The following is a 56092-nucleotide window of genomic DNA, read 5'->3' on the forward strand; positions in this document are numbered from 1 at the left end:
GTCAGGTACCCGACCGTGCGCCAGAGGAGCACGAAGCCGATCGCGACCTTCGCGAGCGTGGGGTCGCCGAGCCAGTCGGTGTCCGGCAGCCCGAACAGTGCCCCGAGCGTGGCGTTGAGCAACCCGTAGTTGGTGTCGAAGACCAGGCTGTAGATGAGCGCGATGACGATCGGCGACAGCACCATCGGGATGAAGAACGTGACGCGGAACAGGTCACGCGCTCGGAGTCCCTTGGCGTTCAGCGCCTGCGCGACGAGGAGCGAGACAGGCACGATGACGAACACGGCGATGAGCGTGTAGATCAGCGAGTTCACCAGGGCCGTGCCGAAGCTCGTGTCCCGGAACAGGTTTGCGTAGTTCCTCAGACCGATCCAGTTCGGCGTCCCGAGGCCGACCCACTCGGTGAGCGACAGGTACAGGGCGGCGAGCACCGGCACGATCATGAACAGGCCGTAGAGCACGTAGAACGGCGCGATGAACAGGTACGGGGCACTGCCGCCGTTCGTGTTGAGGCGGCGCCGCCTGCCCGGTGGATCGGCTGCAGCGGGCGGAGCGGACACCGGGATGCCGGTGGCGGTGGATGTGGACAACGTCGTCCTCCTCAGGCGCGGGTCTGGCCGCGGAAGTCGGCCGCAGCGGCGTCGAGCGCCTGCTTCGGGGAGATCTGGCCCTTGTAGGCCTTGATGAGGTAGCCGCTCAGGACGGTCTGCAGGATGGCTGCGTTCGCGCTCTGGTGCTGCGAGGGCACCTCGTCGATGACCGACTCGTAGACGCCGAACAGCTGCTGCCCGCCGAAGTACGGGTCGCTCAGCGCTGCGAGCCGCGGGTCGTCGTACACCGAGCGGAGCGTCGGCAGGTACCCGAGGTCCTCGTACCGCTTCACCTGCTGGTCGGGGTCGAGGTACGCGGCGAGCACGAGGTCGATGCCGGCCTGCGTCAGGGGCTTGTCGCGGAGCACCGCGAAGCCCGTCCCGCCGCCGACGCTCGTCGTGCTCCCGCCGCCGGCGAACCGCGGCAGGTTGCGGACCCGCCACTTGCCCTCCTGCTCGGGCACGTTCGGCTTGATGCCGTAGCTCGCGTACCAGGAGGGCATGTCGACCGCCAGGATCGTGCCGCCCTTGAGCCCGGACTGCAGGCTCGGGCCGTACATGTCGGCGACCGTGGCGATCGCGCCGGACTGCACGCCGTCGACCAGGAACTGCAGGGTGCGCTCGGCCTCGGGCGTCTGGATCGCGATGTCGCCGGACTCGTCGTACAGGTCGCCGCCGCGCTGCAGCAGCAGGATCTGGTAGCTCTGCAGCGTGCCGCCGGGGTCGGTGACCGCGACCGCGTGGAGCGCGACACCCTTGCTCTTGTTGAGCTTCGCGCCGACCGCCATCGTCTCCTCCCACGTGGCCAGGTCGTCGGGGATCCCGAGCGCCCGGAACTGGTCGGCACGGTGGTAGTAGACGCAGAGCGGGGTGTCCGAGTCGAGCGCGTACAGGCGCCCGTCCTTCGAGAACGGCGTCAACCGGGCGCTGATCAGGTCGTCCCGCTTCGACGCGACGGACGACGACAGGTCGCTCAGCAGCTCCTTCGCGATGTCGCCGCGGAGCATCCGGCAGAACGCGCCGATCTCGAGACCGGCGACGTCCGGCGTCCCCGTCCCCGCGACCGCCTGCGCGATGAGCTTCGTCGGGATGTCCGCCGCCGCGATGGTGGTGATGTCGAGGGCGTAGTCGAACCGCGACCCCCGGTCAGCGACCGGGAGCGCCTCGGTGAAGAACTTCTCGTAGCCGGGGTCGTGCGTCCAGAAGGACAGGTCGGCCCTGCCCGAGCGGACCGCCGCGGTCGACTGCGGCGAGCAGGCGGCGAGCAGCCCGCTCAGTGCGAACGCACCGCCGGCGGCGGCGCCCCAGCGGAGCAGGTCGCGCCGGCTGGGCGCTCGGTGACCGTCACGGACGGGAGGCACGGCTCCCGTCGTTCCGGGAGGTCGCGTTGGTACTGGGGTCACGTGCTGACTCCTGACGTCGTCGTCGGGGTGATCGATGGGTGTCGGCGAGCGCTCGTGAGCGCTCACTCGCCGGACCGACGCGAGTTGCGCCTCCCGGCCGGGTTCAGTCGATGGGGCGGAGGTGGTGGCGCTCGGCGGAGGGCGGCGCGCTGGTGGCGCGCGTGATCAGCTGCCCCGGGAGCATCCGGTGCCGCTCGGCGGGCGGGTGGCCGTCGAGGGTGCGGAAGAGGCGGTGCATCGCGAGACGGGTCGACTCGTCGAAGTCCTGGCGGATCGTGGTCAGGGGTGTCGGCAGGAAGGCGGCGATCGGCATGTCGTCGAACCCGACGATGCTGACGTCCTGCGGCACGGACAGCCCGGCCTGCTGGATGGCGGACATGGCGCCGATCGCCATCTGGTCGTTCGCGACGAAGACCGCGGTGACGTGGGGACGGGCGAGCAGCGACCGCATCGCGTCGTGGCCGCTCTGCGGCGACCAGTCCCCCTCGACGGGTGCATGCTCGGCGACACCCGCGTCCTGCAGGGCGGCGCGCCAGCCCTGCTCGCGGCGGACGCTCGACGTCCAGTTCGCCGGGCCCGCGATGTGCCAGACGGTCTCGTGACCGAGGGCGAGCAGGTGGTCGGTTGCTGCGAAGGCGGCACCGCTCTCGTCGAGACCGACGGCCAGGGTGTTCTCGCGGTCGGCGACGTCGGGCGGGCCGAGTGTCAGGACCGTGACGCCGGCCGGCATGCGCAGTTGGTCCATCTGGTTCTCGACCGGCTCGGACAGGACGATCGCCTCGACGCCCTGCTCGACGAGGGAGTCGACCGCGGGCTGGAGCTCCTCGGCCGAGGCCGTCACCGTGCGGACGATCGACAGGGCGTAGCCGTTGGAGCGGCAGGCCTGCTCGACGCCGGTGAGCATCGCGGTCGGGCCGTACAGGTCCGTGCCGATCGTGATGATGCCGACGCGGCGGGAGCGCTGGGACTTGAGGGTTCGTGCGGCGGCGTTCGGGCGGAAGCCGAGCTCGGCGATGGCGGACTCGACCTTGGAGCGGACGGCCTCGGTGACGTGGGGTTCGCCGTTGACCACGCGCGAGACGGTCTTCTGCGACACACCGGCGAGGGCGGCGACGTCGGTCATCGACGCTGGGCGGAGGCGGCGCACGGGGGCGATGTCGCTCATGGGCCAGCTCCTTCGCTGCGTCGGGTGGTCACCCGCTGAGCGGGTGTGGGAGCAAGACAACCACGCGGCTGACTACGTAGTCAAGAGGGTTTCGACAGTGCGGACGTGAGGCGCCGCTGCCGCGGTACGCTCAGCCGAGGAACGACGAGCGACGGCCCGAGGACAGGGAGACGAGATGACCGCGGACCACCGAAGGGTCGGACCACGCTCGAGGTCGGCCTCGGCATCGTCGCCGGAGCGGATCCCTGACCGATGCGGACGGTGAGGGAACACGTCCGTGCGGTGATCGCCGTCGTCACTGCGGCGACAGCGATCGTCGTCATCACCGGTTGCAGTGGAGGAGGCCCCGTGGACTCGGAGAGCAACGGGCCCGTGAGCACTGCCGAGGCCCGGCAGTCCGTGCAGGACATCGTCGACCGGACTGCCTCCTCGCTCGAGGGCGATTGGGAGGTCTCCAGCGGGCCCTCGGTCGAGCAGTGCAGCAAGAGCGACGGCAGCGACGGCGCTGCCTACAGGTACATCACGGCTCTCGCGGAGCCGACCGGTGAACCCGAAGCGGACATCGCCGTCGTCGAGAAGCTGTGGGAGGAAGCCGGGATCACCACGCAGCCGTACGAGAGCGGGGGCGACGACCCGATCCTCGGTCTCCGCGGCGCAGGTGGCCCGACCACGTCCATCAGCTTCCTGGCGGACACCCGTCGGTACACGGTCTCAGCAACGTCCGAATGTGCTGACGGGGACGCCGTCGAGATGCAGGGCAACGGGGAGTGACGAGCGGCGGAGATCCTCGACGGGATCAGTGCGCCCCGAGCAGCTCGACCCCGTAGCTGACGACGACCGCCCGCAACTCCTCCAGGTACGTCTGCGCCTGCTCCGTCAGGGGCACCGAGGAGTGCGCGATCCACCCGATCTCGATGCGCTCGTCGACGTCGAGCGGGATGGCGACGATCTCCGGGTCGAGGTCGTCACTGATGAGCCCGGTCGAGATCGTGTACCCGCCGAGCCCGATCATGAGGTTGAAGATCGTCGCCCGGTCCGACACCCGGATCTCCCGCTTGCTCGACATCGTCGACAGGATCTCCTCGGCCAGGTAGAAGGAGTTGTTCGCACCCTGATCGAACGTCAGGCGCGGCAGTTCGGCCAGGTCGTCGAGCGTCGCCCGCTCCTGCGACGCCAACGGGTTCCGCCGGGCGACGAAGACGTGCGGCTGCGCGACGAAGAGCGGTGTGAACACGACCCCGGCGTCCCGCATCAGCTTGCCGAGGACCTGCCGGTTGAAGTCGTTGCGGTAGAGGATGCCGAGCTCGCTCCGCAGCGTCCGGACGTCCTCGATGATGTCCCACGTGCGGGTCTCGCGCAGCGAGAACTCGTACTGGTCGGCGTCGGCGCCCTCGACCATCCGCACGAAGGCCTCGACCGCGAACGAGTAGTGCTGGGCCGACACCCCGAGCAGCCGGCGCGACGCCTGGCGCCCGACGTACCGCTGCTCGAGCAACGACACCTGCTCGACGACCTGGCGGGCGTACCCGAGGAACTCGACGCCGTCGACGGTGAGCACGACCCCACGTGCGGACCGGGTGAAGAGCGGCCGGCCGATGCGAGCCTCCAGGTCCTTCATCGCAGCCGACATGGTCGGCTGCGAGACGTAGAGCAGGTCTGCGGCCGCGCTGATCGATCCTTCGGAGGCGACCTCGATGAAGTACCGCAGCTGCTGCAGGGTGATGTCGTTCGCAACGCGAGCCATAGGAACAGGCTATGCGACTGGATAGCGTCTCGGTATTACCTGATGACCCGCGCCTCCCGTCATGATCGGAGGACCTTCCCACAGTGCCCGCGGGCGCTCGACGACCGGACTCCGGACCATGGCGAACGACATCACCTTCAGCATCAGCAGGACACGCTTCGACGAGGACTACTCCCCCGCCGAGAGCTCCCGCCTGACGACGAACTTCGCGAACCTGGCCCGCGGGGAGCACCGCCAGCAGAACCTCCGCAACGCGCTCGCGCTGATCAACGGGCGCTGCAACGACCTGGCCGGTCACCCGGACGCGGATCGCTACCGCGTCGAGCTCGACATCGTGTCGGTGACGATGCAGTTCGAGGACGGCGGTCTGGTCGAGCGCTTCCCCTTGATCGAGGTGCTCGACGTCACGATCGTCGACCAGCACTCCGGCGAGCGCCACCAGGGCATCGTCGGCAACAACTTCTCGTCGTACCTCCGCGACCACGACTTCGCCGTCCGCCTGCCGTCGGCTCCCTCGCTCCCCGCCGACTTCGGGCTGCTGCACGGACAGCTCTTCCAGCACTTCCTGCGGTCGGACGCGTTCCGGTCGGAGTTCGACGCGGAGCCCGTCGTCTGCATCAGCGTCTCGACGAGCCAGACCTACCGACAGACGGGCTTCGTGCACCCGGTCCTCGGTGCGGAGTACGAGCACGAGCACTCGTCGCTCACCGACGACTACTTCGGTCGCATGGGCATGCAGGTCCGGTACTGCATGCCGCCGGGGTCCAAGGCGCCGCTCGCCTTCTACTCGCGCGGCGACGTCCGCACCGACTACTCGAACCTCCAGTTGATCGGCACCATCGCCACCATGGAGACGTTCCAGAAGATCTACCGGCCGGAGATCTACAACGCGAACGAGGTCGCGCCGAGCACGTTCCGCCCGACCCTCGACCACGACGACTGGACGTCGACCGGCATCGCCTACGACCGCGAGGAACGCAGCCGCCTCGGCGTCACGCAGGGCCGGTGGACCGAGGAGCACCTCGTCACACCGCACCGCGACTTCCTCGACCGCTGGCTCGCCGAGCAGACCGCACACGCCGGCCAGGCTCTTCCCGCCGCCCCCGCTGCCCTCACCCACTGACCGACTGGACCCCCACGCGCATGAGCACGCTCCTCCCCACCGCGATCGTCGGCAGCCTGCCGAAGCCCTCCTGGCTCGCCGAGCCCGAGCGACTCTGGTCCCCCTGGCTGCTCGAGGGTGACGCCCTCGTCGAGGGCAAGCAGGACGCGCTCCGCTCCGCTGTCCACGAGCAGGAGCGCAGCGGCATCGACATCGTCAGCGACGGCGAGCAGACCCGGCAGCACTTCGTCACCACCTTCATCGAGCACCTGGACGGCATCGACCAGGAGCGCAAGGAGACCGTGCGCATCCGCGACCGCTACGACGCCGCCGTGCCCACGGTCGTCGGCGCGGTGAGCCGCCCGGAGCCGGTGTTCGTCGAGGACGCGAGGTTCCTCCGCGCCCAGACCGACCGGCCGATCAAGTGGGCACTCCCCGGCCCGATGACCATGATCGACACCCTCTCCGACCAGCACTACAAGAGCCGCGAGAAGCTGGCGTGGGAGTTCGCGACGATCCTCAACCAGGAGGCACTCGAGCTCCAGGAGGCCGGCGTGGACGTCATCCAGTTCGACGAGCCAGCCTTCACCGTCTTCCACGACGAGGTGCAGGACTGGGGCGTCGCCGCACTCGAGCGCGCCGCCGAGGGCCTGCGCGCCGAGACCGCCGTGCACATCTGCTACGGCTACGGCATCGAGGCGAACAACCGGTGGAAGGAGACCCTCGGCGCCGAGTGGCGGCAGTACGAGCAGTCCTTCCCGCTCCTGCAGCAGTCCTCGATCGACATCGTCTCCCTCGAGTGCATCCACTCCCACGTCCCGCTCGAACTCGTCGAACTCATCCGCGGCAAGAAGGTCATGCTCGGCGCGATCGACGTCGCCACCGAGCAGGTCGAGACGCCGGAAGAGGTCGCCGCGGTCCTCCGCCGCGCCCTCGACCACGTCGACGCCGACAAGCTCATCCCGAGCACGAACTGCGGCATGGCGCCGCTGGCGCGCGGGGCGGCTCTGCAGAAGCTCGGTGCGCTCTCCGCGGGTGCGGACATCGTGCGCGCCGAGCTCGCGAACGTCGCGGTACCGGCAGCGCGGTAGTCCCCTGCTCCGCAGGACGGCTCGCCCCAACAACGGGGCGAGCCGACCGCCGTGTCCCCGCCTGCGCTGGTCTCGATCCGGCCTGGAGGCAGGGGTCGCTCCTGGCGGGTCGGTCACATGTGTGGGCACCTGCGCGTCGGCGCGGGGCTGGCCGCCAGTCAGCTCGAGTTGGTCACCTCCTGACCGCCGCGGCTCATCTCATCGACGTCGCTCGCCACGCCCTGCGAGCTCCCGTTCGATGACGGCTGAGGCGATGCGGTCCGGAGTGAAGAGCCGCTGCGCCAAGGCATGTACGACCGCCGTCACGCCACCCGCAGACACGATGGCAGCACCTGCAGCACGTACCTGTCCGTTGATCCAGATCGTCGCATCCCGTCGTTGCCAAGCAACCGTCCGCGCCGGGCCGTCCAGGTCTCCCAGAGCCCAGTCCGCATATCGGCACAGGTCCTCGAACGTCGACCAGACGCCCCCTGCAGCTGCATAGGGCGACCCGGTCATCGTCCACGGCTCGACGGGCCGACCAAGCCTCCGCGGCACGACTCTGGCTGTCTCCAGTGGAGCTGTCGTGGCCGTGGTGATGCCCGCTGGCTCGAGGACCTGCTTCCGTACCGTTCGGAACCAGTTGCCGTCGACGTCGTCGAGTAACTCACCGAGCAGGGCGTAGCCGAGGTTCGAGTACGCAAACTGTCCGCGGTCTCCGCTGCGAACGACGCTGTCCGGATCCAGAGGGGCTCCGATCGTCGGAAGGTACGGATCGCGGAACGGCACCAGTCCCATACCGACGTGCAGGCGAGGGAGTCCCGAGGTGTGCTCAATCAGGTCTTGGACGGTGAAGTCAGCCTCCGGGAACCAGGGCGCGAACTGACGGACCTCGCGATCAAGCGGAAGCACCATCGTCGCAGCGGTCCCCACGAGTCCCTTGGTGATACTTCCCCACTCGACCAGAGCAGCCCTTGCGTACGGCCCGCTGGCGGGACGCACAGAACGCCAGCCCCGCTCGTCGCCGATGCTCGCCCGCCAGTGTCGCCGTACTCTCAACAGATCTCTCATCAACTGTCTCCTCTCGACAGCCGGCCAATGCGCGGCGTAGCAGGGCCGCCCGGCGGTGCAAGCGCACCACGTGATGGTTCACGAAGAGAAGGTCGTACGCCGCCATGACGAGCGCGAACGACGTGAGCCCCATCAGCACTGCAATCGCCAGATGGAACGTCAGCATCACCGCAACAGCCAACGGTCTTCCTTGGCGGAAGAGCACGAGCACTGGGAAGAAGACCGATGCGAGCACGGTCGCGTACGCGCCGATGACGAGAACCCAATCCGATTGCAGGACGAACGGCGTCACGCCGGGCAGGAAGAACTCCGGAACGCTCAGGATGTAGTACAGCGCGGTTCCGTCCTGCCACAGCTGACCCTGGACCTTGTACAGGCCCGCCATGAGGTACACGACCACGACCTGCGTCACGAGCAGGAGGAGTCCGGTGTTGTTGCACACGCTCGCGATCACCCCGACGGGCTCGGAACGGATTCGACGAACGGTGAAGGCGGAGTAGCACCGCGTGAGGAGGAGGAAGCAAGTCGCCGTTGAGGCGAGCGCGTCGCCGCCGTCCATGAGCCCCGGATTCGCCATGTACAGCGACCAGAGCAGCTTGCAACCTCGGCGTCGGTCCGATCACTCGATGGGCGGCCCTGGTCGAGTGGTCAGCGTTGCCGGACGGGATCGCTCCAACACGGGAACGGCTTTGTGCGCGCCGAGCTCGCGAACGTCGCCGTGCCGGTAAGGCGGTAGCCCCCGCTCCGCAGGTAGCCTCGCCTCTGCAACGGGGCGAGCCGTCCGTCAGATGCCCAGCTCGGTCCGGCTTGGAGGCGCGGGTCGATCGGGCGATCAGGTCGCTGTCGTCATTCCTGGCCTTCGAGGCTCATCTTGTCGAAGTCACCCGGGACGCAAAGCGAGCTGCCGTCGATCGTGTACCCGCGGGGATCCGCGCGGAAGTCGGACGACTCCACCGGGCCACCCCTGCCTCGAACGCCGAGGATGGGGTCCTCACCGCCGGTCTGGTACCGCTCCGTTGTGACCCCGAGCTCCTTCCAGTGCCGCTCCACCGCCTCGACGTCGGCCTTCGGGTCAGCGCTCGCTGGGCGAACCTTGGCGTAGACGTACTGCACGCCCCCTTGTCCCAGGCCGACACCACACTTCCCGAGCCCGGGGCCCTCACCGATCTCCCAGCCGTCCCCCACCACGTCGGTCGATCCCTCGACGAACGTCACGATGGACTGCTTTGCTTCTTTCGTGTTCATGCCAGACCTTTCGGTGCAACCAGTGAGAATGGTGACGGCGAGCAGCACTGCCCCGACCGACCTGACGACGGAGACGGTCTGCCGCCTACTTGACCTCACTCGAGAGTTCCTTCCGCATCAGTTCGCTTCTGCGACATCGGGGGAATCACTTCGTCAACCGTTCAGGTTGGCCCGTGGTTGCGTATGCAACGTTTTGTAGCGACTGCGTGTCCTTGTCCAGATAGCCGCCGCCGTACCATGTGTGTACGCCGTGGTCGCGAACTGGATTGAGGCCTGGCGCCCCGTCGGCGCCGAAGCTGGTCGCACCGAACTCCGGCGCAGTCGGATCCTGATGGTGATCGGAGCTGAGGCCCCGACCGACCGCCGCCCACTCGTCGCCACCCCAGTGCTCGATGATCGGCTTCGCCACTTCCGCTTGTCCGGCGTACACCCTATCGGCGTGGATGTCGTCCGCTCCGTGGATGCTGTCCGGAATCCCGGCCGACGCGATGGCGGTGAACGAATCCACGTGCACGCCCTCCGTTGTGAGTGCGTAGGACGCTGTCGTCGTGCCGTATGAGTGCCCGAGGACGTTGACCGTCGGCATTCCTCCGGCCCTCGTCGCATCAAGCCCCTTGATCGAGGCAGCCAGCTTCTCGCCGCCGGCCTTCGCGTAGTTGCTGCCGAAGACGGTGAAGCTCGCCGGAGGGACCGGCGGTGCTTCGTATCCCATCCAGGCGACGATGGCGTTCGTGGAACCACGGCCGGATGGGGTCGCCTTCGCCTGCTCGCCGTAGACGTTCTGAGCGGCGCTCGTCCAGTCGGTCATACTGCCCGTGCTCGATCCCATCCCCGGTACCGCCCACGTGACGTTGGTCGCCTCGTCGAGATCTCCGATGGACACCGCCGCCAGGGGCGGGTGGTCTGTGCTGAGCATCGTGAGCGTTCTGGTTCCGTTGCGACCGTTGGGGTTGAGAGAAGACTTGATTGATTCGAGTGCGGAGAGGTCTGCCGCGTCCTCCCGCGCCTCCGCACTGTAGACGCGATCTGGGCGACCGATGTCGTCGAGGAACTGCTTGGCGGATGCGATGCGGCGGTCGAGAACGGCGACGTTCGCGGCGCCGCGTGCCCAGTACGGAGCCCCTTCGAGGTTTCCCAGAGCAGTCAGCACCGAAGTCGGGAGGAGCGCGAGCTCCGCTGCGTCTTCCCGGGTGAGCCCGAGGTCCGACCACATCGCCGCGACCTCGGTCGGGCTCATCCCATCGGCGAAGAGGCGCTGGACACCGCGGACGAGCTCGTCGTCGATCACCTTGTCGATCCTGGCGTTCGCCAGCGATCCGCCGCTACCGGCTTGTTCGAACGCATCAGCGATGCGGTCGATCCATGCGGCATCGGCCCGGTTCTCCACGAGGAACCGATCGAATCCAGTCACGAATGTGCACCCGTCGATCTGCACCCAGGAGCACGAGACGGTGAATGCCTCCCAAGCGCTGGCAAGTGTTGCTGCCTTTCCCTCGGCGGCCGCGTCCTTGGCCCGGCTGACGGTGCTGAATTCTCGCAGTCGCGCTGGGTCGGCCGAGCTACGACCGTTTCCTGTGCCGCCCCCGGAGCGCGTGCGTTCCCGGGGTGCGAAGGCCGCGTGGATCGTCGGTGGTCGGATGGCGACCTCCGACGGTTTCGGCGCACGGATGGCGGCTGGGGGAAGGGTGGTGGTGGTATCGAGCAAGGACATCGCTGCGACGCGCTGGCGCTCACGTTCGGCGTCGTTCCAAGCTTCGAGGGCGTCCAAGCGTTCCTGTTCGGCCTGCGCAGCGGACTCGGCTTCGCGTATCTGCCCGACAAGGTCGTTCAGCACGGACGCCAGCTTGCCCCGGTCAGCTGACTCGGCCGAAGCAGACTCGGTGAACCGGTCGGCGTAGACACCGGCAAAATCAGCCGCTGCCTCCTCGACCGCAGACCGGCGGGTCCCTGACTGAGCGCGGAGCTCGTCTTCCGCCGACGTGGCCGCCCGGATGACGGCGCTCGCTGCAGCCACATCGAACTCGATCTTCCCCATGATGTCCCCCTCAGGCCCATCCCAGTCGGAACCCCGACCTCACCGGGGAGCAGCACGCTAGCGCGGGTATTCCACACATTGCGCAGCAACCGTGCGGGGTCCTCGCCGCCTTTCTGGTACCGCTCGGGCGGAACAGAGATCCTCGGCAGGCGGTCCTCAAGGTTGCGGCGCAACCGCGGACGTGCACGCTGCGCCGATGTGTGCTCGTCGAGTCGGACGCGGGTGACGAGAACAGCAGCGAGGAGGTAGCTCACCGCGTCAGCGGCACGATCCACGACAGGAGCGACTGCGTCGCGGCGGAGCCGATGACGAACAGGATGCCGAACACGGACAAGGCGGCTGCGATCGCCCAGAGATCGAGCACTCCGACCGCCTCGGACTCCGTCGTTCCGCCCGTCTCGCTAGTGTCGAGGCGTGAGGATCAGGGCGGACATGAAGACGGCACGTCGCCTGCAGGCCGACAGGATCACCGGCTCCGCGGTGTCCGTCGCTGCTGCGGCGCTCGCACTGATGGGGTGCTCCGGAGGGCCCTCCTCGGAGAACGAGCAGCCCCCGACCAGGCGAAGGACACCGTCGTCACGATCGTCGACGACACCGCCGGCGCAGTCGGCGGCACTTGGTCGGTCGCGAGCGGTCCGGCTGTCCAAGGCTGCATGCGCGACAACGGTGCACGTGGTGCCGCCTACTTGTTGACGGAGATGCGCGAACAGCGTGCAGGAGATCCCGCCGACGACGTCGCCACGGTCGAACGGCTGTGGAAGGACAAGGGCCTCTCGACCGAACGCCACGAGAGCGGAGGCACCGACCCGACGCAGGGCGTCCGGGGAACGGGCGGCCCGGCCACGAGCATCGACTTCCTCGCCGACGAACGCGGGTACAGCCTCGACGCCGTCTCCGTCTGCACCGCTGGCAATGCAGAGGAGCTCCAGCGGAACGGCGAGTGACAGACCCGCGGAGCATCAGGCACAGGGCGTTGACTACGCACATGATCACCAAGGCGAAGATCCACGAGATCGAGAACGCTCCTGTCAAGGACCGCGACGGCGCATCCGTCGGCAAGGTCGCGCAGGTCTTCCCCTCCGCCGAGGACGGCAGTGCCGCGTTCATCAGCGTCGCAACGGGACTCCTCGGGGGTCACACCGTGCTCGTCCCGGTCGAGGACGCCACGTTCGACGGCAACGACCTGCACGTCGGCTACTCGAAGAGCGCGATCAAGGATGCCCCTTCCCCAGGAGCCGGGAACACCGTGACCGACACCCAGGCGAATGCCGTCCGCAAGCACTTCGGGCTGTCCCCGGCAGGCAAGGCGACCGGCGACATGGGCGACCCGCACGAGAACCTCGACCAGGCCGGTACCGGTCCGGCGGGCGCTGACGACACCGAGGGCGCGGGAGCGACGCCGCCGGCGTGAGCCGCACCAGGATGCTTTCGTGAGCGACGACCGAGACATCTTCGCACCGGAGGTGCGCGGCACCTTCTTCCGCGCGGTGGACCCGCGCTTCCGCGCATCCGCCATCGCAGGGTCACGGTCCGCAGGCCGGTACTCACGTGCTGACGAGCCCACGCTGTACCTCAGCTCGTCGGTCGAGGGTGTGGAGGCCGCACTGGTGGCGCATCCGGACAAGCGCGCCACGGAGCCGATGATCGTCGAAGTGGGCGTGGTGGCGTCCCGGATCGTCGACCTCCGCGACCGGGCCGCTCGTTCCGAAGCCGTGGTCGACCTCGAGGACGCGACCGCTCCGTGGCAGCAGGTCGTCGCAGACGGTGGCGTCCCGGCCTCGTGGCAGGTCCGAGACCGCCTGGTGGCACTCGGCGCCGACGGCCTGATCGATCCGTCGAGGAAGCGCCCGGGCCTCTGGCACCTGGTGTTGTTCCGCTGGAACACTGACGGTGCACCGCAGGTCAGGGGCTGAGGCACCGCCGGTTGAAGCCCGTGCCGCGATCGCTCGAGCCACTGCTAACAGGTGTGCGGTATATCACGTTTGATCTTCTGGCAAGGGCCGGGCACGCTGGTCCCAGCTCGGCGAGGGGCGCCGGGGACGAAAGGTAGGATCGTGACGTCGTTCACCAACAAGAACTCCATCAAGCTCTCCATCACGTTGGCTGTCGCGGCAGGAATGTGCGCGACCGTACTCACCGCTCCTCCGGCGCATGCCACGGAGCAGGACATGCCGCTCGGATCGATCGCCACTACGAGGAGCCTCGACCACCAGGCGGCCGACCTCCAGCGAGGCCTCACCCTCATCGAGCAGATCCCGGACTCCATCCTCACCGCAGGGGATGCAGCAACGCACGAATGGCTCCGCGAGAACCACCCTGAACTGCTGACCGGTAGCCGCGCGGACGTCCTCGGCTGCGCCGGAGCCATCGCTTGGTTGATCGCTTCGACCGCCATCCCCGCTGCCAAGATCCTCAAGATCAAGCGGCTCATCAACAGTCTCGGCGGCGTTTCCAAAGCGGTGCAGTTGTTCTGGGGCGCCACCTTCAAGTGGGAGAAGATCCAGGCGCTCGGAGGGGCTGCGGCAGCGCTCGGCGCCGAGCTCCTCGGCATCTCTGCCGTGCAGCAGAAGTGCTTCTCGTGACGACGAGGACTCGCGCTCTCACGACCGTCGGCGGAGTACTGGCGGCGGCGGTGGCCCTCGCATTGTTCGGCACCGCGCCAGCGGGGATGGTGGCGCTCGCAACCTTGTGGTTCGCCGCGGCTGGCCCAGGCACGGTCGGTGCGGTCGCGGTCGATCTCCGCGGCGTTCATGTCGACCCGCGAGAGGTGCGTCGGTACCGCGAGGATCACCCGGGCACGACCATCGGTGAGGGTGCATCCGCAGTCGCTCGGCGCTGATGGCCTGGTGGCTCCGCTCACTCCGACGGCGGAGCCACCGACCTCCGGATCCCACCGCATGTTCGGCCACGGACTGAGTCGGTACGGTCGGATGATGCTGTGCACGTGGGTGTCCCATCCCGAGGTGACCGTCGACCCGACCGTCCGGATCCAGGACTGGGGTCTGTCGCCGGTCGGACGGGCCCGCGCCGCACGCATCGCGACGCTGTTCCCCCAGCCCCTCCGCATCGTCAGCAGCAGCGAGCGGAAGGCCCTGGACACCGCCGAGATCATCGCCGGACAGTCGGACTCGGAGTTCGAGGTCGACGAGGACCTCGGCGAGATGGACCGCAGCGCGACCGGCTACCTCGACCCGAGCGAGTTCGAACCGACCGTCGACGCGTTCTTCGCCGAACCGCACCGGTCCGTCCGTGGTTGGGAACGCGCGATCGACGCCCAGAGCCGTGTCGAGCGCGCGGTCCGACGCATCGCGGCACAGACGCCCGAGCGGGGCATCGTGTTCATCGCTCACGGCGGGGTCGGCGCACTCCTGCTGGCGAGCCTCCGACGCGAGCCCATCAGCCGCGCACTCGACCAGCCCGCGATGGGCAGCTCCTTCGCCTTCGACCCGCAGGACTGGACGGCGCTGTCGTCGTGGGAGCACGTCGGCTGAAGCGGGAGGCGGGGGCAGGTCCGGCGGCGGCAGATCAGGTCGAGAGCAGTACGCTGCCGTCAGGGGAACGCGAGGGGGGAACCGTGACCACAGATCATCGGGAACGAGCGACGGCCGGGCAGCTCGAGTGGCCCGCGGTGTCCTGGCCGGGGCTGCCGTAGATGGACCACAAGGACACGCGCGCAGGCCTCCCGTACGACTCATGGCCGGAGTCGGAGGTCGACGACCAGCGCACCATCGCGCAGGTCAACAGCAGCCGGAAGGCCTTCCGCATCACGGCCAGGACCGGCTTCATCATCGCGCCGGCGATGTTCCTCCTCCCGCTCGTCTACCCGCTGCTCGGCCTCGGGTGGCACTTCCTGCCGATCATCTGCATGACGGCGGCGTGGGCCGTGCTCGTCTCCGCGTGCTCGTTCGCCGCGATGACCACCACGGAGCCAGCAGGTCACCTCTGGGTGCACCAGGTGTGGGCGGTACCCGCGGCCGTCCTCGCGATGTTCCCCGGCGGCATCGCCGCCTTCGCGCTGTACGGGTCGGTCGTCGCAACGGTCTACCAGCGAACGAAGTGACGGGCTGGCGCCGCTGCACCCGCAGGACCCGCGCCTCCCGGCCCGGACCGGAGGCGCGCGAGCGCCGCTGACCCGAACGGTGTGCTGCACCAACCGTTGCTCGGTCGACGTGGACGCTGCTGACGTTCGTCGGTCTGGTCCGACGACGGGGAAGGTGGCGACGATGCCGCTCAGTGCCCCTCGTGGACTGTTCCCCACGAAAGCCGCCCCCGAGCTCGTCGGACCGCGGCCCGTCCCTCCCGGAGTCATGGCAACGCAGCACTGAGCTGACCGACACGGTCAGCCCTCCTCGCCGCGAGCGTTCTGCTCGTGTGCTCCTGCACGCCCGCGTCGCCGCTCGGCGGCGGTGCGACGACCTCACGGGAACACCTCCATGCGCTTCACCCCTGCCCGGTTCCGGGCCCCGCTCGCGAGCCTCCACGAGCACCGCTTCGTCACGTTCGCGGTCCTGACCGACACCATCGGCGCCGGCCTCACGCTGCCGCTGACGATCGTCTACTTCGCGATCACCACCGACGTGTCCCTGGCGGTGATCGGTGTCCTCTCCACCGTCGCATCGCTGGTGGCACTCCCGATCGGACTCGTCGGCGGCGTCCTCACCGACCGGTTCGGTGCCAGGGCGTCGATGGTCCTCAACAACCTGCTCTCCGCAGCGGGCTTCACGCTCTACCTCTCCGCCCACGATCCGGTGGTGATCTTCGCGGCGATCTTCCTCGCCAATGCATCCGAACGGCTCTACTGGACCTCGTGGACCGCGTACGTCCACGACCTCGCGGCGGGCCGCCCGTTCGAGCGCTGGTTCGCCTTCCTCGAAGCGACGAAGGCCGCCGCCCTCGGGGCAGGCGCGATCGTCGCTGCGGTCACCCTCGCGCACGGACACCAGGACGGGTTGCGGTGGCTGGTCCTCGCCAACGTCGTCACCAGCGTCGCAGCGGCCGTCGTGTTCGCCACGCAACGCACCGGTCATCGGACCCCGCCGGCGGCGGCACCGACGGGAGCGGGACCAGCCGATGCCTCCGGGCTGCTGCGCGCCTTCGTCGCCGACCGGTCGATGCGTCTCATCGCGCTCGGCCAGTTCCTGATCGGCCCCGCCATGCTGCTGCCGAACGTCGCGTTCAGTGTCCTGTTCATCGAGCGGTGGGGCATGTCCCCAGCGGTCGCACCCGTCCAGTTCGCCATCGCCACAGGCCTGTGCGCACTCTTCCAGACGTCCGTCACCCGGTGGGTCGCCGGGCGACGGCGCGGGACGCTCATCGCGCTCGGCGCCGTCCTCACCGCTGCGACGACGGCACCGTTGATCGTCCTTCCGCCGCTGCACGGGCCGGGCGCGTGGTCCTACGTCGTCGTGGTCGCGGTCGTGCTGGCCGCGGCGGACATGATCTCCCTGCCCGCCGCGAACGCGGTCATGGCTGCAGCTCCGCACCCACGCATCCGAGGCCGAGCGATCGGGGTGTTCCAGACCGCGAGCTCGATCGGGATGGCACTCTTCCCGCTCACCCTCGGACTGATGGACTCGCGGATGCCCTGGCTGCTGTGGCTCATCGCCACTGGTGTGTTCCTCGCCGCTGCCTGGGCCTGGCACGGAGCGGTCCGCGGACTGCCGCCCCAGGTCCAGGGAGCGGAGTCGACCGACGTCGACGGGTGAGCAGGGCTCGGCCACTCGGACGGCTGGCTGTCCTGAGGAGGCCGGCTGCGGGCGGTCGCGCGTCAGCTGGTGGCCCCGACCGGCACGAGGACGACCTGCCACGGACCGGTCGCACCACGCTCCGCCGCACCTGAATCGGTACCGTGCAGGGGTGACTCCCCTGCGTCTGCCGGTCATCTCGTGCAGCCTCGATCCCGTCAGCACCAGTCGCCGGCTGGCCGAGCGGTCGGCGTCCCTCCTGAGGGCGAACGGCCACGGGTCAGAGGTCGTCGACCTCGCAACGGCATCGCTGCCGGCGTTCGACAACGACCAGGTCTTCGACAGTGACGCATTCGATGCGCTGCACGATGTCATCCGGGAGTCCGACGGCGTGGTGCTGGCGTTCCCGATCTACAACTGGGCGCCGTCATCGGCGGTCAAGTCGCTCATCGAAGCCACCGGTGCGACGGGGGAAGGCCGGCGTGCTGCATGGTTCGACAAGGTGGTCACCTTCGTGTGCGCTGCCGGGCTCCCGCACAGCTACATGGCGACGGGCGCGCTCGCGCAGTCCCTGATGCTCGACTTCAAGTGCGTCGTCAACCCGTACACGGCGTACATCGCGGAGCGGGACTGGGAAGCGGGGACGCTCTCCGTCGACAGGGCAGCGCGTCTGGAGAAGACCATGACGGTGCACGCCGAACTCGCCGGTCTCCTCCGCGGCAGGACCTCCCTGTCGGACTGGGAGGTGTGAGTCCGACGACGGTCGCGCGGTCCACCGACCACCGGTCCCCCGGCGTGCTCGGACCCGATCACCGACCGACGATCGCCGTCCTCGGCGTGACGTCGAGGGTCCATGATGTGGCTGTGGCCACACACCCGCTCTGGCGGCCGTTCACCGCAGACGGCAACGCAGCCCGTCAGTCGCAGCGTGTCGCGTTCCGACAGGTCGACCCTGGCAGCCTCCAGGACCACGACCCACATCGGGCCGATGCGTTCGCGCGCGTACGGGACCTCGTCGCAGGTGCGCTCGGCGCCGATCACACCATCGCGCACGTCGGCTCGACTGCCGTTCCCGGGATGATCGCCAAGCCGGTCATCGACGCCGACCTGCTCGTGCCCGACCTCAGTGATGAACGCACCTGGCTCCCGGAGCTCGAGGCCGTCGGGTTCCGTCTGGTCTTCCGCGACGTGATCGCCGGTGACCCGCACCGGCAGCTCACCCTCGGCGATCCCAACACCAACCTGCACGTGTGGCAGCCGGGGGCAGCGGAGCCGCAACGGCATCGCCTGTTCGTGGAGTGGTTGCGATCCCACCCCGAGGACCGGCAGGTGTACGCGGACGCGAAGGCAGCGGCCGTGAACGCCGGCAACGGCCTGCGCTACAACGACGCGAAGGCCGCTGTCGTCCACGAGATCTACGAACGAGCCTTCGCATCGGATCCGCACCACGCCCACGACGCTCAGCCGCGGCCATGACCACCCGCAGCCGTCCGTCGCCCGTGTCGCGGTGGATTTGGCGGATCGGCAAGCACTTGCCAACATGGCAAGTCTGTGCCAGGCTGGAACCTGAGAGGGGAACACCATGGACAACCAGAACAGCATCAGCCCGGCAGAGGCGCGGACGCTCCTCGACACCGCCGATCGCCTCAGTCGACGAGCTCACGAGTCCACCCGGTGGCCGTACGTGACGTTCATCCTCGCGCTCGGCACGGTGACCTCGTTCGGGACCCTCGGGATGGGCCTGACGACCGGCTCGGCCTTCGGCCTCACCTACGTCGGCACACTCGCCGCCTTCTTCGCGTTGATCGTGTTCTTCGCGGTGTCCATCCGCGGGCGAGCGGCCTTCGCGCGGAGCCGTCGATGGACGACCTACATCGCGAGCTGGTTCGTCACCTACGGGGCTGCGATCGCCGTCGTCGCCTGGGCGCACGGATCCGTCCTGTGGTCCGGGATCACGTCCGGAGCGATCCTGGCGGTCACGATGGCCTGCGCGTCGTACGAGGCACGACGATGACGACGACGAACCAGGCACCGGTCCATCCCCGTCACCGGCTCGACGGTCACTTGCTGAACCCGGTCCGCTTCTCGATCATGGCCGCACTCGACCGTGCCACCACGCTGGGGTTCCGCGAGGTCCGCGACGCCGTCGAGATCACCGACTCGGCGCTGAGCAAGCAGGTCGCGCTCCTCGAGTCGGCGGGGTACGTCGCCGTCGGGAAGGCCTTCACGGGGAAGACCCCCCGGACGTCGCTCACCGTCACACGCGAGGGTCGGACGGCGTGGCGTGCGCACCTCGCAGCGCTCCAGGAGATCGCCGACCCGTCCTGATCCCTGCGGTCGTCGCTCGCGCGGCACGGGACGAACCTCCTGGAGCGGCCGTCCGCTCCGCTCCTGTCGGTGCGGACGACGGGGAGGCCAGAGTGCACCGAGAAGCGGTCGACACGTTGGGGAACGACGGGGTGTACTTCGACCCACTGTGGCGGATCGAGGTGCGCCTCACGGCGACCGAACAGCGTCTCCTCCGCACCTGGCCGGTGCGGCGTCTCGCCTTCATCGCCCACGCAGGAGCCGCGTCGATCACGACGGTGCAGACGTACTCTCGCCTCGAGCACTCGCTCGGGGTACTCGCACTCGTGGCCCACTTCGCGCCCGAGCACCGACCCGCACGCACCGCTGCGTTGCTGCACGACGTCGGCCACCTCCCGTTCAGCCACACGCTCGAGGGTCTCGCAGGTCTCGACCACCACGACCTCACCCGACAGCGGATCACCGCGTTGTTCGCCACCGATGCGGCACTCGGTGGCGATGCCGAGACGATCATCGCACTCGACGACGGAAGCATCCCCTCGCCGCTCACGGCGTCGCACGGCGGCCTGAAGCTGGACCACCTCGACTCGTTCCTCCGAAGCGGACAGGCCCACGGGCGCACACGATCAGCACCGCACGAACTCCTGCGACGGCTGCATCTGAGCGACGGTGCCGTCGATGCCGATCCGGTCGATGCGGTCGAACTGGCGGACCTCGCGATCAGCGAAGCACTCGCCCAGAGGAGCGCGGCGAACCTCGTGCCCGTCGCCGTCGTGCGGGGCCTGGTGGGTCGCCTCCTCGACACGGGAGCCCTCGAACCGACCGAGTTGGCCGGCATGACCGACGACGAACTGTGGTCAGTGCTCCTCTCCAGCGCCGCGACCCGTGCCGACGCAGCGTCGTTGCGACGGCATCCTCAGCGGTGGCAGCTTCGCCATCACAGCGACGACAGTTGCGGCGAACCCTTCTCGCACGTGGTCCGACGCAGCTACCTCGACCTCCCCAGGAGTGGCGGTCGCACCACCTCCGACCCGCGCGTCGCCGCCTTGCAGGGGGACCTCCCGATGTGGGTGAGCGCGAAGCGGAGCGACGATCGGACGCACGTCACCTGAGCCGAACCGCGCCCGGTGGTGGATCGGCCGTCGGACGGACCGGCTGTGCGTCTCGTGCAGCACGGGTGGGAGCCGACACGAGCCACGGGCCCCCACCGGTAGGGCATCCCGCAGATCCACGCCGCCACGACTCCCCGATCGTCGTCGCGGTCCCCGTCAGGACAGTCACCGGACGGGCTGCGGAGGAGGCTTCCGGTCAGTCCGACGACGAACGGACGAAGAGGTAGTCGGGACGTGGCACATCGAGTGATCCGCTGTAGAAACCGAGTGCTCCGTTGGTCGCGTAGCCCTGGCGCACGAAGTGGTTATCGAAGTAGAACCGGATGCCGGGCGAGTCACCGTCGGCCACCGTCCATCGTCCGGAGAAGCTCGCCGAGTCCTCGCCGTTCGCACAACCCGGAGGGCTCGTCGCAGCGTTGCCGGTTCGGCACGCGAGGTCGATCGGGATGTTGCGCGCTGTGTATGTCCGGTTCGCCGACACGGTGAGCTCCGTCGCTCGGTCGCCCTCCGCACCCTCGAGCACCCAGGTGCCGGTGTAGTCCTCCGGCTCGGGCTGTGCCATGACGGTGCAACCGGTCAACAACAGCGTCAGCACCGCGATCAACGTCGCGATGCCCGCCGAGTGTCTCGTCACCACTTCACCTTCTCCTTCCACGTGAACCGCTCCGTCACCCGCGAGAACGGCCCGTGGTCTCCAGCGGCTCGGTTCACCGCGTCGTGGTCGAGCCCGGGGATCCGCAGGGCCGAGCCGAGCGTGGTCTCGTTCGTCGCCGTGTACTCGACCACGACGGTTCCGTCGTCGCCCTTCGACACGACCCTCGCATCCACGTCGTACGTCCCGAGGGCAAGGACGTCAAGTCCGGCAGCGCGTACGCGGTCAGGTCTGTCGATCCGGTCACCGTTGTGTCCCCCATAGATACGGTGTCATCTCACTCGAAGCTAACGCAGGCTTGCCGTCCGTGCCGCTGATCCTCGAGGGGACCGGCCTGATGGATCGGAACGCCCGACTGCGGTGCTCGCATCGTGGCGAGGACCGGCTTCATCGTCGCAACGGTGATGTTCCATGCGACGGGCGGGTGCCGTCGCGGTTGCGGGATGCGCGCCTGCAGAACCGGACTGGAGGCGCGGTCGCGGTCCGTCCCGCCGCTCGCGTCGTCGCGGTGTTGCCCTGGTACAGGGCGACGATCAGTCCCAGGGACAGTCCGCGGTTCCGAGGTGCTCTGCACCCAGCGGTGTGATCGGCAGTGCCGCGAGGCTCGCGATCCCCACCTGCAGGAGCGCCGCTCGTGAGGTCCCGACGCGTCCGATCGCCCCCATCCCCTCGATGACCGCGCAGAAGTAGGTGCCGAGCGCCTCGGCGTCGGCGTCAGCCTCGACCTCGCCGGCCGCCTGCGCGTCCACGATGCAGGCCGTGTAGCCAGCGCGGATGGTGTCGAAGGCCTCGGTCACGGTGGCGGCCACCTCTGGGTCCCGAGCCGACGGCTCCACCGCCGCGCGGAGCAGCAGTGACGGCGGACCCTGCGCCGCCCCGTGCTCGACCGCAGCGGAGACCAGCTGCGTGCGGATCCGCGCGATCGGGTGCTCGGCGCTCCGCAGGACGGACTGCACGACCTCGACGGCGTCGGCGGTGTCGCTGAGGAACGCGCGCATGAAGAGTTCCTTCTTGCCCCCGAACGTGTTGTATAGGCTCTGCCGACCGAGCCCCGTCGCTGCCAGCAGGTCGTCGAGCGACGTGCCGTCGAACCCGGACTCCGCGAACGTGCGCCGGGCGCGCTCGACCACGTCGGCCTCGTCGAACTTGCGCGGTCACGGCATGCGGACTCCTCGGAAGTCGTTCTTGACCGACCAGTCAAGCACGGCGTGCCGTTCTGGACCAGGCAGTCAACAACAGGTCCAGGAGATCGTCATGACAGGGACGCTGCAGGGCAAGACCGCACTCGTCACGGGCGGAACGTCGGGCATCGGACTCGCGGTCGTACGCCGCTTCGTCGCCGAAGGAGCCCACGTCTTCGTCACCGGCCGGCGGCAGGAGGCGCTCGACGCACTGCGCGACGAGTTCGGCTACGACGTCACGCCGATCCGGGCGGACGCTGCCCAGCCGACTGACATCGCGACGGTGTTCGCCGCGGTCGCCCAGCGTGGTCGCGGCTTGGACGCCATGCACGCGAACGCCGGCGGCGGCGAGTTCAAGTCGCTCAATGCCGTTACCGCAGAGGACTTCGAGGGGACATTCGGCACCAACGTCCGCGGGACCACCCTCACAGTCCAGGGCGCGCTGCCGTTCCTCCACGAGGGGTCAGCCGTCGTGGTCACCGGTTCGACGGCTGCATCCGGCACCGAGCCGTCGTTCGGCCTGTACGGGGCATCGAAGGCCGCGATCGCGACCCTCACCCGCACATAGGCGGCCGAGCTCGCACCGCGTGGAGTCCGGATCAACACCATCGTCCCCGTGCCCACGGAGACGCCGGGGCTCGCGGGCCTCGCCCCGGGCAACCCGGACGCGCTCCTAGAGCAGATGGCGAGCGGGCTCCCGCTCGGTCGTCTCCTCCGTCCCGAGGAGGTCGCCGCCACGGTGCTCTTCATCGTGTTCGACCAGAGCTCCGAGGTGACGGGGAGCGAGCTCCTCGTCGACGGGGGCAGCAGCATCGCCTGATCCTGCCCTGCACACGATGCGCCATAGTTGTGGTGCCGACGCTAGCCCACCCTGCTCGTGGCCCACCGACTCATGGGACGAGCACAGCAGGACGCTCGACCTGCTCGCCGACAACTCGCTCGTGGATCATGACAAAGTCGGAAACAACGCGATGCTTGCGCTCGACACAAGACTCTTCCCGCGACGCTGGCAGACGGGAGCCCTGATGTCGCCCGGCCCGGAAGCTCGGTGCCGCATGTCTCGTTCGATCGACAGACCGACCTTCAAGCTCTTTCGAGACGAACTGCGGTACCGGGGCGCTTGCGTATTCGAGCGCGCTATTGAGGACCTGCGCGCAGTACCTCAATATCGGATGCGACGGGACCTCTGCAACGTCGAAGGCTTGGCGCGCGCGTCCGCGCCAAGCTCGACAACACTAGGACGGCCCGGATTCGAGCTTGAGACCAACACCACGAGGAGACAACTCGCCTGACAGTTGCGGATCCTTGGGCTCGAACAGTAAATGTGAGATGCTCAGGGAATGTTCGCACTCACGCGCTTCAACGAGGGCGGTCTCGGGTTTGATCTCGCCCCCGACAGCGAGGTCCAAGGCAGACGGGATCGCTTCACGGTTGTCATCGGCGCTAATGGATCCGGGAAGAGCCGTCTTCTACGCGCGATTGCCACATCGGCGATGACCTATTCTAGAGAAACCAACAAAGCTGCAAGCAGTGGGCCTACGCGCATTCTCGCGGTGTCGAACTTGGTCTCCGACTCATTCCCTTTCGAACCACGAGGGACAGCTGGCGCCTATAGGTATCTCGGACTTCGCCAAGCATCCAACAACATGTCAACGGGCTCCCTCCAGGATTCCATCCTCGACTCGTTGCTCGAGTATGAGCTTGAAAGTCGAAGCCTAGCAACACTAAGCCCGGTGTTTCAAGAACTCGGCTTCGACCAATGGAGCATTGCGAGCAGCAGCCGCAAGCGTCGACTTCCACTGATGAAACTGTCCGACCTTGTGGCGGAACTCGACCGATTCCAAGCCGAGCGCGCACCTACTGTAGCTGAAGAAATTGTCTCAACACTCAATGCGGCAATTTCCACCATGCAGCAGACGAACAAGGACCATAAGCCGCGGTTGATCGGCCTTTTGCAGGACCTCCGCTCGACGTACAACTTGCCAGGTGCGTTGCTTGTTAGGACTATGCGGAAGGCGACCGGAGCGACACTTCGAGTAGTGCTGCAGGCGCAGAACCAACAGAAACCCGCAGACCTCCTGAGCGCTGGGCAATCGATGCTTCTCTCAATGTGCACTCGAATCGCCGCCAACATCCACCCAGAGTCACTGGTACTTGTCGACGAACCTGAAACTGGCCTACATCCGAATTGGCAGTCCTCTTTCATCCCTTTGTTGCAATCCATGTTCCCCAACGGCACCAGTTCACACTTCTTCATTGCAACCCATTCGCCCCACCTCGTTGCCGACGCTTCAGACGTTTTGGTGCCATCTGAAACGCCAGGCTTATTTGAAGAATTCGATGAACCCTTCTACGGGCGCTCGCCAGAGAATGTCCTATACCGCGTGTTTGGTGCACGCGTGACCGGTAATTTGTTGGTCGAACGAGACCTTACAACAGTGATGTCAGCATTGAGCGCCCGATCACTTAGAGCATTCAACCCTGGATCGCCTACCGCTGATGCGCTTATGCGCCTTCGCGCAATAGCTTCCTCGGACACAATTGTTCTCAATTCCATCATCGCCGAAGTGCACAATTTTGTCGAGGACTCCAAGTGAGACGGCTCAAAAAACCTCCACGAAGCTTCAGGCTTCCGATAGCCGAGACGGTCGACAAGAATGGAGACGTTCGCGCTTGGGGCTCCAACAAGGTCACGAAGCAGTTTCGATCTGAACTCACGGCATGGTGCCTGCGGCGACACGGAGCACGCTGCACCTACTGTTCACTTCCTGTTGGAGTACGTCACCGCCGAAGCGAGGCCTTGGATCATTTCGTACCCAAAAGCAAAAGGACTGGAGTTCCCGAGTGGACCTTCGAACTCTACAACCTATTTCTGAGTTGCGAGAGTTGCAACTCAAAGATGAAGAAGGCGGGAAACCCTCTCGCGAGCGGGCCGAGGTCACCGTACAGGCGCGCGACCTTCCGTCTTTACCACCCGTATTTGGATCATTTGAAAGACCATATCGAGGGAGGCTACCGCGGCGGCAGGGATACGCCTACCACACCAAAGTGGCACTCCCTGAAGGGCCGGCGAACGATTCACCTGTTCGATCTGACAAACCCTACTTTACGTAGCACCTGGGAAGGTGAAAGTCTCGCCGCCCACATCGAGCATAAACGGAAAGGTTGGAACGGATCGGAAGAAGCTCTCGTTGACGCTGCTCTAGTCGAACTCAGAGTAAGGAGGGGAACAATGTGAAGGACGCCACGCCCAACGGCACGAGGCAGCACATCCGGAACACACAGAGTGCGATTAAGGGCGCGTGTTCCCCGGATCCGGGAACACGGTTTCCAGGCTGTTGCCCGCCGACAGGACGACCGGCCGACGGGCACGCGAGCACACGGGCACACGGGCACACGGGCAGCTATTGAAGACCCACACAAAAACCTCAACCGATCCCTTAAGGTCCGGCGGGCGCAATGACACCGAGGGCCTGCGTTTAGCCGGCCCGACAATCGCCCGTACTCGCGGGGACCAGCTTCCAGATCAAACGATTTGACTTAGTTCGATCCCACCCTGCCGACTACCTTCAGAGATACCGCCGCGCACGGCTAGCGTGGCGTGTCAATCTCATCGCATTGCTGAGACGAGGCGAGTGAGGGCGTCATCGCTTTCTGACCTGTCGAAGCGTTGTCCGATCGGAACTTGGTCACCCCGGCGGATTGGCGCGGTGTTCCAGGCACTTGTCATAGCGGTTCCGGCTTCACGTCGAGCGGCGGCGACGAAATCCATGTAGATGAGCGCAACGTCCTTTGGTGCATACACGCGGAGCATAGCCTTGTAGTAAGCGATGCGTGACTGTATGTCACTGATGTGTGCGGTGATCTCGCGTATTGCGGTCTTGTTCTCTTCACGCCGGAGCACGATGAAGGGCTGTTCGAGGTAGTCCTCGACAGCACGAATTGCATCGCTGTATATCGCGGCGCGACGTTCGTTGCGGGCTGCGGTCTGCTGGACGAGGTATCCGATGGCCACAACGAGTGCGCCGAGGACGGCGGCGGCAATCGTCGCTGCGCCGTCGCCGAGGATCCATGGTTGTTCCGTTGCCGGTGTCGTCGAGTGCATAGTCAATCCGTCTCGATCTGCGGGCGGGGGTCATCGCGGAGGTCGGGATCGCCATGGGTGACCTCTGGCCCGATCCACTCGGCGGTTCGCCGCCACCAGGCTTCCTTGATCAGGTGCACGGCGACGCGGGTAATGAGGTCGGCTGCGCCGTCGGAGGGCACCCACCGGACATGTCGCGGATCATCCGGGTGCCACATGCACAATGTGCCGTCGCTGTATCGGTGCGGGGACTGCTTGGGTCCGTCGACACTGACGCGTGGCGTGTCTGGGCTGTGCTGCGAGAACTGGATGCAGACCTGCCGGGCCGGAAGGCCGTCAGGGTGCAGCGCGAGGTGGATGTGAAAACCGCCGGGGTACTGCTTGGTGGCGGGGTGGGTGGTGGCGCCAACCGCCTTGAGCTCGTAGAGAAACCGGATGCGCGGTGCCGGGGCGGCAAACCACGGCGGTGGACGCCATGCTGTGCGCACTGCCGTTACCGATGGCCGCCATATGCACGGGCGGTTGTCGCGCCGAGGGTGCTGGCCGCCACAGGAACGCCGATACTGGCCGCGATCGTCGTAGAGCGTACCTTTTGCGCGGCGACGGCCAAGTCCGCTGATGCGGAGCCGGCGGGAACGTCCAGGTATCTGAAGAACACTGCGGCGAGGGCTTCGTGTACGTCGGCATTGGCCTCGCCATTCAGCGCGTCCTGCATGTTGTCAGCCGCGGTGCGCAAACGCTTCGCCATGAGGTGAGTGGCGATTTCAAGATGCAGATCGGCGGAGACGCCGGCAGGATCCGTAGTGGGGTCGCCGTCCTCCAGCCGAGTGGCTGCCTGGTCGAAGAGAGCGCGCAATCCCTTCGCGACGCCGTGCCCCGGTTGGACAAACTCGTACGCCCAGACGGAGATCTCAAAGGATGACGCTCCTGGGGTGGTCCACTGCTTGTTCCAGGCCTTCGCCAACCGCGTGATCTTGCGTCGAGTAGAGCGGAACTCGGCCGCGCTGTCGTTGAACAGGTCCCGGTGGCGCTCCGGGTCAGACGCGTCCCAGGTGTCGTCGTCGAGGTTCGGAATCCAGATGCCGTCACCGTTCTTCCTGGTCAACGCTACGACCAGGTCAACTGTGGGGTCAGTGCCGTCCTGGAGGGGGTCGTGGAAGTACACCTTCGGGCCGCGCTTCGAAGTACCGACGGTGGCGTTCGGGTAAGTCTCTCGAATGAGCGGTCCGAGGTGGACACGCATTTCCTCAACGATGTCCCCGGGAGTTTCCTCCCCGGTGCCCTCGGGTCCCAGCCTGGGGTAGTGGTTCCGGTTGAGGACGACACCGCCGTCCCCATCGGTCACCGGCTGATTCATGGTGTGGACCGCGAGCGAGCCGCTGCGGTAAGTCCGCAGCGCCCCGTAGAAGGTGTTTGCCTTGGCACGGACCAGCGCCAGCCGCGTCCGAGTCTCAGCGAGTGCGCTGTCGTCGGCTTCTATCTGATCCCGGACTGTATCCAGGAGGTCACTGAGGTGAGTCATCTGCTGCAGTACCGTTCTCCCCTGATGGGGTTCAGGTTGGCAAGGACGACGCCGTAGCTTCGCGCTGCGGTCTGCGATGCAGTGCGGTGTCAACCCTGTCGGTCATGTCCTTCACATACCAGTGGCAGCAGATCCTGTTCGTCGCGGTTGGTACTTGCGATTCGCGTCTGAGCGTTCGAGCCCGTAAGGTTGAGGCGTCTCTCCAAAGGCACCCAGCCCCGATCTGCTGTGCAGCTCCGTTCTGCATTGCTGCAGCTCGGGGCTGTTCTTGTGTCCCAGGTCACCCTTCCTCTATTGACTGCCGTTCTCGTCGTCTCAACTACGAGCATGAAAGTCATGTCGGCGATTGAATCGTTCACCCGCCAGCCGAAGCCAGCGGGGCGCTCCTACAAGTCAGTTCGGGATCAGAAGTCCCAGTCCTCGTCCTCCGTCACGACGGCCTTGCCGATCACGTACGACGACCCCGACCCCGAGAAGAAGTCGTGGTTCTCGTCCGCGTTGGGCGACAGCGCCGACAGGATCGCCGGGTTCACGTCCGTCGTCTCCTTGGGGAACATCGGCTCGTAGCCCAGGTTCATCAGCGCCTTGTTGGCGTTGTAGTGCAGGAACTTCTTGACGTCCTCGGTCAGCCCGACACCGTCGTAGAGGTCCTGCGTGTACTGCACCTCGTTCTCGTAGAGCTCGAAGAGCAGGTTGAACGTGTAGTCCTTGATCTCCTGCTTGCGCTCCTCGGAAGCGCCCTCGAGGCCCTTCTGGAACTTGTACCCGATGTAGTACCCGTGCACGGCCTCGTCGCGGATGATCAGGCGGATCAGGTCGGCGGTGTTGGTGAGCTTCGCCCGGCTGGACCAGTACATCGGCAGGTAGAAGCCGGAGTAGAACAGGAACGACTCGAGCAGCGTCGAGGCGACCTTGCGCTTCAGGGGGTCGTCACCCGTGTAGTAGTCGAGGACGATCTGGGCCTTCTTCTGCAGGTTTGGGTTCTCCGTGGACCAGCGGAAGGCGTCGTCGATCTCCGGCGTCGAGGCGAGCGTCGAGAAGATCGACGAGTAGCTCTTCGCGTGGACCGACTCCATGAACGCGATGTTCGTGTAGACGGCCTCTTCGTGCGGGGTGATCGCGTCCGGGATCAGGCTGATCGCGCCGACGGTGCCCTGGATCGTGTCGAGCAGCGTCAGGCCGGTGAAGACCCGCATGGTGAGCTGCTGCTCCTCCGGCGTGAGCGTGTTCCACGACTGCACGTCGTTCGACAGCGGCACCTTCTCGGGCAGCCAGAAGTTGTTGACCAGCCGGTTCCAGACCTCGACGTCCTTGTCGTCCTGGATGCGGTTCCAGTTGATGGCACTGACCGCGCTGATCAGCGGGATGGACTTGCCCGTGGCGTGGACCGGGTCGGTGAGGGTCATGGCTTTCTTCCGGGTGGTGGTGGACAGGACGATCGGACGGACTGGAGGCGCGGGGCGGGGCGGGGCCCGCCCCGCGCCTCCAGGAAGAGAGCAGCAGCTCTACAGCATGCAGCTGACGCAGCCCTCGACCTCGGTGCCCTCGAGGGCGAGCTGGCGCAGACGGATGTAGTAGATCGTCTTGATGCCCTTGCGCCATGCGTAGATCTGGGCCTTGTTGATGTCGCGCGTGGTGGCGGTGTCCTTGAAGAACAGCGTCAGCGACAGGCCCTGGTCGACGTGCTGGGTGGCAGCCGCGTAGGTGTCGATGATCTTCTCGGCACCGATCTCGTACGCGTCCTGGTAGTAGTCCAGGTTGTCGTTCGTCATGAACGGCGCCGGGTAGTAGACGCGACCGAGCTTGCCTTCCTTGCGGATCTCGATCTTCGACGCGATCGGGTGGATCGACGACGTCGAGTGGTTGATGTACGAGATCGACCCGGTCGGCGGGACGGCCTGCAGGTTCTGGTTGTAGATGCCGTGCTCCTGGATGGACGCCTTCAGCGCCTTCCAGTCGTCCTGCGTCGGGATCGTGATGTTCGCGTCGTCGAACAGCGAGGCGACGCGCTGGGTCGCCGGCGTCCAGGCCTGGTCGGTGTACTTGTCGAAGAACTCACCCGACGCGTACTTCGAGTCGCGGAAGCCGTCGAACGTCTCCCCCGTCTCGATCGCGATGTTGTTCGAGGCGCGCAGGGCGTGGAACAGCACCGTGTAGAAGTAGATGTTCGTGAAGTCGATGCCCTCGTCGGAGCCGTAGAAGACGCGCTCACGAGCGAGGTAGCCGTGCAGGTTCATCTGGCCGAGGCCGATGGCGTGCGACTTGTCGTTGCCGTCCTCGACGGAGCGGACCGACGAGATGTGCGACATCTGCGAGACCGAGGTCAGGCCGCGGATCGCGGTCTCGATGGTCTTGCCGAAGTCCGGCGAGTCCATCGTCAGCGCGATGTTCAGCGAGCCGAGGTTGCAGGAGATGTCCTTGCCGATCTCCTTGTAGGACAGGTCCTCGTTGAAGGTCGTCGGGGTGTTGACCTGCAGGATCTCCGAGCACAGGTTGGACATGTTGATCCGACCCTTGATCGGGTTGGCCTTGTTCACCGTGTCCTCGAACACGATGTACGGGTAGCCCGACTCGAACTGGATCTCGGCGATGGTCGTGAAGAAGTCACGCGCCTTGATCTTCGTCTTCTTGATGCGCGAGTCGTCGACCATCGCGCGGTAGTTCTCGGAGATCGGGACGTCGCCGAAGGGCATCCCGTAGACCTTCTCGACGTCGTACGGCGAGAACAGGTACATGTCCTCGTTGTTCTTCGCGAGCTCGAACGTGATGTCCGGCACGACGACACCGAGCGACAGCGTCTTGATGCGGATCTTCTCGTCCGCGTTCTCACGCTTGGTGTCGAGGAACTTCATGATGTCGGGGTGGTGCGCCGACAGGTAGACGGCACCGGCACCCTGACGCGCGCCGAGCTGGTTCGCGTACGAGAAGGAGTCTTCCAGCAGCTTCATCACGGGGATGATGCCCGACGACTGGTTCTCGATCTGCTTGATCGGGGCGCCGGCCTCGCGGATGTTGGAGAGCAGCAGGGCCACGCCACCGCCGCGCTTGGAGAGCTGCAGCGACGAGTTGATCCCGCGCGAGATCGACTCCATGTTGTCCTCGATGCGGAGGAGGAAGCAGGAGACGAGCTCGCCGCGCTGGGCCTTCGCGGTGTTGAGGAACGTCGGGGTCGCGGGCTGGAAGCGGCCGGCGATGATCTCCTCGACGAGGTCGATCGCGAGCTGCTCGTTGCCCTGCGCGAGGCCGAGGGCGGTCATCACGACGCGGTCCTCGAAGCGCTCGAGGTAGCGCTTGCCGTCGAACGTCTTGAGCGTGTAGCTCGTGTAGTACTTGAACGCACCGAGGAACGTCTGGAACCGGAACTTCTTGGAGTACGCCAGGTCGTTGAGCTGCTGGATGAAGTCGAGCGAGTACTGCTCGATCGTCGCGGCTTCGTAGTACTCGTTCTCGACCAGGTAGTCGAGCCGCTCCTTCAGGTTGTGGAAGAAGACGGTGTTCTGGTTGACGTGCTGCAGGAAGAACTGCTTGGCGGCCTCACGATCCTTGTCGAACTGGATGTTCCCGTCCGCGTCGTAGAGGTTGAGCATCGCGTTGAGGGAGTGGTAGTCCATCCCCGTCTGCGGCGACGTCAGATCGACGTCTGCAACTGCTGCGTCCAAAATGCATCCAATCCTGAGTTGACCGCCTGCACGTCGTCAGGCGTTCCGAAGAGTTCGAAGCGGTACAAGAGCGGGACGCCGCACTTCTCGGCGATGACGTCCCCGGCGAGGCCGTAGGCCGCGCCGAAGTTCGTGTTCCCTCCGACGATCACACCGCGGATGAGCGAGCGGTTGCGTTCGTCGTTGAGGAACTTGATGACCTGCTTGGGGACCGCGCCCTGACCGTTGCCGCCACCGTAGGTGGGCAGCACGAGTACGTACGGCTCGTCCGCGTGGAGGAACGGGTCGCTCGGGAGGAGCGGGATGCGGTCCGCGTCACGGCCGAGCTTCTCGACGAAGCGGGCCGTGTAACCGGACACGCTCGAGAAGTAGACGAGGCGACTCATGTGCGCGCTCCTTGTGAGAGGTGCGGACAGCAGATCAGGGGTGGCCCGTCGGAGGTGCTGCGCGCCTCCCGGCCGGCGGAGCTGCGGGCCCCGGTGACGGGACCCGCACGGCTCACGCGAGTTCGGCGCTGAGCGTCGCGATCTTGTCGGGACGGAAGCCCGACCAGTGGTCGTCGTCGGTCACGACGACGGGGGCCTGCATGTAGCCGAGGCTCTTGACGTGCTCGAGCGCTGCTTCGTCGGCGGAGACGTCGAGCACCTCGTACTGGATGCCCTTGTTGTCGAGCGCGCGGTACGTCGCGGTGCACTGGACGCAGGACGGCTTGGTGTAGACGGTGACGGCCATGGTCTCCCCTGGTTCTTGCTGGTGTCGTGCTTGCTGTGGAGGTGGTGCTGATGCCACGTGTGCAGGTGGTGCAGGTAGCTGCGCAGACGTGTCCGGGAAGGGGCCGCTGCGATGTCTCCACACTACATCTAGTGGCTGACTGCCGCACCGACCACTAGAGGAAGTGTTACAGCCGTGTAGTTCTCCACAAGCCCTTCCACAGTGTGCACAGCTCGGGGAGGCCCGCGGTTCCGCCAGTCTGCGGCCGACCACCGACACTTCCCCACACTCGTGGAGAGCCTCGATCCACAGGTGTGGAATCGACGCGTCGGCGTGTCGCGGCAGCCCGTGCCGAGCACCGTGGGCACCAGGTCTGTCCACAGCACCCCCGGACGGGTGACGGCACGTTCCGTCCGGTCGGTACGCTCGTCCCGTGAGCGCCTACGGACCCCTGCTGAAGACCCCCGGAGTCGGTCGCGTCATCGCAGCACAGCTCACCGCGCGCTTCCCGTTCGGCATGCTCTCGCTCGCCTACCTGCTGCACGTCGAGCACGTGTTCCACTCCTACGGCGCCGCGGGTCTCGTCCTCGCGACGACGAGCATCGGCCAGGCGATCGCCGGCCCGCTCACCAGCCGCTGGATGGGCAGCTGGGGCATGCGGCCGGTGCTGGTCCTGACGAGCGCCGTCGCCCTGGCGAGCATGGTCGTGATCGCGTTCGTCACGATGCCGCTCTGGGGGTACGTCGTCGTCGGGTTCCTCGGCGGGCTGGCGGTCCCGCCCGTGCAGCCCGCGGTGCGCACCATCTACCCGAAGATGGTGACCTCGTCGCAGCTCACCCCCCTGTTCTCGCTCGACGCCAGTGCGCAGGAGCTCATCTGGGTCGCCGGCCCGGTCATCACCACGTTCGTCGCGACGCAGGTCGGCACGGTGCAGGCGATCGTCGTCGCCATGGTGTTCCTGGTCGTGGGCGGCGTGTGGTTCATCGCCTCCCCCGAGCTCGGTCGCGTCCGCATCCCCCGGTCGAAGCGCGCGTTCGGTGTCGTGCTGAAGCGGCCGTCGGTGATCGTCGCGACGCTGACCGGCCTGCTGCTCATCGGCGCGTGCTCGGCGGTCGAGGCGAGCGTCACCAGCGTCTTCGGAGAGGGCAGTCCGAACGCCGGCATCGTCCTCGCGGTGTTCGCGGTCGGGTCGCTCGCCGGCGGCCTCGCGCTCGGACACCGACCGATCTCGAAGAACACGCTCTGGGCGCGCATGTCGATCGTCTTCGTCGGGCTCGCGCTCGCGGTCGGCGGCACCGACTTCTGGTGGCTCTGCCTGGCCCTCGTCATCGCCGGCGCCGGCATCGCACCGGCACTCGCGGTCATGTTCGGCTCGGTGTCCGCGACGGTCAAGTTCTCCGACACGGCCGAGGCCTACGGCTGGATGGGCACCGGCCAGCTCATCGGCGCCGCGGGCGGGTCCGCCGTCGCGGGCTTCCTCATCGACGCGAACGGCCCGACCGGCGGCATGACCGTCGGAGCGGTGATGGCGGCGGCGGGGGTCGTCCTGCCGCTCGTGACGAAGCGGTGGTTGCCCGACCTGCGCGGCCGCGACGCGAGCCCCCTCCCCGACACCGAGCCGGTCACGCTGCCGAGCTGACGGCCGGGAGGCACGACGCACCCCCGCCCCGATGGGCAGGATGGGTGCATGGTCACCTCCTTCCCCCTCCGCGACGGCCGGTCGATCCCCGCGATCGGGTTCGGCGTCTACAAGGTCGACGACGCCGAGGCGGAGACCGCCGTCCGCCTGGCGCTCGACGCCGGGTACCGCCACGTCGACACGGCCGAGATGTACGGCAACGAAGCCGGCGTCGGGAAGGCGATCCGTGCCTCCCGGCTGGACCGCGACGACGTCTTCGTGACCACCAAGGTGTGGAACGACCACCAGGGGCGCGACGCGACCCTGCGGGCGTTCGACGCGAGCCTCGAGCGGCTCGGACTCGACGCCGTCGACCTGTACCTCATCCACTGGCCGGCGGCGGCGAACGGCCGGTACGTCGAGACGTGGCGGACGCTCGTCGAGCTGCGCGAGCAGGGTCGGGCGCGGAGCGTGGGCGTCTCGAACTTCCAGGTGCCGCACCTGCAGCGGGTGGTCGACGAGACGGGCGAGGTGCCGGCCGTCAACCAGGTCGAGCGCCACCCGTGGCTGCCGCAGCGCGAGCTGATCGAGTTCCACGAGGAGCACGGCATCCGGACCGAGGCGTGGTCGCCGCTCGGACGTGGGCGGCTCGTCGACGACCCGGTGCTCACGCGGATCGCGGACGCGCACGGGGTGAGCGTGGCGCAGGTGCTCGTGCGGTGGAACGTGCAGCAGGGGGTCGTCGTGCTGCCGAAGTCGGTGACGCCGTCGCGCATCCGGGCGAACATCGACGTCGACGGGTTCGAGCTGACCGACGAGGACCTGACCGCGATCGCCGGTCTCGAGAACGGACAGCGGACCGGGTCGCACCCGGACTCGGTGTCCTGATGCCGTCGCCGTCGCCGTCGCCGGGGATCTAGAGCGTGTCTCCTGAATGGTGGGTCCAGGCGATGACGGCGTTGAGCACGACGGCTGAGCGGTAGACGATCGCGAGGTCGTCGTACCTCGTCGCCAGGGCTCGCCATTGCTTGAGGCGACAGAAGCCACGCTCGACGACGTTCCGGTTCCTGTAGTCGATGCGGTCGTAGGTCACGGGTCTCCCGCCGCGGGAACCACGCCGTTTCCGGTGTCCTTGCTGGTCGCGAGGCTCGGGGATCACGGACTCGATACCGCGGTCGCGCAGGTGTTGCCGGATCGCTTTGGATGAGTACGCCTTGTCACCGCGGAGCCGGTCCGGTCGGGTCCGCGGCCTGCCGACCGGACGGGCCACTTCGAGCGCTGCCAGCAGCGGCAGCAGCCTCGGTGAGTCGCCGGCTTGTCCGGGCGTGATCAGGGTGACCAGGGGCAGCCCGTGGCCGTCGACGAGCTGGTGGACCTTCGTGGACAGGCCGCCGCGGGAGCGGCCGCATCCGTGATCAGGCGGCTCGAGCGTCCGCAACCGGACGGCCACGTTTGCCTGTCGGACTCGGCATGAACGACTGGATCGAAGACCACTGAGCATCGGAGAGCAGCTGGAATCATGTCACCACTACAGCGCGCCAGCGCTCTACCTGATCTTCAGCAGACACGCCCTAGTGCGTTGCAGCGGGAGTACTGGCGTGGGCTTCTTCCGATGTGGGGTCTTCGCTCTGCGCTCGCTTGCCGGAATTCCGGGTCAGGAGACCGGCGATCGTCGCGGCGAGGAAGAGCGCGGCGGACACCAGGAAAGCGGTCTGGTAGGCGGCAAGCGTCGTCGCACCTGTCGGTGTTCCCGAACCCTCTGTGAGGAGAGCAGTGGCGTAGACGGTGTTCAGCAGCGCGACGCCGAGAGCTCCGCCCAGCTGCTGCGTCGTGTTGATCGTGGCGCTGGCGACTCCGGAGTCAGCGTCCGTGACGCCGTTCAGCGCGGCGTTGTTGATCGCAACGTACGTCACACCGAGTCCGAGGCCCATCAGGATCTGGGAGGGCAGCACAACGGTGATCCAGGATGACGGGCCGATCGTGGTCAGCCACGCCATGCCTGCGGTAGCGAGGATGAGGCCGCCGACGATGAGGGGCTTGGCTCCGATGCGGGGCAAGAGGGATGAGGACAGCGTGGCACTCGCGACGATGCCGATGCTGAAGGGGAGGAACGCAAAGCCGGTCTGCAGCGGTGTGAAGCCGAGGGAGAGCTGCAGGTAGTAGGTGAGGAACAGGAACATACCGAACACCGCCGCGTTGGCAAGGAAGCCGGCAGAGAGCGCGCTGGCGCGGGTGCGGTTCGTCAGGATCCGTAGTGGGAGCATCGGGTTCTTCACCTTCGCCTGCACGAACACGAAGGCTGCGAGAAGCACGACGGCGCCGATGAGCGAGGCGATCGTGACGGCGCTGGTCCAGCCCGCGCCGGGTTCGGCGGCGTAGGTGAACCCGACGACGAGGAGAGCGGATCCGGCGGTGACGAGCACCGCGCCGAGAACGTCCAGGCGGCGCGAGCTCCCGGCGTGGCTCTCCCGAACGGCCCACATCGCCGTGATCACGGCGACGAGGGAGATCGGCACGTTGATGAACAGCGTCCAGCGCCAGTTGACGAATTCGGTCAGGACCCCGCCGAGGAGCAGACCGACTGCACCGCCAGCCCCCTGAACGGCCCCGTACGCGGCAAACGCCCGTGCTCGCTCACGCGGGTTGGTGAACGTGACGTTCAGCAAGGACAAGGCTGCGGGTGCGAGGGCTGCGGCGAACACACCCTGGGCGGCGCGAGCGGCGAACAGCATCTCTGGCGTTGAAGAGAGACCACCGATGGCGGACACGATCGCGAAGCCGATGAGCGAGATGACCAGGGTCTTCTTGCGCCCGACGATGTCCGCGATCCGACCGCCGAGCATCAGGAGCCCGCCGAAGGTGATGGCGTAGGCGGTCACGGCCCAGACGCGGTCAGCGTCCGAGATCCCGAGTTCCTGCTGCGCCTCCGGCAAGACGATGTTGATGATGGAGGCGTCGAGCACGACCATGAGGCTGGCCAGTGTGATCGCGACGAGGGCGAACCACTTCCGTGGGTTCTCCGGTGCGGACGGCGGCGGGGCGGTGACGGGTGAATCTGACACGTGGTGGTCCACTACTTTCGGGCAGGCCAAGGAGGCCCGAGGTGACGGGGAGGGTGGGGCAAGCACGAAGCACGAACCGGCTTCGGTTGGTCGGTCAAGGACGCTGGGCGATGATGACGTTGTCAGCGACGTCGGCGCGCTGCCCGTCAGGGCCGGACGCCTCACGCCACGCGGTCTCCTGCCGCACGATGCGCAGGTCTTCACCGAGGCCCAGCCGGGTCACCGCCTCGTTCGCGGTGGGGAACTCCTGGTCGTGGGCACCCCAGGACCATGGTGCCGATGACGCGTGGTCGATGACGACGAGGTACCCGCCCGGGGACAGGACTTCGGATGTGCGACCGATGATCGCGTTCCGGTCGATGTCCACTGGCGTGTGGAAGTAACAGGCGTACACCAGGTCGAACGGGCCGGCGGGGATGTCTCGAGCAAGATCCTTCCGGAAGGCACTCAGGCGCGGGCCCAACTCACTGCGCTGCGCTGCGTCGGTGACGCGTGCAATGGCGGTCGCGGAGACGTCTACCGCAGTGACGTGCCAGCCGTTGGAGGCGAGCCAGAGCGCATCCCCACCGTGTCCGCATCCGAGGTCCAGAGCACGAGCCGGGACAGGAGCCAGGTCATCCAGGACTGCAGCGAGGACTGCGTTCGGCCGGGTCCCCCAAGACGGGTCCATGCCCTGGTAGTGGGATTCCCAGAACCGCTCGCTCGGCGTGGTGTCCTCGCTCATCGCGTCTCCGCCTTCGCGCTGCCGCGGAGTGCGAGGCGGACGTCGTCGAGGACGAGAGCGTGGTTCACCGCGCCTGCGGCGAGGGCCGCGGTGCCGATGGAGACAGGGACGTTGGCCATCGCGTTGACCACGTTCCCGGCCGCCCACACCCCGTCGACGCTCGTCCTCCCGCTGGGGTCGACGGTGGCGAAGGACCCCCAGGGGTGTTCAGTGCGCTCGACCTCCAGCTGTCGCAGTGCCGCGTCCTGTGGGATCAGACGCGGTGCGGTGAAGATCGCGTCGAGCTCGATGGTCCGTCCATCGTCGAACTCCACGCCGGACAGCTGGTCACCTCGGGACAGCACACGCGTGACTCGCCCATCCTCGATCTGGATGCCGCGGGCGTCGAACGCCGCCTGGTCCTCACCGGTCGGCGCATCCGTGTCGTGTGCGAGGTAGATGATCTGGTCGGACCACTGTCGCAACAGTTGCGCTTGGAAGATGCTGCCGGGGCCGGTAGCCAGGATCCCGATCCGTCGGTCGCGCACTTCGTACCCGTCGCAGTACGGGCACGCCGCGACACCGCTGCCCCAACGCTCGGCGAGGCCATCGACGTCAGGCAGTTCATCGCTGGCACCCGTCGCCACAAGGAGCGCCCGCGCCAGCACGGTCCGGGAGTCATCGGTCTCCACCGCGAACCCGTCGCCCTCGTGACGGGTCGTCACAGCCGGAGTGTCCCAGATGGCACCGCCGTGGGCTTCGACTTCGGCCCGACCTACCGCGAGAAGCTCCAGCGGAGGTTTCCCGTCATGACCGAGGACACCGTGCATGTGGGCGGCGAACCTGTTCCGGGGTGCCCCCGCATCGAGCACAAGCACCTTGCGGCGCGCACGTCCGAGCATCAGCGCTGCGCTGAGGCCAGCACTACCGCCACCGAGTACCACGACATCCCACTCGAATCTGCTCACGTGATGACCCTGCAACACGGTGACCAGAACCTCAAACTGATTTGCGAGAATCGCAAAGGCGGGAGAGGCTGTACGGTATGGGACACGACGACCTCGATGCGGTGATGGACGGGCTCGGCGCGCGGCTGAGGGAGCAGCGGACGAGACGGGGCCTCCGGCTCGCCGACGTGAGCGAGATCACGGGAGTCTCGATCAGCATCCTGTCCAGGCTCGAATCAGGGGTCCGCGCTCCAAGCCTCGACGTGCTGCTGAAGATCGCCCGCGTCTTCCAGGTTCCTCTCGACGAGCTCGTCGGCGCGCCCGCATCCGGTGATCCACGTGTGCACCCCAAACCGGTCCGTCGCCACGGGATGATCTACCTTCCCCTCACCACGAGGCCGATCGGGGTTCAGGCCTTCAAGGTGATCCTGCCGGGTCGTGAGCCGGACGCGCGGATCTGCCAGAAGACCCATGTCGGCTACGAGTGGGTGTTCGTTCTCACTGGGACGCTGCACCTGCAGATCGGCTCGACACTCACGGTGCTCGATGCTGGAGAGGTGGCCGAGTTCGACACGGCAGCGCCGCACGGCATGGCCAGCGGCACGACGAACCCGGTCGAGGTCCTGACCCTCTTCAGCGCACAGGGCGAGCAGCTGCACATCCGCGACGCCTGACCGTCGAGACTGCTCGCCAGGGTTGACGGTCGAACACAGAGAACCCGCGGTGTGGCGCCTTGCCGACCGCGTCACCTACGAGCGCGGGGCAGGGTTCCCAGGAGCGCCGAAGTTGATGAGCTCAGGAGGGCGTCCCAGAGACAGAGATGCCGCACCGCAATCTCCGGTTGGTCGGCCTACGCGGTGTGACCTGCAACGCGGAGTGGGCACAGGGCAGAGCTGCCCTGTGCGGACACCCTCCGTGCGGCGTGTGCCGTCGGGGCCGGCGTTGTGCTCCACGAGTCGAGCCAACCGCCGTTTCGTCACCTGTCAACGTATGTTGACGTGCCGTATCGGGCCGCGCCTCCGCGTCCCCTGACAAGAGCTCCTTCCGGTCAGCGAACTTCGTTGAAGCGAGGTCTGCTGGCCGAACCCGCGTTCACGACGCCACACGCGGCAGCCCCGAGTGGGCGAAAGTCGGACCCGTCACCCGACGACATCAACGCCGTTGTGCAACGGCGATCGTCGCTGCACCCGCACCCGAGCGGACGGCCAGTCGACGCCGCCGGCGCTACAGACAGGATCGGTCCGACCTACCAAGACTTCTTCACCAACGGAGATGCCAGTGGTACGCGCGTCCGTTCGGCTGGGGTCCAGAGAAATCGCACCGGACTGATCTGCCGACGACTCGGTTTGAACATGCGCTTGACTCCCGGCTCGGCGGGCGGGCCCCGTTCCCGAGTGACCAGGGCCTGCGTGCCTACTGCTTCGGCGTCCTGCCGGTCATCTGCCGACGGCAAAGTGTTCCTGCACCGCGGCCGCCGGCAGCGTGTCTTCATATACGGCGACGTTGTCGAGGTTGCCCTTGAAGTGGAATGTCGTGTGGTTGCCGGGCCAGCCGTTGAGGTTGTCGAAGCCGATCCGCCACCACCCGGTGCTGACCTCTGCTCTGGCGTTCGAGCTCGCGGCGACCTGTTCGCCGTCGACGTACAGCCGCATGCCCGACGCGTCCATGGTCGCGGTGGCGAGGTGCCAGACGCCGTCGTTCAGGCCGGCTGCGGAGCTGATCGCGATGTTGGTGCCGTTGTAGGCGCCGAAGTGCACGGCGCCCTCGTCGGAGAGGTAGAGCTGTCGGTCGTACTTGGTGGACTGGTCCGAGCGGAGGTTGCCGAAGCCGAGGAGCATCCCGCCGGTCGTCGTCGTGGTCCGGAACCACGTTTCGATCGCGAAGATCTGCGGTGCATCGACCGCCGCGTCCGTGATCACCTGCCCCCGCACCCCGCCCGTCAGCAGGGACGGACTGTCCCCGGCTCGGCAGGTGCCCGGGGCGAGCGAGACTCCCGAGGTGAGGGTGCCGTGGCGACCGTTCCCGGATCCGTCGGCCGCGGAGGTGCCGGGGGCGTCGTCGAACCGGTAGGTCAGGTACGTGTGTGCGAACGGCGCTCGCTGCAGACACGGGAACGTCGCGGTGGCGAGCCGGGTACCCGTGTTCGCCGCGGTGGCCGTGAACGCTGCGCGAGCGGCATCGTCCACCACGATCACCACGGCGAGGACGGCGGCGAGTGCACCGACGAAGACCACGCTCCGGGCACGTTCCGCGCGGACGGACCGCCGTCGTCGCCGACCGTGCCCGACCGCACGGGTCACCTCGGGTCCGCCTGGGCTGCCCAGGCGGGACGAGAGCACGAGGGCGCCCCCGAGTCCGAGCGTCGCCGCGGCGAGCCTGCCGACGTCGTGCTCGCGGACCCACAGTGCAGGGAGACCGACCAGCGGGACCCGGAGCACACCGACCCCGCGGACGTCCTCCGGCTCCACCGTCCGGGCATCGGGCGTGGGGTTCGCGTCACCGCGGAGTTGCAGGGAACCCGACGGCGTCCGCGCGACGAGTCGGTGCAGCAGCAGCGCTTCCGGGTGGTCGGGGTCCTCGACCAGCAGCACCTGCCCGATCGTCACCTCCCGATCGTGGACCGGCATCGCGACGACCACGTCACCTGGGAGGATCTTCGGCGCCATGGATCCCGACACCACCGTCGTGGGGGTCCACGCCCATGACGCAGGCAGCGCTGCCCAGAGCAGGAGGCTCACGGTGACCACGAGGACCGTGCGGCCGAGCAGTGCCGCAGCGAACACCACCCAGGTCGAGGCGGAGGCGTGCCCGGATCGTGTCACCGCGACAGCCGAGGGCTGTTCGCGTCGTCCGTCCGGACGCAGGGTGACGTCGGCCACGGCCGGGCTCAGGAACTCTGCGCTTCCCAGGTGAGACCGATGCGCGCGGTCCCGTTCTGGGCAGAGTTCGGCGTCGCGGCGTCGAGCGCGACCGTCACCTGGTACGTGCGCGACTCGGAGGAACCGCCGGCGGTGCGCCAGGTGCCGATGCCGTTCGAGAACCTCGTGGCGGTCGATCCGAGGTCGGCGAGGGAGCCCGACCAGACCGCGGCGGGCGAGAGCGGGGTGAAGCCGCTGCACTTGCCGAAGGACCCGCCGGTGCCCTCGGTGACGGTGACGTGCAAGGAGCTCGACAGTGCGTTGGTGGTCGCCGGGTCCGTGCCGTACAGCTTCACCGTCGAGGGGAGTGAGCCGGTCGACGTGACGACGATGCACGATGTCCGCGTGTCACCGGGCTGCAGCCCGGAGGCCGTGAAGAGCGCGGTGTCGGAATCGTCGTCACTGAGCGAGACGGACCCGGCAGACCAGGTGTTCGGGGCGTTGCTCGTCGTGGCCGAGAAGGCGGCGTAGGACGCCTGGGCGATGACGAGGCCGGAGGCCAGGACAGCCGTCGGGACGACGGCGAGGGCGATGGTGCGGCGTGCTCGAGACGTGAGGTGCACGGGGTTCCTTCGGGGAGGGCGCCACACCGTCGTCGGTGGACGCGAGCATGTGCAGGACGAGGGAGCGCGGATCGACTCCCGGTGCGGGGCGCGGCGGGGCCGTGCTGTCGGTCCCCGCCGCGCCCGGAGATGGTCAGACGCGGCCGAGCATCGCCTCGTTGAGGATGGTGCCGCCGAGCATCCAGCCGCCGTCGGCGACCTCGTCGAGGATGACGAGCGTCGTGGGTCGGGCTCGCTCGCCGTAGACGTCGACGATGGCGTCGGTGACGGCGTCCTGCAGCTTCTTCTTCGACTCCGGGGTCAGGGTGTCAGCGGGGACCTTGATGTTGGCGAAGGGCATGGTGTTCCTCTCGGTGGGGTGTCCCGGACGTTCCGGGGGTCAGAGCGCGGCGTTCGGGGACAGGAGGTCCTCGATGCCGACGCGGTGGTAGAACTCGGATCGGATGCGGTCGGCGACCGCCGAGACGACCTCGCTGCCGTCACGGGAGGGGTCGACGTGGGTCCGGAACGGGCGGGCGCCGTCGGCCAGGCCGACCACGCGCACGATCTCGTCGGCGACGTCCTGCACGTCGGCGTCGGCCGGCACGATCGCGGCGAGGCGGTCGGTCAGGTCGCGCCGGAGCGCCCCGTACTCCGTGTCGTGTTCGTCGACGCGGGCGGTGTCCGTCGGGACGGCGGCGTTCGTGAAGTGGTTCGTGCCCGAGGTGAAGGCGCCCGGGACCACGATCGTGGTGTCGATGCCGAAGCGGATCAGTTCCGCCGCGTAGCTCTCAGCCAGGGCGTCCATGCCGGCCTTCGCCGCGAAGTACGGCGCCAGGAACGGCGGGTGGCCGCCGCGGGTGGCCGAGCTGCCGACCCAGACGACGAGTCCGGACCGGCGCGCCCGCAGGTGTGGCAGGACGGCACGTGCGACGCGCTGGGCGCCGACGACGTTGACGTCGTACAGGGCGGCGAACTGTTCCGGCGTGAACGCCTCGGCCGGACCGTAGGCCATGTGGCCGGCGTTCTGCACCAGCACGTCGATGCGCCCGTGCGCACGGATCACGGTGCTGACCGCCTCGTCGACGGACTGCTCCGACTGCACGTCGAGCTCGACCGCGCCGAGCTGCAGGCCCTCGCGCACGGCGAGGTCGTCGAGCGCGGCACGGGCGGGCGCGTTCCGGCCGTCGACCGCACGCATCCCGGCGACGACGACGTGCCCCGCCCGCGCGAGCGACTCCGCCGTCAGCCGGCCGAAGCCGCTCGACGCGCCCGTGACGAGGACGACCCGCGGCGTCGGCATCAGACCATCCCGCCGTTGGCGCGGATGGTCTGGCCGTTGACCCAGTGCCCGTCGGGCCCGGCGAGGAACGCGACGACACCGGCGATGTCCTCCGGCATGCCGAGCCGTTCGAGGGGCGGGACCTTCGCCAGGGTGTCGATCTGGTCCTGCGTCTTGCCGTCGAGGAACAGCTCGGTCGCCGTCGGCCCCGGGGCCACCACGTTCGCCGTGACGTCCCGGCCGCGGAGCTCCTTCGCGAGGATCATCGTCATGCCCTCGACCGCGCTCTTGCTCGCGACGTAGGCGCCGTAGGTCGGGAACTGCGTCCCCACGACCGACGTCGACATGCCGACGAACGCCCCGCCGGCCCGGAGACGACGGGCAGCCTGCTGCGCGACGACGAAGGTGCCGCGGATGTTCGTCCGGTGCAGTGCGTCGAGGACGTCGAGGTCCTGGTCGGCGATCGTCGACAGCGCAAGGCGGCCGGCGGAGTGCACGACGACGTCGACGCCGCCGTGTTCGGCCTCGACTCGGTCGAACATCGCGGCCACGGCGTGCTCGTCCGCGACGTCGGCCTGCACGGCGACGCCACGGCCGCCCGTCCGCTCGATCTCGGCGACGGTGTCCTCGGCGGCGGCCGTCCCGCTGGCGTGGTTGACGACGACCGTGAAGCCGTCCGCGGCGAGCCGGATCGAGACGGCGCGGCCGATGCCGCGAGAGCCGCCGGTGACCAGGGCGACGCGGCGAGGAGTGGTGCTCATCGTCTGTCCTTTCAGTGATACGCGCAGAGCATTTCGGCGCTACGGCAGAACGTAGCACGGTTACGATCATCGATACAACTTGCGCTACGATCACTGCATGGCCCGATCTGACGAAGCGCTCCGCAGCGCCCTGCTCCGCGCAGCGGAGGACCAGCTGGTCACTGCCCCCGACGGGGACGTCGCCACCCGAGCGGTCTGCGAAGCGGCCGGCGTGACCCAGCCCGTGCTCTACCGGATCTTCGGCGACAAGCGCGGGCTCCTCGACGCCCTCGCCGAGACGGGCCTGCAGCGGTACACCGCTCGGAAGGCCGAGCTCGAGGTGTCCGACGACCCGGCAGCGGACCTGCGCCACGGATGGGACGACCACCTCGCGTTCGCTCGGGAACACGCCGCCCTCTACCGGCTGATGTTCGCCCCACGGCCGTGGGCGAGCAGTTCCGCGCGGGACGGCCTGACCGCGCTGCTCGAACGGACGCTGACCCGGTGCGCGGCCGCGGGCCTGCTCCGCGTCGACGTCCCCGTCGCAGCGACCATGCTGCTCGCCGCCAACGTCGGACTCGCACTCCACCAGATGACCACGACGGCTCCGGACACTGCCGACGACGACGCACTCCGGGACGCGGTCCTCGACGCCGTCCTCATCGAGGCGTCCGCCCGCGACCAGGACGACCTCGACGCGGCTGCTCGTCGCCAGCTCCGCGCCCGGCTCGACGACGACGGGTCGGACGCGTTGCTCCCCGAGGAGACCGCACTCATGCGGATCTGGCTCGACCGACTCGACCACGAGGCCGACCACGAGGCCGACCACGAGGCCGACCACGGCCACGAAACCGACCACCACCAGGACCACGAAGGCACCCGATGATCTCCACGTTCCTCGCCGAACACGCACCCCTCGTCCCCATCGGGTTCTGGGTCGCCCTCGCCGTCGCCACGGGGGTCGCCTGGCTGCTCCACCGTCTGCGGCTCCGCGGCGTCCTGCTCGGCCTCTCCGGCCTGTCGTTCGTCGCCGCCCTCGTGCTCACCCTGCTCCCCGACGGTGCCCGCTCTGGCGGCGTCACCTGCACCGTGCAGTTCTCGGTCCCGTTCCAGGGCATCGACACCCTCGCCAACATCGCGCTGCTGCTGCCGCTCGCGCTCTTCCTCAGCGTGGCGACGAGCCGGCCACTCACCGTCCTCGCCGGCACCGTCGCCCTCTCCGTCGCCATCGAGGTCGTGCAGGCCCTCGCACCGGCCCTCGGCCGGCGATGCGACACCAACGACTGGTTCATGAACACCGTCGGAGCACTGCTGGGCGCGGTCATTGCTCTGACCATCCATGCGATCGACCGGCGGCGGCGCGCCGCTTTCGTCCTGGACTGAACCGCTGCCGGATCACGACAGGCGCTGACCGGTCGATGTCCGTCCTCGATCAGGGTGCGATGTGCGCGTGCTCACCTGCCGCAGCAAGAATGGTGAGCGCCCCGACAGGCCTGCCGTCAGCTGCACCGATCGTGTGCGGGATCATCGTCGGCCGAGTCCCTGCCACTTGCGGAACCCGGCGACGCGCGACGCGTCGGGGCGCTGACCGAGGATCAACAACACGTTGCCCAGGCTGTAGGCGTGGAACGCGGACGCGCGCGCGAGGAACGCCGTCCACCGTTCCGCATCGCGCAAGCTCTCAACCTGCGTCGCGATCGACTCGTGGAGTGCGGCGGCCTGCGCCTTCTTCTCCTCGATGGTGCGGCGGGGCGTCGAGGTCTTCCCGGCCGGACGGAGGGCCGCGGTCTTGGTGGTGCGTGTCGTGGTGATCATGGTTCCTGCTCCTGGGTCGATCGGGGACGATGGGCGGAGCGGGAGGGATCTAGATCGTGTCTCCTGAATGGTGGGTCCAGGCGATGACGGCGTTGAGCACGACGGCTGAGCGGTAGACGATCGCGAGGTCGTCGTACCTCGTCGCCAGGGCTCGCCATTGCTTGAGGCGACAGAAGCCACGCTCGACGACGTTCCGGTTCCTGTAGTCGATGCGGTCGTAGGTCACGGGTCTCCCGCCGCGGGAACCACGCCGTTTCCGGTGTCCTTGCTGGTCGCGAGGCTCGGGGATCACGGACTCGATACCGCGGTCGCGCAGGTGTTGCCGGATCGCTTTGGATGAGTACGCCTTGTCACCGCGGAGCCGGTCCGGTCGGGTCCGCGGCCTGCCGACCGGACGGGCCACTTCGAGCGCTGCCAGCAGCGGCAGCAGCCTCGGTGAGTCGCCGGCTTGTCCGGGCGTGATCAGGGTGACCAGGGGCAGCCCGTGGCCGTCGACGAGCTGGTGGACCTTCGTGGACAGGCCGCCGCGGGAGCGGCCGCATCCGTGATCAGGCGGCTCGAGTCCCGGATCCGTGTGATTCGATGGTTCCCCCTGTGGTGCGGGCGATGTTCGTGGCGTGCTGATGCGCGCGAGCGATCGTGGAGTCCACTGACAACGACCGATCCACCGCCCCAGCCTGGTCCGCGGACGCTGTCACCGCGGCGAGGACCCTGTCCCACGTGCCGTCGCCTGCCATCCGGCGATGCCACTTCCACACCGTCTGCCACGGCCCGAACACCTCGGGCAGGTCACGCCACGCGATCCCGGTCCGATACCGGTCCACGATCCCCTCGACCATGCTCCGAGCGTCCGCAAACGGACGGCCACGTTTGCCTGTCGGACCCGGCATGAACGACTGGATCGAAGACCACTGAGCATCGGAGAGCAGCTGGAATCATCTCACCACTACAGCGCGCCAGCGCTCTACCTGATCTTCAGGAGACACGCCCTAGCCCCGGCGGTCCTCCTCGGACTGCCACGGCAGGTTCAGGTCGCCCGGCTCGGGCTCGACGTCGCCCGCGTCGTCCGCACCGCCGGTGCCGGGTGCCGCCACCACGCGGGACGGGTCGATGCCGTCCTGCTCGAGGTCCTCGCGGCTGCGCTGCTGCGTCTGGGACGCGACCGTCTCCCGTTCGCTCGACGGGCTGTAGGACGTGTCGGCGGCACGCTGCTCGCGGTCGCTCACGCCGTCGACGTCGTCGCTGTGCGCCGCGTCGCGGAGTTCGTCGTTGCGGGCGCGGTCGTCGGACTCGTCGGGGCCGGGCACGTTCGGGATGCTGTCGCTCATGCCCCGCACAGTAGGCCGGGGCTCCTGGTACCGGTTCGGTCACGACGGCCGTGATCCGGTTCGCGCTCGGGTACCGTCGTCCCGACGAAGGGGGTCGGACGATGGGTCGGACGAGGGCACGGGGCACGGCGGCCGTCGCACTGGTGGGGATGAGCACGCTGCTGTTGGCGGGCTGCTCGCTGTTCGGCGACGACGCCCCGCTGCCGGCGCCGACCGGCCACGCTGCGCCGAGCGCCTCCGCGACGCCGGGGCCCGTCGACGGGTCGGCTGCCGCGGACGACACCGCCCAGCCCGTCGCGGCACCGCAGGCGGTCCCGGCCGGCACGGTGGTCGCGGAGACCGACGCCGTGTCGAAGTCCGGCGACACCGCGGTCCACGTCCGGGTCGTCGCGAACGACCACGGCACGTTCGACGCGGAGCTCTCCGGCTACCGCACCACCCAGCCGCAGCCGATGTCGGTGGAGTTCCGGCGCACGGCGCAGTACGGGGACGGCTACGACGCCCGAGCCGTGGGCACGACGAGGTGGGGCGCGCAGGCCCAGCCCCCGGCCACCGTCAGCCTGTCCGGAGCAGGGGCGGACCCGGACTGGCTGCGCACCGTCGTCCTCGTGCCGGACCAGTCCGACGGTGACGACAGCGACCGCCCGTGGGTCCACAAGGTGCTCGCGATCGGCACGCTGTCCTGGTCGATCCCGGATCCGGAGCCGGATCTCCACGTCACGCTCGGCACCGCTCGCCCGGGTGCCTACGGCTACGCGTTCGACGCCGCCGACGAGACCCTCCGCGGCACCACCGGCACCCCGGTCAGCTACCGCGTCAACCAGGGTGACGACCTGACCACGATCGCGAAGCGCTTCGGGATCACCGTCGCCCAGTTGCGGTGGCTGAACCCGCAGATGGAGACGGAGGGCGACGACTGGGTGATCAAGGGGACCCTGCTCAACCTCGACCCCGCCACGCGCTGATCTGGTGTGCGTCCGTCGGTCGGCTACGCTCGACCAGCACCCCGCACCACCCAGGAGGCCACATCGTGACCATCGTCGCCGCCGCAGACGGCTCCGCCCTCGGCAATCCCGGACCGGCCGGCTGGGCCTGGTACGTCGATGACGACCGCTGGGCAGCTGGCGGGTGGCCGCGTGCGACGAACAACATCGGTGAGCTGACCGCCGTGCTGCAACTGCTCCGCGCCACGAAGGACACCGGCGAACCGCTGCACATCCTCTGCGACAGCCAGTACGCGATCAAGGCGTGCACGGAGTGGCTGGCCGGGTGGAAGCGCAAGGGCTGGCGGAAGGCCGACGGCAAGCCCGTGCTGAACGTCGAGATCATCAAGGAGCTCGACGCCGAGCTGCAGGGCCGCAAGGTCACCTTCGAGTGGGTCCGCGGTCACGTCGGCCACGAGATGAACGAGGCCGCGGACGTCCGTGCCCGCGGCGCTGCGACCGCCTTCCAGAACCGCACCGAGGTGCCGACGGGACCGGGTTGGCCGGACACCGTCGTCCCGCCCGCTCCGGAGCCGGTGCAGGTCGAACCGCCTGCCACCCTGTTCTGACGAACCGCACGCCCTGTCGGGCCGCAAGACGACGAGCCGCACGACGACGGGCCCGGGCGATGTCCTCGCCCGGGCCCGTCGTCGTCGTCCGCTCGGGACGCGCGCTCAGTAGGTGCCGTCGCGACGGTCCTGCCGCGTGATCTGCTCCCCCGACGCCGGGTCGACGCCCGACCGGGTGGTGGTCGTGGTCCGACGCCCGCCGAACCCGACCGCCAGGCTGATGATGAGCAGCACGACCCCGGCTGCCATCAGGATGTAGCCGATCAGGCGCAGGTCGATGCCGGCGATCTGGTAGTCGACCGCGAAGGCGACGATCGCTCCGATCACTATCAGGGCGATGCTCGATCCGATGCGCATGACGGGTCCTTCCGTGGTGCCCCGTCCCGGGTGTCCGGGGCTGGCGTCGAAGGTACCCGGACCGCGGCGGCGAGGTTCCGTGTGACCGCCGAGCGAGGCCGCCCTCAGTCGATGTCGACCTCGGCCCAGCCGTCGAACCGGCCGATCTCGGTGACGCGCACCACGGCTTCGCCGGTCTCGTCGGACGCGTCCAGGTCGATCGTCGCCGAGAACCCGAAGTCCTTGTCGCCCTCGGGGTCGGCGAAGATCTGCCGTGCCCGCCAGGTCCGACCCGGCCCGTGCTCGTCGAGCACCAGGTACGCCATCGACCGGGCGTCCCCGTCGGTCCCGATCGCGTCGTGCTCCTCGTAGTACTCCTCGAGCACGGCATCCCACTCCTCCTGCCCGAACCCTGCGGCCCCGTCGAGCGCGGCGAGCCCGGCAACGTCGTCGGCCGCCGCGAGCAGCACCCGCTGGAACAGGGCGTTCCGCACGAGCACGCGGAACGCGCGCGCGTTGCCGGTGAGCCGCGCGGGCTGCGGCGGCGCGATCTCGTCGTGTTCCGCCGCGGCCTCCGCGACGGAGCCGTTGACCAGCGCCTCCCACTCGTCGACGAGCGAGGAGTCGGTCTGCCGCACGACCTCGCCGAGCCACTCGATCAGGTCGTCGAGCTCGGGCGTGCGCTGTTCCTCGGAGATGGTCTGGCGCATGGTGCGGTAGGCGTCGGACAGGTACCGGAGCACGAGTCCCTCGGAGCGGGTCAGCTGGTAGAACCGCACGAAGTCGCCGAAGGTCATCGCCCGCTCGTACACGTCGCGCACCACGGCCTTGGGCGACAGCGTGAAGTCGAGCACCCACGGCTGTTCGGCCGCGTAGGCCTCGTACGCGGCGGTCAGCAGTTCGTCGAGCGGCTTGGGCCAGGTGACCTCCTCGAGCAGCTCCATCCGCTCCTCGTACTCGATGCCCTCGCGCTTCATCCGGGCGACCTCCTCGCCGCGCTCCTTGAACTGCTGCTGCGCGAGGACGGCGCGCGGGTCGTCGAGGGTCGCCTCGACGACCGACACCATGTCGAGCGCGTACGTCGGGGACTCGGGGTCGAGCAGTTCGAAGGCGGCGAGTGCGAACGGCGACAGCGGCTGGTTGAGCGCGAAGTTCACGGGCAGGTCGACGGTCATGCGGTAGCGCCCGTCGACCTTCTCGATCACGCGGGCGTTGATCAGCGTGCGGGCGATCGACAGCGCGCGCCGGGCCATCGCGAGCTGCCGGGAGCGCGGCTCGTGGTTCTCGAACACGAGCGAGCGGACGTCGGCGAAGGCGTCACCCCCGCGGGCGACGACGGCGAGCACCATCGCGTGCGTGATCCGCATCCGGGACACCATCGGCTCGGGCTCGGCGGCGATGAGCCGGTCGAACGACGCCGGCCCCCACGAGACGAACCCCTCCGGCGCCTTCTTCTTCTTGACCTTGTTCTTCTTCTTCGGGTCGTCCCCGGCCTTGGCGACGGCCCGGGCGTTCTCGATCTCGTGCTCCGGCGCCTCGGCCACGACGTCGCCCTCGGTGTCGTAGCCGGCTCGTCCGGCTCGTCCGGCGATCTGGTGGAACTCGCGGGCGGACAGCTGCCGCATCCGGGAGCCGTCGAACTTCGTCAGCCCGGTGAGCAGCACGGAGCGGATCGGCACGTTGATCCCGACCCCCAGGGTGTCGGTGCCACAGATCACCGGCAGCAGGCCGCGCTGGGCGAGCTGCTCGACGAGCCGGCGGTACTTCGGCAGCATGCCCGCGTGGTGCACGCCGATGCCGGCCCGGATGAGTCGTGACAGCGTCTGCCCGAACCCGGCGCTGAAGCGGAACCCGGCGATCGCGGCGGCGATCTCGTCCCGGCGTTCGCGCGACGCCACCTTCACGGACATGAGCGCCTGCGCCCGTTCGAGCGCAGCGGCCTGGGCGAAGTGCACGATGTAGACCGGCGCCTTCCCCTCCTCGAGCAGACGTTCGACCGTCTCCTGCACCGGGGTCAGCACGTACTCGTACGACAACGGCACGGGCCGCGAGACGCCGGTGACCCGTGCGGTCGGGCGCCCGGTCCGGCGCGACAGGTCGTCGGCGATGGTCGTGACGTCGCCGAGCGTCGCCGACATGAGCAGGAACTGCGCGCGCTCGAGCACGAGCAGCGGCACCTGCCACGCCCAGCCGCGGTCGGGGTCGCCGTAGAAGTGGAACTCGTCCATCACCACGACGTCGACCTCGGCGTCCGGGCCCTGGCGGAGCGCGGTGTTCGCGAGGATCTCGGCGGTGCAGCAGATGATCGGGGCGTCCGCGTTGACGCTCGAGTCACCGGTCACCATGCCGACGTTCTGCGCGCCGAACAGGTCCACGAGCTGGAAGAACTTCTCGGAGACGAGGGCCTTGATGGGCGCCGTGTAGTAGCTGCGCTTGCCCTCGGCGAGCGCGGCGAAGTGCGCCCCGGCCGCGACGAGGGACTTGCCGGTGCCGGTCGGCGTGCTGAGGACGACGTTCGCGCCGGAGACGAGCTCGATGAGCGCTTCGTCCTGCGCCGGGTAGAGCGGTCGTCCGCCCGCCTCGGCCCAGTCGGCGAACGCCTGGTAGACCGCGTCGGGGTCGACGGCGCCGTCGACCGCCGCCGGCAGGGCGGCGAGGAGCGGCGGGGTGGTGGTGACGTCGGTCATGCGCCCATCCTCCCAGGTGGGCGGTGACCGGCAGACGAGCCGGCGGCGGACGGGAGGCACGGGGCCGCTCCGTCACGCACCCGGCGTCCGCACGCACCGACCGCAGGTCGCAGGCCGGAGACGAGCCGCGCCTCCCGTCCGGCGCCCTGTCGGGAATCGATGCGCGCGCATAGACTCAGACCGTGCGCGAACTCGGCTTCCTCTCCTTCGTCCCCAACCACGGCGGCACCGCCGGTGCTGCTGCCGCCCTGGAGGACGGTCTCCGCCTGTTCGAGACGGCCGAGTCGCTCGGGTACGGCACCGGCTGGGTCCGGGGCCGCCACTTCGAGCCCTTCCTGACCAGCCCGATGACGTTCTTCGCGGCGGCCGCCCAGCGCACGAGCACCATCGGTTTCGGCACCGCCGTCCTCGGCATGCGGTACGAGGACCCGATCCGTCTCGCCGAGGACGCCAGCACCGTCGACCTGCTCAGCGACGGTCGGGTGCAGCTCGGCATCAGCACCGGGATCGCCGGGTACGGCCCGATCCTCGACCCGGTGTTCGGCGGGTCGGAACGCAGCTTCCGCGACGAGGCCGAGGTGCGCGCGGCGCGGCTGCTCGAGGTCCTGCAGGGCGAGCCGCTCGGCACCGCGGGGAAGGGCTACGAGAGCATCCCCGCCGGTGCCGACCTGACCCTCCAGCCGCTGTCGCCCGGCCTGCGCGACCGCGTCTGGTGGGGCGGCGGCAGCACGGGCACCGCGGTCCGCACGGCCGAGAAGGGCCTGCTGCTGCACTGCTCGACACTCAACACCGAGGACACGGGCGCCCCGTTCGCCCAGGCACAGGCGGACCAGCTCACCGCGTACCGCGACCGCTTCGCCGAGCTGCAGGCCGCCGGCGAGCACCCCGGCCGCACGCCGAAGGTGGCGGTCGGTCGGATCGTCGTCCCGCTGCTCGACGACCACGACCGCCGGGTGCACGAGGAGTTCCTCACCGGGTACGCGAGCGGGATGGACGACGAGGGGCGCCCCCTGAGCGGTCCGCCGTTCCGGTTCAGCAGGATCGTGTCGGGCGGTGTGGACGAGATCGTCGACGCCCTGGCAGCCGACCCCGCGGTCCAGGCGACCGACGAGCTGGTGATCACCCTGCCGGCGAACGGCGACGCCGCGGCGCACGAACGCATCCTGCGGGTCGTCGCCGAGGAGATCGCCCCGCGGCTGCCCTGAGCACGACCGCTGACGACAGGCACCCGGCCGGGGCTCGAGTCGGAGTGGTGAGGTCCGACGAGCCCCGGGCCGGATGACCATCTCGTCCCTGATCCGTACGGGATGGTGGCATCACTCTTTCACTTTCTGAAGGATTTGTCATCATCACTTCCCCGGGAACGGGCACATGGCCAGTTGCGCACGACAACCCCTGGTCAGAAGCGGAAAGGTACGCTCTCGTACCTTTGCCCACAGGACGACGAATGCGCCCCCGCGCGGACGCGGGGACGCATTCTGGACGCACCGGGATCGACGGGGTCCCACGGCCGGATCAGGAGGCCGCTTCGCTCACACGACGATCCCTCGGTGGTGCGCGCGCCGACGGTAACCAGCCGACTGGCGCGGATTCATGCTACTGAACGCATCCACGACCGTGCGGAAATCGGCTCACTCCAGTTCGAGGGCCGCGGAACCGGCCAGGTCCGCGACCGAGGCACCGACGTGGAGCTCGAACGTCCCGGGCTCGTAGCGCCAGGCGCCGTCCCAGTGTGCGAACGCCCGGGCCGGAACCTCGATCGACACCTCGGTGGACTCCCCTGCCCCGAGCCGGACGGGCGCGAAGCCGACGAGCCAGCGAACGGGACGGTCGACCGACGACTCCGTGCGGGAGGCGTAGACCTGCACGACGTGCTTCCCGGCACGGTCGCCCGTGTTCGCCACGGTCGCGGTGACGATCGCGGCGTCACCCTCCGTCACGGTCGGCGACGCAGCGACGCCGTCGATCGTCCAGGTGGTGTAGCCCAGCCCGTGGCCGAACGGGTAGGCGGGCTCGGTGCCGGCGCGCAGCCAGGCACGGTAGCCCACGTGCACGCCCTCGTCGTAGGCGACCTTGCCGTCGACCGGCGTGACGTCCTGCACCGGGACGTCGGCGAGGGTCGCCGGCCAGGTGGTGGGCAGGCGCCCGCCGGGCTCCGCGGCACCGGTCAGGACGTCGGCCAGCGCGTTGCCGTACTCCTGCCCGCCGAACCAGGTCAGGAGCACCGCGGCGACGTCGTTCCGCCAGGGCATCTCGACCGGCGAACCGGAGTTCACCACGACGACCGTGTTCGGGTTCACGGCGGCGACGGCACGGACCAGCTCGTCCTGGTGGCCCGGCAGCGCGAGCGACGAGCGGTCGTAGCCCTCGGACTCGACCTTGCTGTTGGTCCCGACGACGACGATCGCCACGTCGGCGTCGCGGGCCGTCGCGACCGCGGCCTCGACGAGTGCGGCGGGGTCGGCGTCGCTCGGCTCGGTACCGAACTGGTAGGCGAGCACACCGCCCAGCGCCTCGTCCTGCACGATGTCGTGCTCGATCCGGATCGCGAGCTGCTGCCCGGCCTCGACCGACACCGGCACCGAGCGCGCCGGCGGGTTGAGGAACGCCGCACCGAGCTGGTCCCCCTCGACCGGCACGGTCTCGTCGAGCAGGAGCTCGCCGTCGACCCACATGCGCGAGCGGCCGGCGGCGCCGATGCCGATCCGCACGGTCCCCGTCGTCTCGGCGGTGTACGTCGTGGTGACGTCGAGTCGGTCGGACTCCCGGATCGGGGCGTCGCCGCCGAACCAGAACAGCGCGGTGGCACGGCGGTCCTCGACGAACAGCTCCTCGCCGTCCTTGACGAACGCCACCCGTGCACCGGGCTCCCCCGTGGCCGGGTTCGTGATGGTGGACAGCGGGAACTCCGCGATGCCCTCCTGCACCACGGCGCCGATGGCGTGGTCGACCGTCGCGCCGGGGAAGGCCGCTCGGATGCCCTCGATGGGCGTGACGACGTGCTCCGGCACCACCGTCGCCGAACCGCCGCCCTGCGTGCGGGCCTGGTCGGCGTTGTGCCCGAGGAGCGCGATCCGCGACACCGCGGTCGCGTCGAGCGGCAGGATCCCGGTGTTGCGGACGAGGACGGTGCCCTCGGCCTCCGCCGTCCGCACGAACGCGACGCCGTCCTCGACGTGCACCGGCTGCGCGGCCACGGGCTCGAAGCCCTCGAGCGCGCCGACGCGGGCGGCGAGGGTCAGGATGCGGCGGACCTTGCGGTCGACGGCCTCCATCGGGACCTCGCCCGACTCGACCGCCTGCAGCAGGGGCCCCTGGCTCCACCAGGGGTTCGGCCCGGGCATCGCGACGTCCTGCGACGCCTTCGCCGACTCCACCGAGCGGACGCCGGTCCAGTCGGACACGACGATGCCGTCGAAGCCCCACTCCGAGTTGAGCGGGGTCTCGAGCAGGTCGTTCTCGGACGCGGTGACGCCGTTGATCGCGTTGTAGGACGACATGACCGCCCAGGCGTGCGCCTCGGTCACGGCCTTCTCGAACGCGAGCAGGTACAGCTCACGGAGCGCACGGTCCGACACCTCCGTCGACGCGGTGAACCGGTCGGTCTCGTAGTCGTTCGCGATGTAGTGCTTCGGGGTCGCGGCGACGCCGTTCTCCTGCACGCCGTCGACGTAGGACGCGGCGAGGTCGCCGGTCAGCAGCGGGTCCTCGCTGAACGCCTCGAAGTGGCGACCACCGAGGGGCGAGCGGTGCAGGTTGATCGTCGGGCCGAGGACGACGTCGACGCCCTTCCGGCGGGCCTCGACCGCCGCGGCGGCACCGTAGCGCTTCGCGATCGCGCGGTCCCAGCTCGCCGACAGGGCGGTGGCGGACGGCAGGTTGAGCGACGGATCGCGCTCGTCCCAGACCTCGCCGCGCACGCCGGACGGACCGTCGGACATCAGGATGCGGCGCAGCCCGATCTTCTCGACCGGCCAGGTCGTCCAGAAGTCGCGCCCGGTCAGCAGCTGGACCTTCTCCGCGGTCGTCAGCTGTCCGACGAGCGCGGCGATGCGCTCGTCCAGCGGCGACGCGGCGGTCGGCCGGGAGGCGCGGGTGGTGTCGTCCACGGTGGTCACGATGGTCGGTCCCTTCGTTGTGCGACGCAGGCGACGGGGCATGACCTCCGCGCGCCATCGTCGGCGGCTGCGGGCAGCGTAGCACCCAAAACCTATCGGAAGTAGGT

Annotated in this window: 57 protein-coding genes and 1 pseudogene (1 of these 58 only partly in view); 25 read left to right on the forward strand and 33 right to left on the reverse strand. The window is 68.3% G+C overall.

What is annotated here, in order from left to right; genetic code table 11:
• The 3 genes from M3677_RS12740 to M3677_RS12750 all read right to left on the reverse strand — a co-directional run.
• Nucleotides 1–590, reverse strand: partial view of a carbohydrate ABC transporter permease gene (locus tag M3677_RS12740; RefSeq protein WP_251155726.1) — the 5' portion only. 361 nt of this gene lie to the left of the window's left edge; only the first 590 of its 951 coding nucleotides appear in the window; the start codon lies at nucleotides 588–590; the stop codon falls past the left edge of the window.
• An 11-nt stretch (nucleotides 591–601) separates the two neighbouring features.
• Nucleotides 602–1951, reverse strand: coding sequence for an ABC transporter substrate-binding protein (locus M3677_RS12745; RefSeq protein ID WP_251155725.1), 1350 nt, complete (start codon nucleotides 1949–1951; stop codon nucleotides 602–604).
• 145 nt (nucleotides 1952–2096) lie between these two features.
• Nucleotides 2097–3158 carry a LacI family DNA-binding transcriptional regulator gene (locus M3677_RS12750; protein WP_251155724.1) on the reverse strand — a complete coding sequence of 354 codons (1062 nt, stop codon included), beginning with the start codon at nucleotides 3156–3158 and terminating at the stop codon, nucleotides 2097–2099.
• 372 nt (nucleotides 3159–3530) lie between these two features.
• Between M3677_RS12750 and M3677_RS12755 the strand changes: the two genes are divergently transcribed.
• Nucleotides 3531–3929 (forward strand): hypothetical protein, encoded by a 399-nt coding sequence (locus M3677_RS12755; protein WP_251160733.1) that lies wholly within the window; start codon nucleotides 3531–3533, stop codon nucleotides 3927–3929.
• Nucleotides 3930–3954: 25 nt separating this feature from the next.
• Here the strand turns inward: M3677_RS12755 and M3677_RS12760 are convergent, their stop codons facing one another.
• Nucleotides 3955–4902: a LysR family transcriptional regulator gene (locus M3677_RS12760; RefSeq protein WP_251155722.1), complete on the reverse strand. Its 948-nt coding sequence runs from the start codon at nucleotides 4900–4902 to the stop codon at nucleotides 3955–3957.
• Nucleotides 4903–5020: 118 nt separating this feature from the next.
• Between M3677_RS12760 and M3677_RS12765 the strand changes: the two genes are divergently transcribed.
• Both M3677_RS12765 and M3677_RS12770 read left to right on the forward strand, forming a co-directional pair.
• Nucleotides 5021–6025 (forward strand): putative oxygenase MesX, encoded by a 1005-nt coding sequence (locus M3677_RS12765; RefSeq protein ID WP_251155721.1) that lies wholly within the window; start codon nucleotides 5021–5023, stop codon nucleotides 6023–6025.
• 20 nt (nucleotides 6026–6045) lie between these two features.
• Entirely contained in the window at nucleotides 6046–7095 is a 1050-nt protein-coding gene (locus M3677_RS12770; protein WP_251155720.1) for a methionine synthase, read from the forward strand.
• A 198-nt stretch (nucleotides 7096–7293) separates the two neighbouring features.
• On the opposite strand, the gene M3677_RS12775 is transcribed toward M3677_RS12770, so the two are convergent.
• The 4 genes from M3677_RS12775 to M3677_RS12790 form a co-directional block, all read right to left on the reverse strand.
• A complete protein-coding gene (locus tag M3677_RS12775; RefSeq protein ID WP_368859912.1) occupies nucleotides 7294–8076 on the reverse strand; it encodes a serine hydrolase domain-containing protein in 783 nt (260 codons plus the stop codon).
• Nucleotides 7973–8704 carry an HTTM domain-containing protein gene (locus M3677_RS12780; protein ID WP_251155718.1) on the reverse strand — a complete coding sequence of 244 codons (732 nt, stop codon included), beginning with the start codon at nucleotides 8702–8704 and terminating at the stop codon, nucleotides 7973–7975. The genes M3677_RS12775 and M3677_RS12780 overlap by 104 nt, the downstream gene beginning before the upstream one ends.
• A 287-nt stretch (nucleotides 8705–8991) precedes the next feature.
• Entirely contained in the window at nucleotides 8992–9360 is a 369-nt protein-coding gene (locus M3677_RS12785) for a hypothetical protein (protein WP_251155717.1), read from the reverse strand.
• 175 nt (nucleotides 9361–9535) lie between these two features.
• Nucleotides 9536–11425 (reverse strand): alpha/beta hydrolase, encoded by a 1890-nt coding sequence (locus M3677_RS12790; RefSeq protein ID WP_251155716.1) that lies wholly within the window; start codon nucleotides 11423–11425, stop codon nucleotides 9536–9538.
• Between the two features lie 200 nt (nucleotides 11426–11625).
• Here M3677_RS12790 and M3677_RS12795 point away from each other — a divergent pair, with 200 nt between their 5' ends.
• The 12 genes from M3677_RS12795 (at nucleotide 11626) to M3677_RS12850 (ending at nucleotide 20528) form a co-directional block, all read left to right on the forward strand.
• Nucleotides 11626–12369, forward strand: coding sequence for a hypothetical protein (locus M3677_RS12795; RefSeq protein ID WP_251155715.1), 744 nt, complete (start codon nucleotides 11626–11628; stop codon nucleotides 12367–12369).
• A 41-nt stretch (nucleotides 12370–12410) separates the two neighbouring features.
• On the forward strand, nucleotides 12411–12836 hold the full coding sequence (locus M3677_RS12800) for a PRC-barrel domain-containing protein (RefSeq protein WP_251155714.1): 426 nt from the start codon (nucleotides 12411–12413) through the stop codon (nucleotides 12834–12836).
• 19 nt (nucleotides 12837–12855) lie between these two features.
• Nucleotides 12856–13338 (forward strand): RES domain-containing protein, encoded by a 483-nt coding sequence (locus tag M3677_RS12805; RefSeq protein ID WP_251155713.1) that lies wholly within the window; start codon nucleotides 12856–12858, stop codon nucleotides 13336–13338.
• Between the two features lie 141 nt (nucleotides 13339–13479).
• Nucleotides 13480–14007: a hypothetical protein gene (locus M3677_RS12810; protein ID WP_251160734.1), complete on the forward strand. Its 528-nt coding sequence runs from the start codon at nucleotides 13480–13482 to the stop codon at nucleotides 14005–14007.
• A 381-nt stretch (nucleotides 14008–14388) separates the two neighbouring features.
• Entirely contained in the window at nucleotides 14389–14916 is a 528-nt protein-coding gene (locus tag M3677_RS12815) for a histidine phosphatase family protein (protein ID WP_251160735.1), read from the forward strand.
• Nucleotides 14917–15077: 161 nt separating this feature from the next.
• Nucleotides 15078–15485 carry a hypothetical protein gene (locus M3677_RS12820; RefSeq protein ID WP_251160736.1) on the forward strand — a complete coding sequence of 136 codons (408 nt, stop codon included), beginning with the start codon at nucleotides 15078–15080 and terminating at the stop codon, nucleotides 15483–15485.
• A gap of 373 nt (nucleotides 15486–15858) precedes the next feature.
• Nucleotides 15859–17130 (forward strand): MFS transporter, encoded by a 1272-nt coding sequence (locus tag M3677_RS12825; protein WP_251160737.1) that lies wholly within the window; start codon nucleotides 15859–15861, stop codon nucleotides 17128–17130.
• A 151-nt stretch (nucleotides 17131–17281) separates the two neighbouring features.
• Entirely contained in the window at nucleotides 17282–17860 is a 579-nt protein-coding gene (locus M3677_RS12830) for an NADPH-dependent FMN reductase (RefSeq protein ID WP_251160738.1), read from the forward strand.
• Nucleotides 17861–17973: 113 nt separating this feature from the next.
• Nucleotides 17974–18585, forward strand: coding sequence for a GrpB family protein (locus M3677_RS12835; protein WP_251160739.1), 612 nt, complete (start codon nucleotides 17974–17976; stop codon nucleotides 18583–18585).
• A gap of 106 nt (nucleotides 18586–18691) precedes the next feature.
• Nucleotides 18692–19123 (forward strand): chemotaxis protein CheY, encoded by a 432-nt coding sequence (locus M3677_RS12840; RefSeq protein WP_251160740.1) that lies wholly within the window; start codon nucleotides 18692–18694, stop codon nucleotides 19121–19123.
• Nucleotides 19120–19437 (forward strand): transcriptional regulator, encoded by a 318-nt coding sequence (locus tag M3677_RS12845; protein WP_251160741.1) that lies wholly within the window; start codon nucleotides 19120–19122, stop codon nucleotides 19435–19437. Before M3677_RS12840 ends, M3677_RS12845 begins: the two co-directional genes overlap by 4 nt.
• 131 nt (nucleotides 19438–19568) lie before the next feature.
• Nucleotides 19569–20528: an HD domain-containing protein gene (locus M3677_RS12850; RefSeq protein ID WP_251160742.1), complete on the forward strand. Its 960-nt coding sequence runs from the start codon at nucleotides 19569–19571 to the stop codon at nucleotides 20526–20528.
• Nucleotides 20529–20724: 196 nt separating this feature from the next.
• Here the strand turns inward: M3677_RS12850 and M3677_RS12855 are convergent, their stop codons facing one another.
• The 3 genes from M3677_RS12855 to M3677_RS12865 form a co-directional block, all read right to left on the reverse strand.
• Nucleotides 20725–21162: a hypothetical protein gene (locus tag M3677_RS12855; RefSeq protein ID WP_251160743.1), complete on the reverse strand. Its 438-nt coding sequence runs from the start codon at nucleotides 21160–21162 to the stop codon at nucleotides 20725–20727.
• Nucleotides 21159–21341, reverse strand: coding sequence for a hypothetical protein (locus M3677_RS12860; protein ID WP_251160744.1), 183 nt, complete (start codon nucleotides 21339–21341; stop codon nucleotides 21159–21161). The genes M3677_RS12855 and M3677_RS12860 overlap by 4 nt, the downstream gene beginning before the upstream one ends.
• A 372-nt stretch (nucleotides 21342–21713) precedes the next feature.
• Entirely contained in the window at nucleotides 21714–22310 is a 597-nt protein-coding gene (locus tag M3677_RS12865; protein ID WP_251160745.1) for a TetR/AcrR family transcriptional regulator, read from the reverse strand.
• Nucleotides 22311–22434: 124 nt separating this feature from the next.
• On the opposite strand from M3677_RS12865, the pseudogene M3677_RS12870 reads away from it, so the two are divergent.
• Nucleotides 22435–23181, forward strand: a pseudogene (locus M3677_RS12870) (SDR family NAD(P)-dependent oxidoreductase).
• A 520-nt stretch (nucleotides 23182–23701) separates the two neighbouring features.
• Nucleotides 23702–24958: an AAA family ATPase gene (locus M3677_RS12875; protein WP_251160746.1), complete on the forward strand. Its 1257-nt coding sequence runs from the start codon at nucleotides 23702–23704 to the stop codon at nucleotides 24956–24958.
• A gap of 1013 nt (nucleotides 24959–25971) precedes the next feature.
• Here the strand turns inward: M3677_RS12875 and M3677_RS12880 are convergent.
• From M3677_RS12880 to nrdH, 7 genes are all read right to left on the reverse strand, one after another.
• Nucleotides 25972–26466 (reverse strand): hypothetical protein, encoded by a 495-nt coding sequence (locus M3677_RS12880; protein ID WP_251160747.1) that lies wholly within the window; start codon nucleotides 26464–26466, stop codon nucleotides 25972–25974.
• Nucleotides 26467–26468: 2 nt separating this feature from the next.
• The gene (locus M3677_RS12885; protein WP_251160748.1) at nucleotides 26469–26933 is read right to left on the reverse strand and encodes a hypothetical protein; all 465 of its coding nucleotides are present in this window, start codon (nucleotides 26931–26933) and stop codon (nucleotides 26469–26471) included.
• 5 nt (nucleotides 26934–26938) lie between these two features.
• Entirely contained in the window at nucleotides 26939–27967 is a 1029-nt protein-coding gene (locus tag M3677_RS12890; RefSeq protein ID WP_251160749.1) for a hypothetical protein, read from the reverse strand.
• A 404-nt stretch (nucleotides 27968–28371) separates the two neighbouring features.
• The gene (nrdF, locus tag M3677_RS12895; RefSeq protein WP_058725585.1) at nucleotides 28372–29373 is read right to left on the reverse strand and encodes a class 1b ribonucleoside-diphosphate reductase subunit beta; all 1002 of its coding nucleotides are present in this window, start codon (nucleotides 29371–29373) and stop codon (nucleotides 28372–28374) included.
• 99 nt (nucleotides 29374–29472) lie between these two features.
• Nucleotides 29473–31578, reverse strand: coding sequence for a class 1b ribonucleoside-diphosphate reductase subunit alpha (nrdE, locus tag M3677_RS12900; protein WP_251155683.1), 2106 nt, complete (start codon nucleotides 31576–31578; stop codon nucleotides 29473–29475).
• 17 nt (nucleotides 31579–31595) lie between these two features.
• Entirely contained in the window at nucleotides 31596–32012 is a 417-nt protein-coding gene (gene nrdI, locus M3677_RS12905) for a class Ib ribonucleoside-diphosphate reductase assembly flavoprotein NrdI (RefSeq protein WP_209685912.1), read from the reverse strand.
• 112 nt (nucleotides 32013–32124) lie between these two features.
• Nucleotides 32125–32358 (reverse strand): glutaredoxin-like protein NrdH, encoded by a 234-nt coding sequence (gene nrdH, locus M3677_RS12910; protein WP_058727719.1) that lies wholly within the window; start codon nucleotides 32356–32358, stop codon nucleotides 32125–32127.
• A 412-nt stretch (nucleotides 32359–32770) separates the two neighbouring features.
• Here nrdH and M3677_RS12915 point away from each other — a divergent pair, with 412 nt between their 5' ends.
• Together M3677_RS12915 and M3677_RS12920 are read left to right on the forward strand one after the other, a co-directional pair.
• On the forward strand, nucleotides 32771–33976 hold the full coding sequence (locus M3677_RS12915) for an MFS transporter (protein ID WP_066656297.1): 1206 nt from the start codon (nucleotides 32771–32773) through the stop codon (nucleotides 33974–33976).
• A 48-nt stretch (nucleotides 33977–34024) separates the two neighbouring features.
• Entirely contained in the window at nucleotides 34025–34843 is an 819-nt protein-coding gene (locus M3677_RS12920) for an aldo/keto reductase (protein WP_066656298.1), read from the forward strand.
• A 28-nt stretch (nucleotides 34844–34871) separates the two neighbouring features.
• On the opposite strand, the gene M3677_RS12925 is transcribed toward M3677_RS12920, so the two are convergent.
• From M3677_RS12925 to M3677_RS12940, 4 genes are all read right to left on the reverse strand, one after another.
• Nucleotides 34872–35456 (reverse strand): IS5 family transposase, encoded by a 585-nt coding sequence (locus tag M3677_RS12925; protein ID WP_285844777.1) that lies wholly within the window; start codon nucleotides 35454–35456, stop codon nucleotides 34872–34874.
• 70 nt (nucleotides 35457–35526) lie between these two features.
• Complete coding sequence (locus M3677_RS12930; protein ID WP_144411374.1) at nucleotides 35527–37017, reverse strand: MFS transporter; 1491 nt, start codon at nucleotides 37015–37017, stop codon at nucleotides 35527–35529.
• Between the two features lie 94 nt (nucleotides 37018–37111).
• Nucleotides 37112–37741 (reverse strand): bifunctional 2-polyprenyl-6-hydroxyphenol methylase/3-demethylubiquinol 3-O-methyltransferase UbiG, encoded by a 630-nt coding sequence (locus M3677_RS12935; protein ID WP_209685916.1) that lies wholly within the window; start codon nucleotides 37739–37741, stop codon nucleotides 37112–37114.
• Nucleotides 37738–38688 (reverse strand): NAD(P)/FAD-dependent oxidoreductase, encoded by a 951-nt coding sequence (locus M3677_RS12940; protein WP_200884113.1) that lies wholly within the window; start codon nucleotides 38686–38688, stop codon nucleotides 37738–37740. Before M3677_RS12940 ends, M3677_RS12935 begins: the two co-directional genes overlap by 4 nt.
• Before the next feature lie 77 nt (nucleotides 38689–38765).
• On the opposite strand from M3677_RS12940, the gene M3677_RS12945 reads away from it, so the two are divergent.
• Complete coding sequence (locus M3677_RS12945) at nucleotides 38766–39341, forward strand: helix-turn-helix domain-containing protein (RefSeq protein WP_066656309.1); 576 nt, start codon at nucleotides 38766–38768, stop codon at nucleotides 39339–39341.
• A gap of 762 nt (nucleotides 39342–40103) precedes the next feature.
• On the opposite strand, the gene M3677_RS12950 is transcribed toward M3677_RS12945, so the two are convergent.
• From M3677_RS12950 to M3677_RS12970, 5 genes are all read right to left on the reverse strand, one after another.
• The gene (locus M3677_RS12950) at nucleotides 40104–41489 is read right to left on the reverse strand and encodes a LamG-like jellyroll fold domain-containing protein (RefSeq protein ID WP_144411376.1); all 1386 of its coding nucleotides are present in this window, start codon (nucleotides 41487–41489) and stop codon (nucleotides 40104–40106) included.
• A 65-nt stretch (nucleotides 41490–41554) separates the two neighbouring features.
• Nucleotides 41555–42148: a hypothetical protein gene (locus tag M3677_RS12955; protein ID WP_066656325.1), complete on the reverse strand. Its 594-nt coding sequence runs from the start codon at nucleotides 42146–42148 to the stop codon at nucleotides 41555–41557.
• 133 nt (nucleotides 42149–42281) lie between these two features.
• Nucleotides 42282–42488, reverse strand: coding sequence for a tautomerase family protein (locus tag M3677_RS12960; RefSeq protein WP_066656327.1), 207 nt, complete (start codon nucleotides 42486–42488; stop codon nucleotides 42282–42284).
• 39 nt (nucleotides 42489–42527) lie between these two features.
• Nucleotides 42528–43430 (reverse strand): SDR family oxidoreductase, encoded by a 903-nt coding sequence (locus M3677_RS12965; protein WP_066656329.1) that lies wholly within the window; start codon nucleotides 43428–43430, stop codon nucleotides 42528–42530.
• Entirely contained in the window at nucleotides 43430–44170 is a 741-nt protein-coding gene (locus M3677_RS12970; protein WP_066656331.1) for an SDR family oxidoreductase, read from the reverse strand. The genes M3677_RS12965 and M3677_RS12970 overlap by 1 nt, the downstream gene beginning before the upstream one ends.
• Nucleotides 44171–44267: 97 nt before the next feature.
• On the opposite strand from M3677_RS12970, the gene M3677_RS12975 reads away from it, so the two are divergent.
• The gene (locus M3677_RS12975) at nucleotides 44268–45035 is read left to right on the forward strand and encodes a TetR/AcrR family transcriptional regulator (protein WP_081985077.1); all 768 of its coding nucleotides are present in this window, start codon (nucleotides 44268–44270) and stop codon (nucleotides 45033–45035) included.
• Nucleotides 45032–45532: a VanZ family protein gene (locus M3677_RS12980; protein ID WP_209685922.1), complete on the forward strand. Its 501-nt coding sequence runs from the start codon at nucleotides 45032–45034 to the stop codon at nucleotides 45530–45532. Before M3677_RS12975 ends, M3677_RS12980 begins: the two co-directional genes overlap by 4 nt.
• 141 nt (nucleotides 45533–45673) lie before the next feature.
• Here the strand turns inward: M3677_RS12980 and M3677_RS12985 are convergent, their stop codons facing one another.
• From M3677_RS12985 to M3677_RS12995, 3 genes are all read right to left on the reverse strand, one after another.
• Complete coding sequence (locus M3677_RS12985) at nucleotides 45674–45964, reverse strand: ArdC-like ssDNA-binding domain-containing protein (protein WP_209685924.1); 291 nt, start codon at nucleotides 45962–45964, stop codon at nucleotides 45674–45676.
• A gap of 49 nt (nucleotides 45965–46013) precedes the next feature.
• Nucleotides 46014–46854 (reverse strand): IS5 family transposase gene (locus tag M3677_RS12990; RefSeq protein ID WP_251160750.1). Its coding sequence is split into 2 segments (ribosomal slippage): nucleotides 46014–46550 and nucleotides 46552–46854, totalling 840 coding nucleotides; the frame shifts between segments, so codons are not numbered across the junction.
• Nucleotides 46855–46953: 99 nt separating this feature from the next.
• On the reverse strand, nucleotides 46954–47292 hold the full coding sequence (locus tag M3677_RS12995) for a hypothetical protein (RefSeq protein ID WP_066656341.1): 339 nt from the start codon (nucleotides 47290–47292) through the stop codon (nucleotides 46954–46956).
• Between the two features lie 101 nt (nucleotides 47293–47393).
• Between M3677_RS12995 and M3677_RS13000 the strand changes: the two genes are divergently transcribed.
• Nucleotides 47394–48257, forward strand: a complete 864-nt coding sequence (locus M3677_RS13000; protein ID WP_251160751.1) for a LysM domain-containing protein — start codon at nucleotides 47394–47396, stop codon at nucleotides 48255–48257.
• A 65-nt stretch (nucleotides 48258–48322) separates the two neighbouring features.
• Entirely contained in the window at nucleotides 48323–48844 is a 522-nt protein-coding gene (locus M3677_RS13005) for a ribonuclease H (protein WP_066656346.1), read from the forward strand.
• A 105-nt stretch (nucleotides 48845–48949) separates the two neighbouring features.
• Here the strand turns inward: M3677_RS13005 and M3677_RS13010 are convergent, their stop codons facing one another.
• Together M3677_RS13010 and M3677_RS13015 are read right to left on the reverse strand one after the other, a co-directional pair.
• A complete protein-coding gene (locus tag M3677_RS13010) occupies nucleotides 48950–49201 on the reverse strand; it encodes a DUF6458 family protein (RefSeq protein ID WP_066656348.1) in 252 nt (83 codons plus the stop codon).
• A 104-nt stretch (nucleotides 49202–49305) separates the two neighbouring features.
• A complete protein-coding gene (locus tag M3677_RS13015) occupies nucleotides 49306–51867 on the reverse strand; it encodes an RNA helicase (RefSeq protein ID WP_251160752.1) in 2562 nt (853 codons plus the stop codon).
• A 182-nt stretch (nucleotides 51868–52049) separates the two neighbouring features.
• Between M3677_RS13015 and M3677_RS13020 the strand changes: the two genes are divergently transcribed.
• Nucleotides 52050–53072 carry an LLM class flavin-dependent oxidoreductase gene (locus M3677_RS13020; RefSeq protein ID WP_209685932.1) on the forward strand — a complete coding sequence of 341 codons (1023 nt, stop codon included), beginning with the start codon at nucleotides 52050–52052 and terminating at the stop codon, nucleotides 53070–53072.
• 426 nt (nucleotides 53073–53498) lie between these two features.
• On the opposite strand, the gene M3677_RS13025 is transcribed toward M3677_RS13020, so the two are convergent.
• Complete coding sequence (locus M3677_RS13025) at nucleotides 53499–55985, reverse strand: glycoside hydrolase family 3 C-terminal domain-containing protein (protein ID WP_251160753.1); 2487 nt, start codon at nucleotides 55983–55985, stop codon at nucleotides 53499–53501.
• Nucleotides 55986–56092: the final 107 nt, after the last annotated feature.

The sequence above is a fragment of the Curtobacterium sp. P97 genome (genome assembly GCF_023712445.1).
GTDB lineage: Bacteria > Actinomycetota > Actinomycetes > Actinomycetales > Microbacteriaceae > Curtobacterium.

Excerpts from the sequence above, each read along its gene's own strand:
- M3677_RS12750 (WP_251155724.1), bottom strand. The coding sequence starts at position 3,158 with ATGAGCGACATCGCCCCCGTGCGCCGCCTCCGCCCAGCGTCGATGACC.
- M3677_RS12760 (WP_251155722.1), bottom strand. The coding sequence starts at position 4,902 with ATGGCTCGCGTTGCGAACGACATCACCCTGCAGCAGCTGCGGTACTTC.
- M3677_RS12765 (WP_251155721.1), top strand. The coding sequence starts at position 5,021 with ATGGCGAACGACATCACCTTCAGCATCAGCAGGACACGCTTCGACGAG.
- M3677_RS12770 (WP_251155720.1), top strand. The coding sequence starts at position 6,046 with ATGAGCACGCTCCTCCCCACCGCGATCGTCGGCAGCCTGCCGAAGCCC.
- M3677_RS12780 (WP_251155718.1), bottom strand. The coding sequence starts at position 8,704 with ATGGACGGCGGCGACGCGCTCGCCTCAACGGCGACTTGCTTCCTCCTC.
- M3677_RS12790 (WP_251155716.1), bottom strand. The coding sequence starts at position 11,425 with ATGGGGAAGATCGAGTTCGATGTGGCTGCAGCGAGCGCCGTCATCCGG.
- M3677_RS12800 (WP_251155714.1), top strand. The coding sequence starts at position 12,411 with ATGATCACCAAGGCGAAGATCCACGAGATCGAGAACGCTCCTGTCAAG.
- M3677_RS12820 (WP_251160736.1), top strand. The coding sequence starts at position 15,078 with ATGGACCACAAGGACACGCGCGCAGGCCTCCCGTACGACTCATGGCCG.
- M3677_RS12825 (WP_251160737.1), top strand. The coding sequence starts at position 15,859 with ATGCGCTTCACCCCTGCCCGGTTCCGGGCCCCGCTCGCGAGCCTCCAC.
- M3677_RS12840 (WP_251160740.1), top strand. The coding sequence starts at position 18,692 with ATGGACAACCAGAACAGCATCAGCCCGGCAGAGGCGCGGACGCTCCTC.
- M3677_RS12845 (WP_251160741.1), top strand. The coding sequence starts at position 19,120 with ATGACGACGACGAACCAGGCACCGGTCCATCCCCGTCACCGGCTCGAC.
- M3677_RS12875 (WP_251160746.1), top strand. The coding sequence starts at position 23,702 with ATGTTCGCACTCACGCGCTTCAACGAGGGCGGTCTCGGGTTTGATCTC.
- M3677_RS12880 (WP_251160747.1), bottom strand. The coding sequence starts at position 26,466 with ATGCACTCGACGACACCGGCAACGGAACAACCATGGATCCTCGGCGAC.
- M3677_RS12890 (WP_251160749.1), bottom strand. The coding sequence starts at position 27,967 with ATGACTCACCTCAGTGACCTCCTGGATACAGTCCGGGATCAGATAGAA.
- nrdF (WP_058725585.1), bottom strand. The coding sequence starts at position 29,373 with ATGACCCTCACCGACCCGGTCCACGCCACGGGCAAGTCCATCCCGCTG.
- nrdE (WP_251155683.1), bottom strand. The coding sequence starts at position 31,578 with ATGGACTACCACTCCCTCAACGCGATGCTCAACCTCTACGACGCGGAC.
- nrdI (WP_209685912.1), bottom strand. The coding sequence starts at position 32,012 with ATGAGTCGCCTCGTCTACTTCTCGAGCGTGTCCGGTTACACGGCCCGC.
- nrdH (WP_058727719.1), bottom strand. The coding sequence starts at position 32,358 with ATGGCCGTCACCGTCTACACCAAGCCGTCCTGCGTCCAGTGCACCGCG.
- M3677_RS12920 (WP_066656298.1), top strand. The coding sequence starts at position 34,025 with ATGGTCACCTCCTTCCCCCTCCGCGACGGCCGGTCGATCCCCGCGATC.
- M3677_RS12925 (WP_285844777.1), bottom strand. The coding sequence starts at position 35,456 with ATGCTCAGTGGTCTTCGATCCAGTCGTTCATGCCGAGTCCGACAGGCA.
- M3677_RS12935 (WP_209685916.1), bottom strand. The coding sequence starts at position 37,741 with ATGAGCGAGGACACCACGCCGAGCGAGCGGTTCTGGGAATCCCACTAC.
- M3677_RS12945 (WP_066656309.1), top strand. The coding sequence starts at position 38,766 with ATGGGACACGACGACCTCGATGCGGTGATGGACGGGCTCGGCGCGCGG.
- M3677_RS12960 (WP_066656327.1), bottom strand. The coding sequence starts at position 42,488 with ATGCCCTTCGCCAACATCAAGGTCCCCGCTGACACCCTGACCCCGGAG.
- M3677_RS12965 (WP_066656329.1), bottom strand. The coding sequence starts at position 43,430 with ATGCCGACGCCGCGGGTCGTCCTCGTCACGGGCGCGTCGAGCGGCTTC.
- M3677_RS12970 (WP_066656331.1), bottom strand. The coding sequence starts at position 44,170 with ATGAGCACCACTCCTCGCCGCGTCGCCCTGGTCACCGGCGGCTCTCGC.
- M3677_RS12975 (WP_081985077.1), top strand. The coding sequence starts at position 44,268 with ATGGCCCGATCTGACGAAGCGCTCCGCAGCGCCCTGCTCCGCGCAGCG.
- M3677_RS12980 (WP_209685922.1), top strand. The coding sequence starts at position 45,032 with ATGATCTCCACGTTCCTCGCCGAACACGCACCCCTCGTCCCCATCGGG.
- M3677_RS12985 (WP_209685924.1), bottom strand. The coding sequence starts at position 45,964 with ATGATCACCACGACACGCACCACCAAGACCGCGGCCCTCCGTCCGGCC.
- M3677_RS12995 (WP_066656341.1), bottom strand. The coding sequence starts at position 47,292 with ATGAGCGACAGCATCCCGAACGTGCCCGGCCCCGACGAGTCCGACGAC.
- M3677_RS13000 (WP_251160751.1), top strand. The coding sequence starts at position 47,394 with ATGGGTCGGACGAGGGCACGGGGCACGGCGGCCGTCGCACTGGTGGGG.
- M3677_RS13010 (WP_066656348.1), bottom strand. The coding sequence starts at position 49,201 with ATGCGCATCGGATCGAGCATCGCCCTGATAGTGATCGGAGCGATCGTC.
- M3677_RS13015 (WP_251160752.1), bottom strand. The coding sequence starts at position 51,867 with ATGACCGACGTCACCACCACCCCGCCGCTCCTCGCCGCCCTGCCGGCG.